This is a genomic window from Gallaecimonas xiamenensis 3-C-1 (assembly GCF_000299915.1).
In the GTDB taxonomy this organism is placed as follows: Bacteria; Pseudomonadota; Gammaproteobacteria; order Enterobacterales; family Gallaecimonadaceae; genus Gallaecimonas; species Gallaecimonas xiamenensis.
In genome coordinates, this window is sequence record NZ_AMRI01000013.1 from 53,411 (window position 1) to 110,094 (window position 56,684).

51 protein-coding genes (2 of these 51 running past the window's edge) are annotated in these 56,684 nt (G+C 63.3%); 30 read left to right on the forward strand and 21 right to left on the reverse strand.

Annotated features, from left to right (window positions below; all coding sequences use genetic code 11):
* A protein-coding gene (locus B3C1_RS10525) for a peptidoglycan-binding domain-containing protein (protein ID WP_008484734.1) crosses the window boundary here: on the forward strand, positions 1-100 show its 3' end. 797 nt of this gene lie to the left of the window's left edge; the window shows 100 of its 897 coding nt (coding positions 798-897); its start codon lies beyond the left edge, outside the window; the stop codon is at positions 98-100.
* Positions 97-588, forward strand: a complete 492-nt coding sequence (locus B3C1_RS10530; RefSeq protein ID WP_008484735.1) for a hypothetical protein — start codon at positions 97-99, stop codon at positions 586-588. Before B3C1_RS10525 ends, B3C1_RS10530 begins: the two co-directional genes overlap by 4 nt.
* A 60-nt stretch (positions 589-648) precedes the next feature.
* Here B3C1_RS10530 and trmL read toward each other — a convergent pair whose 3' ends face one another.
* A complete protein-coding gene (gene trmL / locus B3C1_RS10535; RefSeq protein ID WP_008484736.1) occupies positions 649-1,113 on the reverse strand; it encodes a tRNA (uridine(34)/cytosine(34)/5-carboxymethylaminomethyluridine(34)-2'-O)-methyltransferase TrmL in 465 nt (154 codons plus the stop codon).
* 84 nt (positions 1,114-1,197) lie between these two features.
* Between trmL and B3C1_RS10540 the strand changes: the two genes are divergently transcribed.
* On the forward strand, positions 1,198-1,635 hold the full coding sequence (locus B3C1_RS10540) for a Spy/CpxP family protein refolding chaperone (protein WP_008484737.1): 438 nt from the start codon (positions 1,198-1,200) through the stop codon (positions 1,633-1,635).
* Entirely contained in the window at positions 1,628-2,518 is an 891-nt protein-coding gene (fieF, locus tag B3C1_RS10545; RefSeq protein ID WP_008484738.1) for a cation efflux pump FieF, read from the forward strand. Before B3C1_RS10540 ends, fieF begins: the two co-directional genes overlap by 8 nt.
* On the opposite strand, the gene B3C1_RS20745 is transcribed toward fieF, so the two are convergent.
* The 4 genes from B3C1_RS20745 to glnL form a co-directional block, all read right to left on the reverse strand.
* Positions 2,515-3,843, reverse strand: coding sequence for a sensor histidine kinase (locus B3C1_RS20745; RefSeq protein WP_008484741.1), 1,329 nt, complete (start codon positions 3,841-3,843; stop codon positions 2,515-2,517). The genes fieF and B3C1_RS20745 overlap by 4 nt on opposite strands.
* Positions 3,840-4,508 carry a response regulator transcription factor gene (locus B3C1_RS10555; RefSeq protein WP_008484742.1) on the reverse strand — a complete coding sequence of 223 codons (669 nt, stop codon included), beginning with the start codon at positions 4,506-4,508 and terminating at the stop codon, positions 3,840-3,842. The genes B3C1_RS20745 and B3C1_RS10555 overlap by 4 nt, the downstream gene beginning before the upstream one ends.
* A gap of 62 nt (positions 4,509-4,570) precedes the next feature.
* Positions 4,571-5,935, reverse strand: a complete 1,365-nt coding sequence (gene glnG, locus B3C1_RS10560) for a nitrogen regulation protein NR(I) (protein WP_008484743.1) — start codon at positions 5,933-5,935, stop codon at positions 4,571-4,573.
* Entirely contained in the window at positions 5,932-6,954 is a 1,023-nt protein-coding gene (gene glnL, locus B3C1_RS10565) for a nitrogen regulation protein NR(II) (protein ID WP_008484744.1), read from the reverse strand. Before glnL ends, glnG begins: the two co-directional genes overlap by 4 nt.
* A 171-nt stretch (positions 6,955-7,125) precedes the next feature.
* Here glnL and B3C1_RS19380 point away from each other — a divergent pair, with 171 nt between their 5' ends.
* Complete coding sequence (locus B3C1_RS19380) at positions 7,126-7,875, forward strand: MipA/OmpV family protein (RefSeq protein ID WP_008484745.1); 750 nt, start codon at positions 7,126-7,128, stop codon at positions 7,873-7,875.
* Here the strand turns inward: B3C1_RS19380 and B3C1_RS10575 are convergent.
* Positions 7,872-8,411 (reverse strand): DUF4124 domain-containing protein, encoded by a 540-nt coding sequence (locus tag B3C1_RS10575; RefSeq protein ID WP_083858310.1) that lies wholly within the window; start codon positions 8,409-8,411, stop codon positions 7,872-7,874. The genes B3C1_RS19380 and B3C1_RS10575 overlap by 4 nt on opposite strands.
* 167 nt (positions 8,412-8,578) lie before the next feature.
* Positions 8,579-9,988, reverse strand: coding sequence for a glutamate--ammonia ligase (gene glnA / locus B3C1_RS10580; protein ID WP_008484748.1), 1,410 nt, complete (start codon positions 9,986-9,988; stop codon positions 8,579-8,581).
* Positions 9,989-10,268: 280 nt separating this feature from the next.
* Between glnA and typA the strand changes: the two genes are divergently transcribed.
* Positions 10,269-12,107 carry a translational GTPase TypA gene (typA, locus tag B3C1_RS10585; protein ID WP_008484750.1) on the forward strand — a complete coding sequence of 613 codons (1,839 nt, stop codon included), beginning with the start codon at positions 10,269-10,271 and terminating at the stop codon, positions 12,105-12,107.
* A 49-nt stretch (positions 12,108-12,156) separates the two neighbouring features.
* Here the strand turns inward: typA and B3C1_RS10590 are convergent, their stop codons facing one another.
* The 3 genes from B3C1_RS10590 to B3C1_RS10600 form a co-directional block, all read right to left on the reverse strand.
* Positions 12,157-13,173: a diguanylate cyclase gene (locus B3C1_RS10590; RefSeq protein WP_008484752.1), complete on the reverse strand. Its 1,017-nt coding sequence runs from the start codon at positions 13,171-13,173 to the stop codon at positions 12,157-12,159.
* Between the two features lie 39 nt (positions 13,174-13,212).
* The gene (locus B3C1_RS10595; protein WP_008484753.1) at positions 13,213-13,878 is read right to left on the reverse strand and encodes a cupin domain-containing protein; all 666 of its coding nucleotides are present in this window, start codon (positions 13,876-13,878) and stop codon (positions 13,213-13,215) included.
* A gap of 119 nt (positions 13,879-13,997) precedes the next feature.
* The gene (locus tag B3C1_RS10600) at positions 13,998-14,309 is read right to left on the reverse strand and encodes a hypothetical protein (RefSeq protein ID WP_156804526.1); all 312 of its coding nucleotides are present in this window, start codon (positions 14,307-14,309) and stop codon (positions 13,998-14,000) included.
* Between the two features lie 331 nt (positions 14,310-14,640).
* Between B3C1_RS10600 and B3C1_RS10605 the strand changes: the two genes are divergently transcribed.
* Positions 14,641-16,806, forward strand: coding sequence for a DUF6351 family protein (locus tag B3C1_RS10605; RefSeq protein WP_156804527.1), 2,166 nt, complete (start codon positions 14,641-14,643; stop codon positions 16,804-16,806).
* Positions 16,807-16,836: 30 nt separating this feature from the next.
* On the opposite strand, the gene B3C1_RS10610 is transcribed toward B3C1_RS10605, so the two are convergent.
* Complete coding sequence (locus B3C1_RS10610; RefSeq protein WP_083858312.1) at positions 16,837-17,862, reverse strand: LysR family transcriptional regulator; 1,026 nt, start codon at positions 17,860-17,862, stop codon at positions 16,837-16,839.
* Positions 17,863-17,979: 117 nt separating this feature from the next.
* On the opposite strand from B3C1_RS10610, the gene B3C1_RS10615 reads away from it, so the two are divergent.
* The 9 genes from B3C1_RS10615 to B3C1_RS10660 all read left to right on the forward strand — a co-directional run bounded on the left by B3C1_RS10615 (position 17,980) and on the right by B3C1_RS10660 (position 26,806).
* Positions 17,980-18,984, forward strand: a complete 1,005-nt coding sequence (locus tag B3C1_RS10615; RefSeq protein ID WP_008484758.1) for an HlyD family secretion protein — start codon at positions 17,980-17,982, stop codon at positions 18,982-18,984.
* Between the two features lie 3 nt (positions 18,985-18,987).
* The gene (locus B3C1_RS10620) at positions 18,988-20,556 is read left to right on the forward strand and encodes a DHA2 family efflux MFS transporter permease subunit (RefSeq protein WP_008484759.1); all 1,569 of its coding nucleotides are present in this window, start codon (positions 18,988-18,990) and stop codon (positions 20,554-20,556) included.
* Between the two features lie 48 nt (positions 20,557-20,604).
* Positions 20,605-21,954 (forward strand): amidase family protein, encoded by a 1,350-nt coding sequence (locus tag B3C1_RS10625; RefSeq protein ID WP_008484760.1) that lies wholly within the window; start codon positions 20,605-20,607, stop codon positions 21,952-21,954.
* Between the two features lie 74 nt (positions 21,955-22,028).
* Positions 22,029-22,655, forward strand: coding sequence for a TetR/AcrR family transcriptional regulator (locus B3C1_RS19385; RefSeq protein WP_008484761.1), 627 nt, complete (start codon positions 22,029-22,031; stop codon positions 22,653-22,655).
* Positions 22,656-22,751: 96 nt separating this feature from the next.
* On the forward strand, positions 22,752-24,506 hold the full coding sequence (locus B3C1_RS10635) for a DUF885 domain-containing protein (protein ID WP_008484763.1): 1,755 nt from the start codon (positions 22,752-22,754) through the stop codon (positions 24,504-24,506).
* A gap of 181 nt (positions 24,507-24,687) precedes the next feature.
* Complete coding sequence (locus B3C1_RS19390; protein ID WP_008484764.1) at positions 24,688-25,305, forward strand: HNH endonuclease; 618 nt, start codon at positions 24,688-24,690, stop codon at positions 25,303-25,305.
* The gene (locus B3C1_RS10650) at positions 25,292-25,621 is read left to right on the forward strand and encodes a hypothetical protein (protein WP_008484765.1); all 330 of its coding nucleotides are present in this window, start codon (positions 25,292-25,294) and stop codon (positions 25,619-25,621) included. The genes B3C1_RS19390 and B3C1_RS10650 overlap by 14 nt, the downstream gene beginning before the upstream one ends.
* 73 nt (positions 25,622-25,694) lie before the next feature.
* Positions 25,695-26,264: a DUF6985 domain-containing protein gene (locus tag B3C1_RS10655; protein WP_008484766.1), complete on the forward strand. Its 570-nt coding sequence runs from the start codon at positions 25,695-25,697 to the stop codon at positions 26,262-26,264.
* A gap of 101 nt (positions 26,265-26,365) precedes the next feature.
* Entirely contained in the window at positions 26,366-26,806 is a 441-nt protein-coding gene (locus B3C1_RS10660) for a hypothetical protein (protein WP_008484767.1), read from the forward strand.
* On the opposite strand, the gene B3C1_RS10665 is transcribed toward B3C1_RS10660, so the two are convergent.
* A complete protein-coding gene (locus B3C1_RS10665; protein ID WP_008484768.1) occupies positions 26,803-27,846 on the reverse strand; it encodes a hypothetical protein in 1,044 nt (347 codons plus the stop codon). The genes B3C1_RS10660 and B3C1_RS10665 overlap by 4 nt on opposite strands.
* Positions 27,847-28,139: 293 nt before the next feature.
* Here B3C1_RS10665 and B3C1_RS10670 point away from each other — a divergent pair, with 293 nt between their 5' ends.
* The 4 genes from B3C1_RS10670 (at position 28,140) to B3C1_RS10685 (ending at position 32,666) form a co-directional block, all read left to right on the forward strand.
* Positions 28,140-28,730 (forward strand): DUF1287 domain-containing protein, encoded by a 591-nt coding sequence (locus tag B3C1_RS10670; protein ID WP_008484770.1) that lies wholly within the window; start codon positions 28,140-28,142, stop codon positions 28,728-28,730.
* A gap of 80 nt (positions 28,731-28,810) precedes the next feature.
* On the forward strand, positions 28,811-29,299 hold the full coding sequence (locus B3C1_RS10675; protein WP_035481876.1) for a GNAT family N-acetyltransferase: 489 nt from the start codon (positions 28,811-28,813) through the stop codon (positions 29,297-29,299).
* Between the two features lie 96 nt (positions 29,300-29,395).
* Positions 29,396-32,362, forward strand: a complete 2,967-nt coding sequence (locus B3C1_RS10680; RefSeq protein WP_008484773.1) for an ImpA family metalloprotease — start codon at positions 29,396-29,398, stop codon at positions 32,360-32,362.
* Positions 32,363-32,417: 55 nt separating this feature from the next.
* Positions 32,418-32,666, forward strand: coding sequence for a DUF2164 domain-containing protein (locus B3C1_RS10685; RefSeq protein ID WP_008484774.1), 249 nt, complete (start codon positions 32,418-32,420; stop codon positions 32,664-32,666).
* A gap of 29 nt (positions 32,667-32,695) precedes the next feature.
* On the opposite strand, the gene B3C1_RS10690 is transcribed toward B3C1_RS10685, so the two are convergent.
* A complete protein-coding gene (locus B3C1_RS10690; protein WP_008484775.1) occupies positions 32,696-33,085 on the reverse strand; it encodes a glutaredoxin family protein in 390 nt (129 codons plus the stop codon).
* A gap of 95 nt (positions 33,086-33,180) precedes the next feature.
* Positions 33,181-34,371, reverse strand: a complete 1,191-nt coding sequence (locus tag B3C1_RS10695) for an acyltransferase family protein (RefSeq protein ID WP_008484776.1) — start codon at positions 34,369-34,371, stop codon at positions 33,181-33,183.
* Positions 34,372-34,481: 110 nt separating this feature from the next.
* Here B3C1_RS10695 and B3C1_RS10700 point away from each other — a divergent pair, with 110 nt between their 5' ends.
* Complete coding sequence (locus B3C1_RS10700) at positions 34,482-35,348, forward strand: LytR/AlgR family response regulator transcription factor (protein WP_008484779.1); 867 nt, start codon at positions 34,482-34,484, stop codon at positions 35,346-35,348.
* Here the strand turns inward: B3C1_RS10700 and B3C1_RS10705 are convergent.
* Positions 35,345-35,713: a hypothetical protein gene (locus tag B3C1_RS10705; RefSeq protein WP_008484780.1), complete on the reverse strand. Its 369-nt coding sequence runs from the start codon at positions 35,711-35,713 to the stop codon at positions 35,345-35,347. The two genes, B3C1_RS10700 and B3C1_RS10705, sit on opposite strands and share 4 nt — an antisense overlap.
* Before the next feature lie 110 nt (positions 35,714-35,823).
* Positions 35,824-37,317, reverse strand: coding sequence for a phospholipase D family protein (locus B3C1_RS10710; protein ID WP_008484781.1), 1,494 nt, complete (start codon positions 37,315-37,317; stop codon positions 35,824-35,826).
* Between the two features lie 257 nt (positions 37,318-37,574).
* Between B3C1_RS10710 and B3C1_RS19400 the strand changes: the two genes are divergently transcribed.
* The 3 genes from B3C1_RS19400 to B3C1_RS10735 all read left to right on the forward strand — a co-directional run bounded on the left by B3C1_RS19400 (position 37,575) and on the right by B3C1_RS10735 (position 41,945).
* Positions 37,575-38,237: a hypothetical protein gene (locus B3C1_RS19400; RefSeq protein WP_008484782.1), complete on the forward strand. Its 663-nt coding sequence runs from the start codon at positions 37,575-37,577 to the stop codon at positions 38,235-38,237.
* Between the two features lie 93 nt (positions 38,238-38,330).
* Positions 38,331-39,899 (forward strand): sensor domain-containing diguanylate cyclase, encoded by a 1,569-nt coding sequence (locus B3C1_RS10730; protein ID WP_035481825.1) that lies wholly within the window; start codon positions 38,331-38,333, stop codon positions 39,897-39,899.
* A gap of 84 nt (positions 39,900-39,983) precedes the next feature.
* Complete coding sequence (locus B3C1_RS10735) at positions 39,984-41,945, forward strand: OPT family oligopeptide transporter (protein WP_008484784.1); 1,962 nt, start codon at positions 39,984-39,986, stop codon at positions 41,943-41,945.
* A gap of 32 nt (positions 41,946-41,977) precedes the next feature.
* Here the strand turns inward: B3C1_RS10735 and B3C1_RS10740 are convergent, their stop codons facing one another.
* From B3C1_RS10740 to B3C1_RS10750, 3 genes are read right to left on the reverse strand one after another with little or no spacing between them, the layout of a single operon-like run.
* Positions 41,978-43,879, reverse strand: coding sequence for a S9 family peptidase (locus tag B3C1_RS10740; RefSeq protein ID WP_008484786.1), 1,902 nt, complete (start codon positions 43,877-43,879; stop codon positions 41,978-41,980).
* Between the two features lie 60 nt (positions 43,880-43,939).
* Positions 43,940-44,335 (reverse strand): gamma-glutamylcyclotransferase family protein, encoded by a 396-nt coding sequence (locus B3C1_RS10745; RefSeq protein ID WP_008484787.1) that lies wholly within the window; start codon positions 44,333-44,335, stop codon positions 43,940-43,942.
* Positions 44,313-44,972, reverse strand: coding sequence for a fumarylacetoacetate hydrolase family protein (locus B3C1_RS10750; RefSeq protein ID WP_008484790.1), 660 nt, complete (start codon positions 44,970-44,972; stop codon positions 44,313-44,315). The genes B3C1_RS10745 and B3C1_RS10750 overlap by 23 nt, the downstream gene beginning before the upstream one ends.
* A 267-nt stretch (positions 44,973-45,239) precedes the next feature.
* Between B3C1_RS10750 and B3C1_RS10755 the strand changes: the two genes are divergently transcribed.
* From B3C1_RS10755 to B3C1_RS10765, 3 genes are all read left to right on the forward strand, one after another.
* Entirely contained in the window at positions 45,240-45,797 is a 558-nt protein-coding gene (locus B3C1_RS10755; protein WP_035481880.1) for a BON domain-containing protein, read from the forward strand.
* A gap of 11 nt (positions 45,798-45,808) precedes the next feature.
* Positions 45,809-46,258, forward strand: coding sequence for a PA2169 family four-helix-bundle protein (locus B3C1_RS10760; RefSeq protein WP_008484792.1), 450 nt, complete (start codon positions 45,809-45,811; stop codon positions 46,256-46,258).
* Between the two features lie 144 nt (positions 46,259-46,402).
* Positions 46,403-47,728, forward strand: a complete 1,326-nt coding sequence (locus B3C1_RS10765) for a sigma-54 interaction domain-containing protein (protein ID WP_008484793.1) — start codon at positions 46,403-46,405, stop codon at positions 47,726-47,728.
* A 33-nt stretch (positions 47,729-47,761) separates the two neighbouring features.
* On the opposite strand, the gene B3C1_RS10770 is transcribed toward B3C1_RS10765, so the two are convergent.
* Complete coding sequence (locus B3C1_RS10770; protein WP_008484794.1) at positions 47,762-48,214, reverse strand: hypothetical protein; 453 nt, start codon at positions 48,212-48,214, stop codon at positions 47,762-47,764.
* Between the two features lie 228 nt (positions 48,215-48,442).
* Here B3C1_RS10770 and B3C1_RS19800 point away from each other — a divergent pair, with 228 nt between their 5' ends.
* Both B3C1_RS19800 and B3C1_RS10780 read left to right on the forward strand, forming a co-directional pair.
* Positions 48,443-48,619, forward strand: coding sequence for a DUF1328 domain-containing protein (locus B3C1_RS19800; RefSeq protein ID WP_008484795.1), 177 nt, complete (start codon positions 48,443-48,445; stop codon positions 48,617-48,619).
* A gap of 52 nt (positions 48,620-48,671) precedes the next feature.
* A complete protein-coding gene (locus B3C1_RS10780; RefSeq protein ID WP_008484796.1) occupies positions 48,672-49,319 on the forward strand; it encodes a LysE family translocator in 648 nt (215 codons plus the stop codon).
* A gap of 35 nt (positions 49,320-49,354) precedes the next feature.
* On the opposite strand, the gene B3C1_RS10785 is transcribed toward B3C1_RS10780, so the two are convergent.
* Positions 49,355-51,361: a S9 family peptidase gene (locus tag B3C1_RS10785; protein ID WP_008484798.1), complete on the reverse strand. Its 2,007-nt coding sequence runs from the start codon at positions 51,359-51,361 to the stop codon at positions 49,355-49,357.
* A 146-nt stretch (positions 51,362-51,507) separates the two neighbouring features.
* Here B3C1_RS10785 and B3C1_RS10790 point away from each other — a divergent pair, with 146 nt between their 5' ends.
* Positions 51,508-56,684 carry the 5' portion of an alpha-2-macroglobulin family protein gene (locus B3C1_RS10790; protein ID WP_008484799.1) on the forward strand. The gene runs 445 nt beyond the window's last position, so only the first 5,177 of its 5,622 coding nucleotides appear in the window; the start codon lies at positions 51,508-51,510; its stop codon lies off the right edge, out of view.

The following is a 56,684-nucleotide window of genomic DNA, read 5'->3' on the forward strand; positions in this document are numbered from 1 at the left end:
CATCAATAAACTGATCGACGAGACCGCCAAGAGCAATAGCTGTTGGCACCTGGAGATCCAACCCAACAAGAAGCCCCTGCAAGACAAGGACCCGTCATGAAACCCCTGCTGCCCCTGTTGCTGGCCCTCACCACCCCTGTGGCCATGGCCTGTTCCCTGGCCCCCCAATCCCTGAACTTCCAAGGGCCGCAAGTCGCCTCGGTGCAATACCAAAAAGGGGTACGGGCCGACAGCGAAGAGCCCTTTATCCGCGCCGTGGTGCTCTATAAGGATGCCGATATGGCCGTTGTCGAGTCCCGCAACTGCGAGATGGAAAACTACAGCGTTAACTATTTCAGCAGCCAGGGCAGCGTCGACAAGACCCGATTCGAGGCCCTGCTGGCCCCCTCACCGCTGAAAAAGGTGACCCTGGCCAAGCCGCTGTTGGCCCAGCTGCCCAGCAGCCCCGGCTTCAAGGATCTGTCCGACCAGGTGACCTTTGCCGAAGGCCAGGTGGAGCTGCTGGCCAGCTACCAGTCCCTGGAAGATGCCCTTAGCCCCTTTCACAGCCTGGTGTCGGTGAGCCTGGCCCTGGGAGGGGCCGACTGACCGCTCCCCCATGAAAAAACCGGCCCTGGGCCGGTTTTTTTTGTGCGTTTGCCTTGGCCCTTAGCCCAGCCCCGGATAACCCAGTTGGCGCAGGGCTTCGTAGCTGATGATGGCCACGGCGTTGGACAGGTTTAGGCTGCGGGAATCGGGCTGCATAGGGATGCGGATGCGCTGGGCCGGTGGCAGGCTGTCGATGACCGCCATGGGCAGGCCCCGGGTCTCGGGACCGAACAGCAGTATGTCTCCGGCCTGGTACTGGGGCAGGTGGAAGCTGCGGCTGCCCTTGGTGGTGCAGGCATAGACAGTGGCTCCCGGCAAGGCCGCCAGGCAATCGGCCAGATTGTCGTGCACCGCCACCTCGGCAAACTCGTCGTAGTCCAGGCCGGCCCGGCGCAACCTTTTGTCTTCAAAGGCAAAGCCAAGGGGTTTTATCAGGTGCAGCTTGCAGCCGTTATTGGCGCAAAGCCGGATGATGTTGCCGGTATTGGGCGGAATTTCCGGTTGGAATAAGACAATATTCAGCATCTTTACGCTTCTTTACCGGGGGCTAACGCCCCTTTGCATTGCACTGGCTAATCTGGGGGCGAAGTCAATCACAGGAGACACCCCATGAAAAGCCTTTTCAAGACCCTGACCCTCAGTTCGGTGCTGTTGCTCTCCGCCCAGGCCATGGCCGGCGACAAAGGCCCCCGTGGCCCCATGATGAGCCCGGACGCCTTTCCGGTCCAGATGCTGCTCCGTGAGCGGGTCGCCGAAAAACTGGCCCTGACCGAAGCCCAGAAGACCCAGATCACCGCCCTGCTGGACAGCGCCAAGGCCAACAGGCCCAGCCGCGACGACATGAAAGCCAAGCGGGCCGCCTTCAAGGCGCTGATGGACGCCGACAGCTTCGACGAAAACCAGGCCAGGGCCCTGCTGGCCGAGCGCAGCGAGGCGCAACTGGCCCACCTGAAGCTCACTCACCAGGTGATGCAGGTGCTTAGCGCCGAGCAGAAGGCTACACTGGCGGACATCAAGCACCACCGCCACCACCGCCGAGATGAATGATCAATACAAGCAACTGGTAAAACGGGCGACATTGGCTTCCACCTTTGTCGCCACCCTTCTTATCATCAGCAAGCTGCTGGCCTGGGTCCTGACCGGCTCCGCCAGCATGCTCGCTTCCCTCACCGACTCCCTGATGGACGTGTCCGCGTCCCTTATCAACCTGTTCGCGGTGCGCTATGCCATGCAGCCGGCAGACAACGAACACCGCTTCGGCCACGGCAAGGCCGAGTCCCTGGCGGGTATAGCCCAGGCCGGTTTTATTGCCGGTTCGGCCCTGCTGCTGATCTTCAACGCCGCCGACCGGCTGATTAACCCCAAAGTATTGACCCAGACCGACGTCGGCATCGCCGTCACCATACTGGCCTTGGTACTGACCTTGGCTCTGATCAGCTACCAGGGTTATGTGGTCAAGAAGACCGGCTCCCAGGCGGTCAAGGCCGATGCCCTGCACTACCGCTCGGACGTACTGCTCAATCTCGGAGTGCTGCTGGCCCTGGTGGCCGGCGCCTTTGGCCTTATCTGGGCGGACGGCGCCCTGGCCCTGGTGATCGGTGTCTATATCCTGGTGTCGGCGGCCAATATCGCCCTGGAGGCGGGCAATACCCTGCTGGACCGGGAACTGCCGGAAGAGGAGAAGGCGGACATCATGCGCATCGTCCGGGAGCACCCCCTGGTCCACGGCGCCCATGAAGTGCGCACCCGCCAGGCCGGCCCCACCAAGTTCATCCAGATGCACCTGGAACTGCCGGACGACATGTCGTTAAAGGCCGCCCACGAAGTGGCGGACCAGGTAGAAAAGGCCCTGGAAGCGGCTTACCCGGGGGCCGATGTGATCATCCACCAAGACCCCCTGTCGGTACTGCCCAAGGGCAGCCGGGCTTAGGCCGGGGCCAGCTGAAGTTCAAAGCGCAGGCCCCCCAAGGCCGAGCGGCCCACCTTGAGGGTGCCGCCCTGGGCCTTGGCGGCGGCCTGGGCTATGGCCAGGCCCAGGCCGGTCTTGCCCTGGTGGCCCCGGGCCGGGTCGCCCCGGTAAAAGGGTTCAAACAGCTTGTCCAGCATGTCGTCCGGCACCCCTGGGCCGTCATCTTCCACCACCAGGCGCCAGCCCTGGCCGCTGCGGGCCAGTTGCACCTCGACCCGCTGGCCGTAACGGCAGGCGTTGGACAACAGGTTATCCAGTACCCGTTGCAGCAATCTGGGCCTGAACCGGCAAGGAGCCTCGGCCGGGGCTTGCAGCAGAATGTCCTTGTCCGGGGAATGAAAACGCCAATCCTGCACCGATGAGGCCACCTGGGCCGCCATGTCCCCGTCTTCCGCTTCTTCCTGGTAGAGGGTGGCTTCCAGCCGGGACAGGGTCAGCACCTGCTCGATAAGGTGTTCCAGGGTGTCGCATTCCTTCTCGATGCGCTGCACGTACTTGTGCTGCTGCACCTCGTCGGCCATCAAGGCCGCCGCCAGCTTGAGGCGGGTCAACGGCGAGCGCAGCTCATGGGAGACATCGGCCAGCAGGCGGCGCTGGGAGGCCAGCAGGCTTGCCAGTTTGCCGGCCATGGTGTTGAAGTCCTGGCCCAGTTGCCCCAGCTCGCCGCTGCCGGCCTTGACCCTGACCCCCAGGTCGCCGTCACCCAGTTGGCGGGCGGCCTTGGACAGCTGGCGCACCGGCCTGGCCAGCCAGGCGGCCAGGCCCAGGCTCAGGGCCAACACCAACAGGAAGGACACGGCCAGCCGCACCCAGGCCGGGCCCTGCCAGAATCGCTCCCAGGCGCTCATGGGCCGGGGCGGCATCAGCCAGACCGCCAGCACCGGGCCGTCCAGGGTGGCTATTTCGAAGGGGCCCATGGCCCGCATCTCACCTTGTTCCAGCACTTGTACGCCGCTGTCGGAAGCCACCAGTTCGGGGATCCGCCAATGGCGCGGGCGGCGCCGCTCCAAGGGTTGCAAACTGTGGGGGTCGAACAGCACCAGGAAGCGGTTGACCTTGGAGCGCTTAAGGGCCAGCAGCGGCCGGTCGGCAAAGCGTTGCAGGTGGCCGCGCAGCTCAGCCAGCTCTTCCAGTTCCGGGGGCATGGGGGGGCGCAGCTCTTCGTCGGAGCGCAGGTGGCGGCTCAACTGCACATTGGCCACCAGCATCAGGGTCAGCACCAGCCAGAACCACAGGAACAGGCGGCCGGCAAAGCCGGTGAGCCAGTCCAGGCCCAGGCGCTTCATGGCCCCTCCGTGATCAGCTGGTAGCCGACCCCGCGCAGGGTGCGAATAACGTTGTCCGGATGCAGGTCAGCCATTTTCTTGCGGATATGGGAGACGTGGATATCGATATGGCGATCAAAGGGTTGCAGGCGCCGGCCGAAGGCCTGCTGGCAGATATCTTCCTTGCTGACCACCTCGCCGCAGCGCTCGAACAGCACCGCCAGCACCCGAAATTCGGCGGCGGTGAGATCCAGCAACTGGCCGTGGTAGCGCACTTCCAGCCGCTCCGGTTGCAGGTCCAGGGCGCCGACGGCGTTCACCACCGGGTTGAGGCGGCGCAGTATGGCCTGGATACGGGCCACCAGTTCCCGGTGGGAGAAGGGCTTGGCCACGTAGTCGTCGGCCCCCAGCTCCAGGCCCAGCACCCGGTCCACCTCGTCGCCCCTGGCGGTGAGCATCAGCACCGGCACCTGGCTCTTGTGGCGGATGCCCTTGAGCACCCCGAAGCCGTCCAGGCCAGGCAGCATCACGTCCAGCAGCACCAGGTCGGGGCCGTTGTCCAGCGCCTGGCGCAGGCCGGTGGGGCCCTCATGGGCCTGTTCCACCTCCAGGCCGTGGCTCTGGAGGTAATCGGCCAGCAGCTCACAGAGGCTGGTGTCGTCGTCGATAATGAGGATCTTGGTCATGGTGGCATCCTATCGCAGTGGCCGCTGCAGCCAACGGCTTTTACCCTTCTTTGCAAAAGGCCCTAGTCCTGGCCCGACAGCTTGCGGGTCAGGGTGTTGCGGCCCCAGCCAAGGCACTTAGCGGCGTCCTGCTTGTGGCCCTTGCTGTGCCGCAGCGCCACTTCGATGAGCGCCTCTTCCAGCATGCGCTGGGCGTCGGAGGCCACCCCCTGGTTGCCGGCGGTGAGCAGTTGGTCGGCCCAGACCTTGAGCTCCTCTACCCAGCCCAGGGTGGCCACTTTCGGGTCCAGGCTGTCGGGCAGATCCGCCGGCAGTATTTCCTGGCCGGCGGCCATGACCGTGAGGTAGCGGCAGGTGTTTTCCAGCTGCCGCACGTTGCCGGGCCAGGGCAGCTTGGTCATCAGCTTGAGGGTGTCGGGGTGCAGGCGCCGCTCCGGGGTTTGCAGCTCGGCGGCGATGCGCCCCAGGAAGTATTCGGCCAGCTTGGGGATGTCTTCCCGGCGCTCGGCCAGCGGCGGCAATTGCACGCGGATAACGTTGAGGCGGTGGAACAGATCTTCCCGAAAGCGGCCCTGCTCTACCCCTTTTTCCAGGTCCTGGTGGGTGGCGGCAATGATGCGCACGTCCACCTTGACCGCAACGGCGCCGCCGACCCGGTAGAACTGCCCTTCCTGCAGCACCCGCAGCAGGCGGGTCTGGGCACTGAGCGGCATATCGCCGATTTCGTCCAGAAACAGGGTACCGCCGTCGGCCTGCTCGAAGCGCCCTTCACGGCGGCCGGCGGCGCCGGTAAAGGCACCCTTTTCATGGCCGAACAGCTCGGATTCAATCAAATCGGCGGGGATGGCGGCCATGTTGATCGCCACAAAGGGCCCCTTGCCCCTGGGGCTGTGGCGGTGCAGGGCCCGGGCTACCAGTTCCTTGCCGGTACCGCTCTGGCCGTTGATCAGCACCGACACCGAGGAGCGCGACAGCCGCCCTATGGCCCGGAACACCGTCTGCATGGCCGGGGCCTCGCCGATCAGCTCCGGCAGGTTGCTGGGCAGGCTGGGGGCCTGATCGGGCTCGGCGCTGTCCTGCACCGCCCTTTTCAGTAACGCCACCACTTCGTCCAGGTCGAAGGGCTTGGGCAGGTACTCGAAGGCGCCGGTCTGATAGGCACTGACGGCGGTGTCCAAGTCCGAGTGGGCGGTCATGATGATGATGGGCAGCTTGGGGTGGCTCTGGCGCAGGCTGTCGGCCAGGGCCAGGCCGTCCATGCCCGGCATGCGCACGTCGGTGAGCAGCACGTCCGGCTCTTCGTTGGCCAGCGCGTCCAGCAGGCTGCGGGCGTCCATAAAGGTGGTTACATCCACCTTCTGCTGGCTCAGGGCCCGTTCCAGCACCCAGCGGATGGCGGCGTCGTCGTCCAGTACCCAGGCCTTCATTGGCTGTCCTCCATGGGCAGGAAAAGGGTAAAGAGGGTGCGCCCGGGCTTGGAGTCCAGCTCAATGCGGCCACCGTGCAGAGCCACCAGGGACTGGGCGATAGCCAGGCCCATGCCGGAGCCGTCGGCCCGGCCGGTGACCAGGGGGTAGAAGAGGGTGTCCTTGAGCTTGTCCGGCACCCCTGGGCCGTCGTCTTCGATATCGATACGGGCCACCATGCGGTGGCGGCTACCCTGCAGGGTCACCCCGGACGCCACCCGGGAGCGCAGCACCACCTGGCCCTGGCTACCCAAGGCCTGCACCGCGTTTTGCACCACGTTCAGCAGCGCCTGCTCAATCTGGCCCGGGTCCAGGGCCATGTCCGGCAGGGAGGGGTCGTAATCCCGCAATATGCGGATCCCTTCCGGGGCCTGCAGGCTTACCAGGGTGCGCACCCGCTCCAGCACCTGGTGGATATTGACCAGGCTGCGCTGGGGGCCGGTCTTGGGCCCAAGCAGCCGGTCCACCAGGGCGGTCAGGCGGTCCACCTGGGCCAGGATCAGGTCGGTGTATTCCCGCTGGGCGGCGGTCAGTTCCAGGGCCAGCAACTGGGCGGCGCCCCGCAGCCCCCCCAGGGGGTTTTTAATCTCGTGGGCAAGCCCCCGCAGGATCTCCTGGCTGGCCTGCTGCTGCACCTGGTGGAAGGCATCCTGGGACAGCCTTTTCAGCTGGTCTATGGGGGTCAGTTCAATAATGAGGTAGCGGGCGTCGCTTTCCAGCACCGACACCGCCAGCTCCACATGGACCTGGCCCAGGTCGCAGTCGGCGTCGATAAAACCCTGACCCGTCGCCAGGGTCTCCACGAAGCGGCCGAGGCCGGGGCGCTCGCCGAAAAGACAGTCCAGGCCCTGGCCCTGGCTTTTAACCCGGGACACCCCCAGCAGGGACTCGGCGGCGGTATTGAGGTAGGCGACGTTCAAGGCCGCATCCACCACCACCACGCCGGTGATCAGATTGTCCAGTACCTGCTGCTTGTCCAAGGTCGGCTCCCCTCTCTGCCTGCCATTGCACCAAAATGGTGCAAAACTCAGTGTAGAGAAAAAAGCCAAGACTGGCTAGGGTGCAGAGGCCGCAACGCTCTGTCATTTGAGTGACAGATCACAATCGCTAAGATATTGAGCAACTTTTTCTTTTTCTGACAAGGAACGCCCATGAAAGCCCCCTTGACCCTGCTGGCCCTGAGCCTGGCCCTGCCCGGCCTGGCGGCCGCCCAGGAAAGCCGTTGGTCCGCCGGTATCGGCGTGATCGACTCTCCCTCTCCCTATATCGGTATGGATCGCCAAACCAATGTGATCCCGGTACTGGGCTATGAAGGGGAGAACTTCTACCTGCGCGGCCCCGCTGCCGGTTATTACCTGGCCAGGGATCAGAAGTGGTCGGTTTCCATCGGCCTGCAGCTGGCGCCGTCCAGGCTGGATACGGACGAGTCTGACGATGCCCGCATCAAACGCCTGGACGACAGGGATTTCAGCGCGTTGGGTGGCCTGCGCGCCCGCTACGGCGCCGACTGGGGCGCCCTGGAAGCCATAGTGGCCACAGATGTCAGCGGCAAGCACCACGGCCAGTATGCCGAGGTGGCCTACAAGTATCCCATCAGCCTGCTGGGCAAGACCCTGCGCTTGACCCCGGGTCTGGGTATCAACCACTACTCGGCGGACTACGCCGACTACTACTTCGGGGTCAGTGCCGCCGAATCGGTGCGCAGCGGCTTTGCCCAGTACCAACCGGGTTCCACCCAGAACAGCTTTGTGGAGCTGGGGGCCCTTTGGCAGATCAATGCCAACTGGCAGTTGGTGGGCAACCTGCGCCAGATCTGGCTGGGTAGCGAATTGAAGGACAGCCCCATAGTGGAAGACGACACCACCAGTTCGGCTTACGCCGGGGTGGTCTACCGCTTCTAATTGCCGCCGCTGCGAGTGGGGCTGAAGATGCTGGCCCGCTGCATGTAGAAGAGGCGGGACGGGCTTTCGGCGGCGATCTTGTTGTCGCGGTTAATGAGCTGCACCTTAATCTGGTGCTCGCCCCTGTCCACGTTGTCCACTTCGATCACCGGCACGGTACGGGCCGGCCCAAAGGGCTGGCCGTCCATGAACAGTTGCAGACGCTGGCCCCGGATCATCTGGGGAGACAGGTCCACCACCACCGTCAACTTGCCTTCGTTTTCCCGCACCGTTTCCTCTTGGGCCGGGCTGGTGATACTCAGTTGCCAGCGCGGGCCGCTGGCAACCGGTTGTTCCTGGGGTTTGAGAATATTGGTGTCGGCCTTGGGGATGGCGTAGCTGGGTGAATGTTCCACGGCCAGTTCTGTGGCGTTGGCATGGGGCTTGTCTGAATAATGCACCACCCCTTTTTCATCCTTCCAAGTGTAGACCTTGGCCGGCTCGGCGGCAGAAACCGCCAGGGCGGCGAACAGCAGCAGTAACATGGGTGATTTCATAGGGCGTCCCCGGCAACTTTTCTAGAGTCTAGCCAAATTCAACGGCCAGCACTTGTCCATGGCAAGCAGTTTTTGGCACCCCTGCGGCCGCCTGATATCCCTTTGAAGCGACCATAAAAAAGCCCACCTTTCGGTGGGCCCAACACGCAAAGCAGCAATGTGTGTTGTTAAACGCTGTAGTACAGCTCGAACTCGACCGGGTGAGTGGTCATGGCGATGCGCTTGGCTTCAGCGGCCTTGATGCCGATGTAAGCGTCGATGGCTTCGTCAGTGAACACACCGCCACGGGTCAGGAACTCACGGTCGCTGTCCAGGCAGGCCAGGGCCTCTTCCAGGCTGGCTGCAACGGTCGGGATCTCGGCCGCTTCTTCCGGGGGCAGGTCGTAGAGATCCTTGTCCATGGCGTCGCCGGGGTGGATCTTGTTCTGGATACCGTCCAGGCCGGCCATCAGCAGGGCGGCAAAACCCAGGTAGGGGTTGGCGGTCGGATCCGGGAAACGTACCTCGATACGGCGCGCTTTGGGGCTGGTCACGTAAGGAATACGGATGGAAGCAGAACGGTTGCGGGCACTGTAGGCCAGCATGACCGGGGCTTCGAAGCCAGGCACCAGACGCTTGTAGGAGTTGGTAGAAGCGTTGGTGAAGGCGTTGATGGCCTTGGCGTGTTTGATGATACCGCCGATGTAGTACAGAGCTTCTTCAGACAGGCCGCCGTATTTGTCGCCAGCGAAGATGTTTTTGCCATCTTTGCTCAGGGACTGGTGACAGTGCATGCCGGAGCCGTTGTCGCCAACGATGGGCTTGGGCATGAAGGTGGCGGTTTTGCCGTAGGCGTGGGCCACGTTGTGCACGACGTACTTGTAGATCTGAATTTCGTCGGCCTTGACGGTCAGGGTGTTGAAACGGGTAGCCACTTCGTTCTGGCCGGCGGTGGCCACTTCGTGGTGGTGGGCTTCAACCACCAGGCCCATCTCTTCCATCACCATACACATGGCGGAGCGGATGTCCTGGGCGGAGTCGACAGGAGCAACCGGGAAGTAACCGCCTTTAACCATGGGGCGGTGACCCTTGTTGCCGGCGTCGTATTCGCGGCCGGTGTTCCAGGCAGCTTCTTCGGAGTCGAGCTTGTAGAAGCAACCGGACATGTCGGCGCCGAAACGGACATCGTCGAACATGAAGAATTCGGGCTCAGGACCAAACAGCACGGTGTCGGCAATGCCGGTGGACTTGAGGTAGGTCTCGGCGCGCTTGGCGATGGAACGCGGGTCGCGGTCGTAGCCTTGCAGGGTAGTGGGCTCGAGGATGTCGCAGCGCAGGATCAGGGTTACTTCTTCGGCGAAGGGGTCCAGCACGGCGGTGGTCAGATCCGGTTTGAGGATCATGTCGGATTCGTTGATGTGCTTCCAGCCAATGATGGAGGAGCCGTCAAACATCTTGCCGTCTTCCAAGAAGTCCACGTCTACCTGATGGTGAGGGATGGAGACGTGCTGCTCTTTACCTTTGGTGTCGGTGAAACGCAGGTCGACAAATTTGACTTCGTGTTCTTTGATCAGGTCGAGAATATGCTCAACGGACATTCGAAATAACCTCCGGTTAGAAGTAGTTGACGCCTGGCTGGGGCATCGCTGGGCTCTCTACTACAAATCCCTTGCCAACTTTCCAAAGGGTTGTTTTACATGGACAAATATCCAAACCTCTGGGCCAGACCCCTGGGGTTATGCACCAGAACGGATCGGCATTTGCACCATGCTGGTGCATGCCCGGCCCGCTGGCACGAAAATCAGTTTACGCTTAGTACTGTTAAAGTCATGTGGCTTGAGTACAATAGCGGCCATTTTTTCGCCTGAGGCCCCCCTTGTGATCAACAAGCTGAGAAACATCGCCATCATCGCCCACGTCGACCACGGTAAGACCACCCTGGTAGACAAGCTGCTGTCCCAATCCGGCACCCTGGAAAGCCGTGGCGAAATGGCTGAGCGCGTAATGGACTCCAACGACCAGGAGCGTGAGCGCGGCATTACCATCCTCGCCAAGAACACCGCTATCCGTTGGACTTCCCCCGCTGGCGAAGAGTACCGCATCAACATCGTGGACACCCCCGGACACGCCGACTTCGGCGGCGAGGTAGAGCGGGTACTGTCCATGGTGGACTCCGTGCTGCTGCTGGTTGACGCCCAAGAAGGCCCCATGCCACAAACCCGTTTTGTGACCCAAAAAGCCTTCGCCCAGGGCCTCAAGCCCATCGTCGTTATCAACAAGATCGACAAGCCCGGCGCCCGCCCTGACTGGGTTATCGACCAGGTATTCGACCTGTTCGACAACCTGGGTGCCACCGACGAGCAGCTGGACTTCCCTATCGTTTACGCCTCTGCCCTGAACGGCTGGGCCAGCAAGTCCGACAGCGAAGTGGGCAGCGACATGACCGCGCTGTTCGAAACCGTTATCGAGAAAGTGTCCCCGCCGGACGTTGACCTCGAAGGCGGCCTGCAAATGCAGATCTCCCAGCTCGACTACAGCTCCTATGTGGGCGTTATCGGCATCGGCCGCATCAAGCGCGGCAAGGTCAAGGTTGGCCAGCAGGTTACCGTAGTAGGCGCCGACGGCTCCAAGCGCAACGGCAAGGTTGGCCAGGTGCTGGGCTACATGGGCCTGGACCGCTTCGAAACCACCGAAGCCACCGCTGGTGACATCGTCGCCATCACCGGCCTGGGTGAGCTGAAGATCTCCGACACCGTTTGTGACCCGGCCAACGTCGAGGCCCTGCCGGCCCTGACCGTGGACGAGCCCACCGTTACCATGAACTTCTGCGTAAACACCTCGCCCTTCGCCGGCAAGGAAGGCAAGTTCGTAACTTCTCGCCAGATCCTTGACCGCCTGACCCAGGAGCTCAAGCACAACGTGGCCCTGCGCGTTGAAGAGACCCAGGACCCGGACACCTTCCGCGTGTCTGGCCGTGGTGAACTGCACCTGGGCGTGCTGATCGAGAACATGCGCCGTGAAGGCTTCGAGCTGGCTGTTTCCCGTCCCCAGGTGATCATGCGCACCAACGAAGCGGGCGAGAAAGAAGAGCCCATGGAAACCCTGACCGTGGACGTGGAAGAACAGTCCCAGGGCAGCGTCATGGAGGCCCTTGGCCTGCGTAAGGCAGAGCTTCGCAACATGGACATCGACGGCAAGGGCCGTGTCCGTATCGACTTCATGATCCCGGCCCGTGGCCTGATCGGCTTCCAGACCGACTTCATGACCATGACCTCCGGTACCGGCCTGATGTACCACAGCTTTGACCACTACGGCCCCTTCAAAGGCGGCACTATCGGTCAGCGCAACAACGGCGTACTGATCTCCAACGCCACCGGTAAGGCCCTGGCCTACGCCCTGTTCAACCTGCAAGAGCGCGGCCGCCTCTTTATCGGCCACGCCGTCGAGGTGTACGAAGGCCAGGTGATCGGTATCCACAGCCGTGACAACGATCTCACCGTAAACTGCCTCAAAGGCAAGCAGCTGACCAACATGCGCGCTGCCGGTACCGACGAAGCCCTGACCCTGACCCCGCCGATCAAGATGACTCTGGAACGCGCCATGGAATTCATCGACGACGACGAGCTGGTGGAAGTCACCCCGCAGAGCATCCGTATCCGTAAGCGTTTCCTGACCGAAAACGACCGTAAGCGCGCTTCCCGCGCGTCCAAGGACTAAGGTTAGGTTCAATAAAAACGGCGCCCTTGGGCGCCGTTTTTTTTGCACTTCAGGCTGCTACAACCCTGTCCCTGCCGGCCTCTTTGGCCTTGTACAGGCGCCGGTCCGCCTCGGCCAACCAGCTGCGATAATCCCCCAGGGCGCTGTTGTAACTGGCCACCCCGGCCGACAGTGTCATACGGGCGCCACTGCGGTTGCCGTCCGCCACCATGTGGCGGATACGCTCGGCGATCAGCACGGCCGCGTCGGCCTGGGTACCGGGCAACAACAGGCCAAATTCCTCACCGCCCCAACGCCCCAGCTTGTCCCCTGGGCGCAGCTGCATGGTCATCATGCCCGCCAGCTGCTGGATGCACTCATCCCCGACCTGGTGGCCGAACTTGTCGTTAATGTCTTTGAAATGGTCGATATCCAGCAGGATCACACTGGCCGATACGCCCAGCTCCCGGCAGCGGCCAAACTCCCGGCGCACCAGTTCTTCCCAGTAGGTCTTGTTGTAAAGGCCGGACAAACCGTCCAGGTGGCTCAAATGCTCCACCTCGTTGCGCTGGCGGCTAAGGCGCAGAGACAACCTGTAGGTCACAACACCGATCAGCAAGGGGTAGAGCACCAGCATCGGCAGGCTCCACAACAGTTGCACCGGACTGGTCTGCCATTGCCAATGCCAGGCACCGGCCAGTACCAGGGCGGCTATCACCGCTCCCTGGCCCAGCAAGCCCTTGAGGAACAGCCTGGGCCCGCCCATGGCGATATTGTCCATGCCCAGCATCACCAGGATCAGCACAGAGGGCAGGGCGTTAAAGCCCATCAGCGGCACCCAGGCCGCCCCCATCCAGGCGTCAATCAGCAGGTGCTGGCGCTCGGCCTGGAAGGGCTGGTGATGATAGCGGCCCCGCAGGTAGGCCAGATGCGGCCAGACAAAGCCGTTGATGAACAGCAGGCTCCACAGCCACCAGGGGGGCGCCAAGGGCCACAGAGCCGCTCCTACCGCCAGGGCACCCAGGCCCAGGCCCACTACACGGGGCACGTAGAGTCGGCGAACTATGCCAATGCCTTTGCCTGTCATTTTGCCTCTGCCTCGCTAGGGCGGCCCAAGGCCGCCTGGTCAGAAGGATCGGGTCGGGAAGTGCCCCTGCTTGATAAAGAGCACAGTGTCTTCGGCTGTCATCAATTTGTCGGCATGCCAGTTGGGACGGCGCAACCAGGTGCCGGCCCGGTACCGGCCCCGCTGGTCCAGCAGGGTTCCGGCCAATACCACTGCTTCTACCTGGCCGTCCAGGCAGGGCAGGCAGGTATCCGCCCCCTGGGGCAGGCGCAGCAACGCCGTATATTCGCGGCCAAAGCGGTGCAGCGGCAGTTCCACCGGTAAGCCGGGCTCGCATTGCCAGGGTCTGGTGTCGATGGCCAGGGAGGTGCGGTCGCCAGCCTGAAACTGATTGAGTTTGACCAGCAAGGTGCAGCCCTGGCGGCTGAAAGGGGCATGCAGGGTACCAGGGGGATTGCGCAGGTAAGTACCGGGGCCAAAGTCGCCGTTTTCGTCGGAAAAGATCCCGGACAACACCAGTATTTCTTCACCGCCGGGGTGGGGATGGGCACTGAAATGAGCCCCTGGCAGGTATTCCACCAGGCTGGTGACATGGCCTGACTCTGCCTCTTCCCTCTCCAAAGGGCAGCGGCGCACGCCCTTGGACGGGCTGTCCAGCCAGGGCTGGGCCCTGGTATCTATGGTCAGGGGCTGGTTGAAGTCCAGGTTGTAGTGGCGGGGCATCATCCGTTTGCGATTCCTGTTACGGCCTACTTCCAAACTTAGCCCGAAATCCAGGAGGGAAAACAGTAAAAGCAAAACAGGGCGCCATGCGCCCTGTTACAGAAGAGAAAGGTTGCTGCCCTTCAGAAGCGCCATTTCAGGCTGAACTGATAGGAGGCCGCCGTAAAGCCGGGGTCGGCCTGAGGGCTTTGGGTCTGGTCTTCCCCCGGCACCGGCAGGGCCTGGAGCTGGCCACCAAAACCCAGGGTCAGACGCTCATTCAGCATCACTTCCACCAAGTTGTCGTCGGCCACCTGGCCAAGGTTGGCCGGTAGGTCCGGGGCCTGGCCTTCGTACCACCCCATACCGGGTTGCACGTCTAAGGCCGGCGCTGTGGCGGCCAAGGTGGGCATCCCTGCCAACGCGAAGATCATCCCCATCAGATGTTGTCGCATTGCTTTGCCCTCGTGCTCACTTTCTGGACACCAAGAATGGTTCAGCCACTGTTCATCCTCCAAGGCATCAGGTTTCGACACGGTTAACAAAATGCTTAGAAGCACCAACAACTAAACCATAAGTGGCTGTTTTAAAGAAAATAAGAGGGTTATAGCCGCGATCGGTTTGATGTCCGTTCTGCTGGTTCGATCACAACTTACTGTTAACAGTTAAAGATCCTGGCTGTACCACTGCTGTGCCAGCCCCTTGCTAACCTGAAAGAAAACACCGCTGTTCGGGGGTCTTATGGCACGAAGAGGCAAGGGGTTCTGGAAGCCTTGGTTGGGCTCCATGGCGATACTGATGGTACTGGCTATTCCCGGCGGCCAACTGACCCTGGAGTGGCTGGGAGAGGAGTTGACCCCCACCCCCCCTGAGCAGCTGGTCGAAGCCCTGCCCACCGGTTTCAACCCATATCTGCCCAAGGCTCCCTATGGCGGCCCACACCCGTCTTTCCTGCCCCTGGACAGCAGTCAGTTTGCCCTGCCGGTGGCCCTGGGTGACACCGGCCCCATCGATCTCGCCCTGGAGCCCCCCAGCTATCCCTTTGCCTGCGGCAGCCTGGTCTCTGACCTGGGCCAGCCCCTGGTGGACAACCAGCAGGGCGCCGGCACCCCGATCACAGGCGATAAGGGCCAACTGCTGGGCTACAGCAAGGACTGCTTAATCAAAACCCGGGTCGACTACTTCTACCTGCCCAAGGGCCAGCAGCACTTTCAGCCCTGGCCGGCTGCGGCACCGGCCGACATCGCCGAGGTAGGCGGCAAACCCATGGTGGTAAGGGTGGAAAGGGGCAGCCTTAACCGCTACCTCTACGGCATCGCAATGCTGGCCGATCCCAAGGCGCCCCTGGAGGACAGCCGCTATTGGAACGGCGGCGTGATCTTCAGCTTCAAGGGCGGGGTCGGCATCGGCAAGTACCAGGGCAAGCTGCGATTGGCCGAGCTGACCGACCACCGCCTGGACCAGTTGGCCAAGGGGTACGCCATCCTGGCCTCCAGCGGCAACGTCACCAGCACCCATTACGATCTGTGGCGGGCCACCCGTACCGCCGCCTTGGTCAAGGCGCAGTTTGTGGCCCGCTACGGCAAGCCCAGGGTGACATTGGGGCTGGGGGCTTCGGGGGGCGCCGTACAGCAGTACCTTATCGCCGAGCTGCAACCTGGGCTCCTGGACGGCCTGCTGCCCCTCTATTCCTATCCGGACATGGTGACCCAGTCCATCTGGGCCCTGGACTGCGAACTGCTGGAATATTATTTCGACATGGAAGCGGGCCCGCGCTGGCGTCGCCAGAAGGAGCGCACCGCCGTGGAAGGGCTGGCGGCTTCCAATCACCGGGAACACAGGTATAAGCGCTATGACGACTGGGCCCAGTGGCTGAACCTGCGCAGCGGCCGCTTGCCGGACGGAGCCACCGAGTGCAGCGCCGCCTGGCGGGGCCTGACCCCCCTCACCAACAATCCCAACTACTACCATCGCCGCCACCTGTTTGCCCAGGCCCTTGGCAGCACCAGCCGCTTCAGCTACTGGCATGACCTTGGCTATCTGTACGGGGTGGACGGTGCCGGCTACGGCAATCGCACCTATGACAATGTCGGGGTGCAATACGGCCTGGAAGCCCTCAGGGAAGGGCGTCTGAGCGTCCCGGAATTCCTGCACCTCAATGCCCATATCGGCGGCTGGCAACCACCGCAGCACCAGCAGCAGGAACGGCTTTGGGTACTGTCGGGGGACAAGGACCTGGCACGGCTGTCCCTGTGGAGCGACCACAATCAGCAGAAACGCCCCGGTGGGCCCCTGCCTCTGGCCTATTTCGAAGGGCCGGCCCCGGCGGCCTTAGATATCGCCCGGCGCAACAGCGGCCACACCGGCGCCATGGCGGCGGCCTACTGGGGCGGCCAGGTGTTCTTGGGCCGCACCAGGCTGCCCATATTGGACGTGCGCCACTACCTGGACCCGGTGCTGGACATGCACCATTCCTTCGCCAGCTTCTCGGTACGCCAGCGCCTGGAGCGGGAACAGGGCGACAGCGACAACCTGGTGATCTGGATGGCCGAAAAGCCCCTTGACCCCACAGTCCAGGCCATCGCCGCCATGGAGGCTTGGCTCAGCAAGGGACAAAAACCCCAGGACAGCTGCTTTGACGGCCAGGGGCTGCTGATCGCAGAAGGCAAAGGGGTGTGGGACGGTGCCTGGAACGGCGCCGAAAAAGCAGGGGCCTGCCTGGACAGGTTCCCCTCTTACAGCTCGCCCCGCAACAGGGCCGGGGCGCCACTGGCAGGGGACATGTTCAAGTGCGCCCGTATCCCGGTGGCCCAGGCCATCGATGCCGGCCTGTACCGACCCTTGGACATGGCGCCCTACCAAGGCTGGCTGGCGCTGGTGTTCCCCGACGGGGTCTGTGATTACCGCCAAGGGGATCAGGCCAGGCCAGCCGGCCTGGTACTGGCCCCATAAGAAAAGCCGGCATCAGCCGGCTTTTCTTGGTCAGGCAGCGGCGTCTTTATCCGCCTTGCGGGCATTTTCCAGCACCGCCGCCATCAGGTCCTTTTCCTGGCTGACCTGGTCACGCATCAGGTGCGCCAACAGGTGCTCCTTGTCCAGCATGCACTTGGTCTTGAGCTTGTCCATCTCGTCCAGGGTACGGCTCACTTCGTCGAGGAAGGTCTTGAGCAGCTTGGGCATGTACTGGCGGCTCTGGTAGAGGGCGTACATCTCGCCGCCGTCCATGTTCCACTCCGGCAGTATCCGCACCAGGCGGCCTTCGTTCACATAGGGCAGGGCCAGGAACAGCGGCATAAAGCCAACCCCCAGGCCAGACAGCAAGGCCTCCCGGGCGAAGGTGACGTTGTTGCAGTGCAGACGGCCTTTGACCTGCACCGTCAGCTTTTCCTTGCCCTTGGAAAAATGCAGGGGTTCGTAGCTGTCACCAGACTGCTTGAGCAGGATATTCTCGTGGTCGTTGAGATCTTCGGGGTGCAGCAGCGGCGGTGCCTTGGCCAGATAGTCGGGGCTGGCCACCATGATCTTCTTGCTGGAGCCAAGGCGGCGGGCGATGAGGTTGGAGTCCTGCCCCAGGCCCACCTGGATATGCACATCCACCCCTTCCTGCACCATGTCCACCCGGCGGTTGGTCAGCTCGGCGTCGATTTCCACATCGGGGTACTTCTGCATGAAGTGGCCCAGAAAGCGGCCCATCATCAGCTGGCCCAGCTCGATGGGCATCACTACCTTGAGCTTGCCCCTGACCTGTTCGGCGCGGGTGGTGACCAGGGCCTGGGCGTCATCCAGGTCGGTCATGATCCGCGAGCAGCGCTCATAAAACGCCTTACCGGTTTCGGTCAGGTTGAGCTGGCGGGTGGTGCGATTAAGCAGCCTTACCCCAAGGCGCTCTTCCAGGTCGGCAATCTTGCGGCTGACCGTCGCCTTGGTCATGCCTAGACGCTCGCCGGCCGAGGTGAAACTGCCTACCTCGACAACCTTTGTAAACACTTGAATTTCATTAAGATCCACCGAGACCTCCGGGCTAAAGCCACTGGCACAATGTGGGAAACAGTACGTATCGTAAAGGCGGACTAATAAAAATAATGGAACAGCGTTAGGATGTCGACCTTAAAATCCGGAGGTCTAATGTCTCGACGCATCCTTTTGCTGCTGGTATTGGTGATACTGGCCGCAGGTGGTGGCGCCTGGTGGTGGCTGCACCAGGGCCAGGAAGCCACCGACAATGCTTACATCAAAGCCGATATTCTGCCGATCATGAGCCGGGTCAACGGTACAGTCACCGACATACTGGTGGAAGACAACCAGTTGGTCAAAGCCGGCACGCCGCTGCTGAAACTGGACCCCAGCGACTACCAGATCGCCCTGGCCCAGGCCAAGGCCAGCCTGGCCCAACAACAGGCGGTGCTGGACCACCTGATCGACCGCCAGCAGGCCCAGCAGACCCTGGTGGAATCCGCCAGGGCCAGCAGCGATGCCGCCACCGCCGAGCTGAAACGGGCCCAGCAACAGGTTGACCGCCTGTCCCGCCTGTCCGGTAAGCAGTATGTGTCCCAGGATGACCTGGACGCCGCCGAACTGAGCCGCGACGCCGCCAAGGCCCGCCTGGCCCAGGCCAAGGCCCAGATCGCCACCGAACAGGCCGAGCTGACCGTGATCCTGGGTGAAAAACCCCAGTTGGAAGCCACTGTTGCCGCCGCCCAGGCCCAGGTAGACGATGCCCAGCTGCAGCTGTCCTACACCACCCTGCTGGCCCCCCGCGACGGCATGGTGACCAGCCGCCAGGTGCAATTGGGCCAAAGCGCCAGCCCCGGCAGCCGCCTGCTGAGCCTGGTTACTCCCCGTATTTGGGTGGAAGCCAACTACAAGGAAACCCAGGTCGCCAAGATGCAGGTCGGCCAGGACGTGGACGTGGAAGCGGACGCCCTGTCCGGTGTCCATTTCAAAGGCCATATTGAAAGCTTTGCCGGCGCCACCGGTTCCGAGTTCGCCCTGCTGCCGCCGCAAAACGCCACCGGCAACTTCACCAAGGTGGTGCAGCGCCTGCCGGTCAGGGTGGCCTTCGACGCCGGCCAAGATCTGAGCGTACTGCGCCCGGGCATGTCGGTGCTGGCCACGGTGCACACGGAGTAAGGCATGGTCTCCCGTATCCCCAAGAACTGGCTGGCCGTGATGGGTGCCCTGGTGGGCGCCTTCATGGCGATACTGGACATTCAGATCACCAACTCCTCCCTCAAGGAGATCCAGGGTGCTCTTGGGGCTACCTTGACCGAATCCTCCTGGATAGCCACCTCCTACCTGGTGGCGGAGATGATCGCCATCCCCCTGACCGGCTTCTTCTCCCGCTGGCTGTCCCCAAGGCGCTACCTGCTGTGGAACAGCGCCGGCTTTATCCTCGCCTCCCTGGCCTGTTCCTTAAGCTGGAACCTGGAGTCGATGATCGTGTTCAGGGCCCTGCAGGGTTTTACCGGCGGCGCCCTGATCCCCATGGCCTTTACCTTGATCATGACCTTGCTGCCCAAGGAAAAGCAGCCTGTGGGTATGGCCCTGTTCGGGGTCACCGCCACCTTCGCCCCTTCCATAGGCCCAAGCCTGGGGGGCTGGCTGACCGACACCTTCAGCTGGCATTACCTGTTCTACCTGAACGTCCTGCCCGGCATATTGGTAATGGCCCTGCTGGCCATGGGGTTGGACAAGAAAGACCGTAACGACGGCGAGCTCAAGAGCATAGACCTGTTCGGCATGGTGACCATGGCCCTGGGCCTGGGTGCCCTGGAGATCGTGCTGGAGGAAGGGTCACGGGACGACTGGTTTGACGCCGAATACCTGCGCTGGCTGGCGGTGATCTCCGCCATCAGCATGGTGTTTTTCATCTGGCGCCAGTTCACCGCCAAAGCGCCCCTGGTCAACCTGAGGCTGTTCGGCAACGCCGACTTTACCAAGGCCTGTATCGCCTATTTTGCCCTGGGGGCCGGCTTGTTCGGGTCGGTCTACATGGTGCCGCTGTTCCTGGCCCAAATTCACGACTACACCGCCATGCAGATAGGCCTGGTGCTGATGTGGGTTGGCTTTCCGCAGCTGCCGCTGTTCCCACTGATCCCCAAACTGGTCAAGAAGGTGGACCCGCGCTACCTGGTGTTTGCCGGCTTTGTGGGCATCGCCATCAGCATGTGGATGAACATCAACATGACGGTGCTCTATGACGGTGCCTTCCTGATCCCGGCGCTGCTGGTCAGGGCCATGGCCCAGCCCTTTATGATGGTGCCCCTGTCGATCATCGCCACCCAGCATATCCGCCAGGAAGATGCCCCTTCGGCCTCTACCCTGCTCAACGTCATGCGTAACCTGGGCGGCGCCGTGGGCATTGCCATGCTGGCCACCCTGCTGGACACCCGCACCCGCCACTACCTGTGGCAGGTCAAGGAAACCCTGGTGTCCGGCAGCCAGAACCTTACCGACTGGCTCAGCCATACCGGCCAGTTGATGGTGGCCCAGGGCGGCACCAGCAACCAGGCCTACGGGCTGCTGATGACAGAAATCAACAAGCAGGCCAGCGTCATGGCCTATAACGACGGCTTCCTGCTGATGGGGGGGCTTCTGATGATTGCCGCCCTGGCGGTATTGGCCATCAAACCGGCCCACAAGGTCGCCGCCCAGGCTCCCCAGGCCGACGCCACCCCAGACCTGGAAAAACAGGCAGCCTAAGGGCGCCCTGTGTTACAAGATCCGGGTAGTCCATGGAAGGAGACCCGGATGAAAGCCCTACTGCTGACCCTGGCCCTGCTGGCCGGCCCTCTCTGGGCCAAAGGGGACCTGGCCGCCGTGCAAGCGGCCATCGCCGCCGACCAGGCCAAGCCTCTTCCCGTCAATCCCTATATCAGCCTCAATCCCCAGGTCGAGGAACAGCTAGCCAAGGCACCGGCCGGCCCTCTGCACCACTGGCTTTTGGCCATCAAAGACAATATCGAGGTCAAGGGCCTGGCCACCACCGCCGGGTCCCTGGCCCTTAAGGATTATGTTCCCCGCCAAGACGCGCCCCTGGTGCAGCGCCTCAAGGCCGCCGGCGCCCTGGTGCTGGGCAAGAGCAACCTCAGCGAATGGGCCAACTTCCGGGGCCAGCGTTCCATCAGTGGCTGGAGCGCCACCGGCGGTCAGACCCGGCTGCCCCAAGATCCTCGCCGCAGCCCCTGTGGCTCATCCTCTGGCTCGGCAGCAGCGGTAGCGGCCGGCATGGCCGATGGCGCCATCGGCACCGAAACCGACGGTTCCATCACCTGCCCGGCGGCCATGGCCGGCCTGGTGGGGCTTAAACCTACCCTGGGGGCCGTCAGCCAGACTGGCATAGTGCCCCTGTCACAGGCCCAGGACGTTGCAGGCCCCATCACCCGCACCGTGGATGACGCCGCCGCCCTACTGCTGGCCATGGCCGACCCAGTTTACTTTGCCAAGGACACCTTACCCGCCATCAAGCTGGCCGACCTCAGGGTGGGAGTCTGGGTGGAAAAGGGCGGCTTTGACGACAGGGTCGCCACCTTGCTGGACCGGGCCGCCAAGGACTTCAAGGCCGCCGGCGCCACGGTGGACATAGTGGCACCCATTGTCCCCGACAGCCTGGCCGACGATGCCTACCAGGCGCTGCTTTGGGAGTTCAAACAGGATCTCGGCCGCTACCTGGCGGCCCTGCCGCCTTCCGTGCCGGTGCGCAGCCTGGAACAGCTGGTGCAGTTCAACCGAGCCCATGCCGACCGGGAGTTGCGCTATTTCGGCCAGGAAACCCTGGAAGCCGCCCTGGGCGCCAAGGACGCCAGCGCTGCCCGCCAGCAGGCCCAGAGCCAGGCCAGGGCCGCCCTGGATCAGCTGTTCGACCAGGGCTTTGACCTGGTGATAGCCCCCACCAATGGTCCGGCCTGGCTGATTGACCGGGTCAACGGTGACTTCTACCGGGGCGGTACCTCCACCCTGGCCGCCGTGGCCGGCTATCCGCACCTGACGGTGCCCATGGGCGATATTGACGGCCTGCCCATAGGGCTGTCGCTGTTGGGCCCTGCCGGCAGCGATCTCAAACTGTTGGCCACCGCCAAAGCCTGGCGTCCCGGAACTTGAACCGCTGGCCGCCCCGGCCTTTACCGGGGCCGCCACCCCCCTCATACTGGGCTCAAATCCTGAGCCATTTTGCCATGCGACGCGCCAGAAACACCGACGACAAAGCCCGCCGCCACCAGCAGATCCTGGACGCGGCACGGCAGCTCTACAGCCAGCACAGACGCCTGCCCACCGCTGCCGAACTGGCCGCCAACCTGGGCCTGGGCAAGGGCACCCTGTACCTGTATTTCCGCTCCAAGGAAGCCATTTTCCTGGCCTTGCTGGTGGAAGACATCAAAGGTTGGCTCAATACCCTCAGCCAGGGCCTGGAACAGGGTCTGTCCTTCAACCAGGTGGTCACCGATCTCTGTGAACTGGTGGCCAACGACCCCCAGACCTGCCAGTTGGCGGCCCTGTCCCATGGCCTGATTGAAAGCAGTGACGACACCGACGCCGTGCTGGCCTTCAAGCACGAGCTGGCCGAGGCGGTAGCCGCCACCGCCGCCGTGGTCAGCCACCACCTGCAGGTACCCAACCAGGGGGTGCAAAGCCTGTTGCAGGCCTCCTACTCCCTGGTGGTGGGGCTCTGGCAGGCTGCCCATCCACCCCCGGCCCTGCGGGAGCTCTACAGCGAAGGCACCGAACTGCTGGTGCCGGACTTTTCCGCCACCGCCCGCCAGGCCCTGATCGCCCTGTGGCGGGGCTGGCTGGATCTGCCCTGAGGCATTCACCCTGCCAGGGGATCTTGTGGTCGTGGCGCCCTTGTGCCGGCCAGGCTTTTGCGGAAACTGGACAAAAAAAGACAACAAGGAATTGCCATGACCCGTCTCGCCCCCGTCGCCGCCTTATGCGTCGCCTTGCTGGGAGGCTGCGCCCAGCTTCCCGCCCCCATGGACAGCACCCAAAGCGTGCAAGTCAGTTTCCAGACCTTGATGGACCAGTACTGGCAGGCCAATGGCCAGTACGGCCAGATGATCGCCGGCAGCGACAACCCCCAGCGCGGCGCCGGCCACCTGCCGGACCTGTCACCGGCCGCCCTGGCCGCCCAGAACAGCTACTGGCAGGGCTTCAAGGCCAAGGTGGAGGCGGTGCCCAGCCAAAGCCTCAGCACCCAGGACCAGATCTCCAAGACCATGCTGATCTACGAGCTGGACGACCGCCTGGACAACTACCGCTTCGGGGATCACCTGATGCCCCTGACCTCCGAGTACGGATTCTGGGTATCGCTGGCCAGCCTCAAGGACAACCTGCGCTTTGACAGCGACAGCGACTATGACCGCTACTTGGTGGCCCTGGCCGATATCCCTCGCTACATGGCCCAGCAGACCCACTGGATGCAAGAGGGCCTGGCCAAGGGCATTACCCAGCCCAAGGCGGTGCTGGCCCTGGCCGGCGACAACGTCCAGTCCTATATCGACGCCCAGCAGTTTCTGAGCCCTTTCGACCAGCTCCCCGCCGCAGATCCGCGCCGGGCCAAGGCCAAGGCCCTGGTGCAACAGCAGGTGCTGCCCGCCTTTCGCCAGTTCCATGACTTCCTGGTCAACACCTATGTGCCCGGCGCCCGCGACAGCATCGGCCTGTCCGAGCTGCCCAATGGCCGCGACTGGTACCGCAACAGGGTCAAGCATTACGTGACCCTGGATATCAGCCCGGAACAGGTGCACCAACTGGGCCTGACGGAAATGGCGCGTATCCACAAGGAAATGGACGCCATCATCAAGGAACTGGGCTTTAAAGGCAGTTTCCAGGAATTCCTCACCTTCCTGCGCACCGATCCGCAGTTCTATGTGACCAGCCCCGAGCAGCTGCTCAAGGAAGCTTCCTACTACGCCAAGCGGGCCGACGGCCTGCTGCCCCGCTATTTTGGCAAGCTGCCCCGCAAGACCTACGCCGTTGAGCCGGTGCCGGCGGCCATAGCCCCCAACTACACCACAGGCCGCTATTCCGGGTCCTACAGCGACGACAGGCCGGGGGAATACTGGGTCAACACCTACAACCTGCCGGTGCGGCCCCTCTATGAACTACCGGCCCTGACCCTGCACGAGGCGGTGCCGGGCCATCACCTGCAGATCAGCCTCACCCAGGAACAGACAGACCTGCCCGCTTTTCGCCGCAACGGCTACATCAGCGCCTTCGGCGAAGGCTGGGGCCTTTACTGCGAATACCTGGGGGAAGAGGCCGGCTTCTACCGCACCCCCTATGAGCGCTTTGGCCGCCTGATCTTCGACGCCTGGCGCGCCGCCCGCCTGGTGGTGGACACCGGCATCCACTGGTACGGCTGGGACAGGGACAAGGCCCTCAAATACATGGCCGACAACACCGGCCTGGCCTTGCACAACGTCCAGACCGAGACCGACCGCTACATCAGCTGGCCGGCCCAGGCCCTGTCCTACAAGCTGGGTGAACTGACCATCAAGCGCCTGCGGGAGAAGGCTCAGGGCGAGCTGGGTGACAAGTTCGACATCCGCCGCTTCCACGACGCCCTGCTGGCCAACGGCGCCGTGCCCCTGTCGGTGATGGAGCAGCAGATAGACGCCTTTATCGCCGCCGAAAAGGCCCGCAAGGCCGACTAAAAGCCGGCAAAGGCCACACACCGAGCCCCCTCAAGCAGGGGGCTTTTTTACGACTTTACCTTCGCCAATGATGGGGTTAGCTTAGTTTTCCTAAGGTTTTACCCGGGTCGCCATGGCGCCCCCATTACCAACGGCCAAGAACGGCCATCCCAGGCGCAGGCGCTTTGGGTACAAGGATGTTATGAGCAGATATCAGCCATTAGCCCATTACCTCTCGGCTTTGGACGCTCCTTATATCGCCCTGTCTTTTGACCAGATAGAGACGATCCTGGGCGGCGCCCTGCCGGCCAGTGCCTATCGGCATTCCGCCTGGTGGGCCAATTCCCGAACCGACGATTCCCACAGCTGGGCGCATTTGTGGATTGCCGCCGGCTGGCAAGTCACGGATCTCGACTTACCCGGCCGCCAGGTCAGCTTTACCAGGCAAGAGTCCTATGACTTTGACAGCCCAAGGGCCATGGAGGGTTACGCAGTCGACCGGCAGATACTGGCGCGCCATCGCAATACCAGCCTTGCCCTGCAGCGCAGGCAAATGGACGGCTACCGTTGCCAGGCCTGTGGTTTTGCCAAGGAAATAGCAGGGCAGTGGATCATCGACGTCCACCATATCAACCCCCTTGCCGCCACAGGGGAGACGCAGACCCGGCTGGAAGACCTGGTATCTCTATGCCCAACCTGCCACCGCATTGCCCACACCCAAAACCCGCCCCTCAAGTTGTCCGCCATCAGGGAGGCGTTAGGCCTTCAAAGCGGACCAGACATGGATAACCCATTAAGGATGAAGAATGTATCTGATTGATTCTGATGACCAAGCAGCCCTGCTGAGGGTGGTTGAAGACATCGACAACCTGGACGATGTGGAACACCTGGACCTGGGGGACATCAATACCCTGGCATTGCTTGAGTTGGCTCCCGACGCCATGAAGTGGCCCCAGGGAAAACCTCTGATCTTCAACGAGGAACAAGGGCTGATGTTGATTCGCTATTCAACCGACGCTTTGGCCTGGTTTCAGCAAAACCTCGAGGCTCTGGAAGAATTCGGGGTAGAAGCGGAGGCCGTGTCGGCATTTTGCGCCAAACCAAGAGCCAGCCTGCATTGCCTGGATAGCTTTTAAAACAATCTTGTTCTTCACCGCTCGGCCCTAAGGCCAAGGCACTGCCTTAAACATGCGTAATGGATGACGCTTCATGCAAAGAATTATCGGCTCACTCGTCTTCACCAAAATCAACAGCCCTCATCACAAGGAACGGTATGACTTGGTGTCGGAGCAGGTGGAAATCCCCCTGCTGGGTGGAAAAGCGGTTGCTATCGACCTGAACTGCAGCATCGAGGAGATCGACGAGCACGAGGATGAGATAGCCGCCACTTTGGCCAACTTCCTGTCGATGGCACCGGAGCGAATCAACGACTTGAAGGCGCATCTTTTCGCCTTCTATCAGGACTTCTTCCTCGATGTCGGGGACGACCTGCTGGATGAAATGCCCTACCAGGAAAATGATGAAAACATCTTGGATTTCATTTCCCTGTCCAGGGTCACCCTCTCGCACAGCGAACAAACAAAGCGCTGTTATGTGGTGGTGAGTGGCGGTTGCGACTGGGAAATCGAGCATGGGCTGTCGGTCTCATTCGAAAACGGCAACCGACTGGTCTGGGTAGGAGAGGCCTCTGGCGATCTTTATCACACTGATGCCAAAGGAAATGTCGATACAGAGAATCTTATCTACCGGGGTCATTTTTTATCAACAAAAATGGCCTGACATGCCGTAAGGTAGAAATTGTATGTAAAACACCCGACAGCAGCAGTGTCGGCCATGGTAAGGCCAAGGCGGCCTCCAGATACCCATCAAGGAAGGTAAAAGTGAACACCAAGCATCACATCATCGCCCTTTTACTGGGCATTGCGTACCTGTTCGCCGTCATCTGGCCTATCGGCCTCGGTGCCGCCATTGCCATACCGGCCCAGTGGCTGGCCCCCTGGGTGCAGGAGACCCCCATACTGGCCTTCGCCGTGGTCAACCTGGTCAGCCTGGGCCTGCCCATGCTGCTGGTGCTGGTGCCGCTGGTGCTGATACTGCGCTACTGCTGGGCGCCAGAGGGCCGCCTGCCCTATCTGTTGCTGTTGGTGCCCTTCCTGGTCATGGAACTTTATTACCTGCTGGTCATGCCCATGCTGACCGGGCAGAGCCCGCTCTTTGCGCTGGGCACCAACCTGCCCAAGGACCTGGTGCTGGTATTGGCCACCCTGGCCTTGGCCAGACTGCTGCGGCCAAAGCCAGGGCTCCAGGCCGGTACCGCCTAACCCTGGCGGCCGGCGGCCAGGATGTCGGCAAAGGCTTTGAGCTGCTCACGCCCTTCGCTGTTGGCAAAAGCCAGGGCTTCTTGGGGACTCAGAGCAAAGCTCAGCTCGCAGCCGTCGCCCATGGCCTCCTCCCAGAACAGCAAGCCGCCGCTGTCCAAGCCCAGGTTGAACCAGCCGGAGCCGTCCCCATGGTCGCAGTCCTGGTCAACCACCTGCCCCTTCATCAGGTGGGCCCGCAGCGGCCCCGGCAGGCGGTGGGCCTGGCCTGCGTCCTGGTTACGCAGGAACCAGCGCCAAGGCTCAACTTCCTGGCCTGTGGCCAGGGAGAAATAACGATACTCCTGGGAAATGCCGCTGCGGCCATAACCGGCGGCCCAGCGGTAAAAACGCACCCCCAGCCAGAGGCTGTTGCGAAAGACAGGCTCGACTCGGGTTTCGTCAAAGTCGGCCGTACCCAGGCGGCGCAGGGCGTCACGGCGGGTCTCAAACTGCTCGTCCAGGGCCTCGGGATCGGTTAAATGGGCCCTGAGCCAGGCGTTGATGACCTGAGCCTGGGGCAGCGCCGGGTCCATCTCCAGGCCCGACTCGGCGCCGTATTTGAGTTCCCGGTAACGGGTACCTTGCCAGGACTGCCAGGGGCCGGCTTCCACTGTGGGCAGCTGCTCCAGAGGCAGGGCATAGGCGTCGGCGCCGCAGTCGTCGTCATCACCCAGGTCGATGCGGCTGAGCTTGATGGCTAGGGGGCTGGGGCTGTTGTGGCCATGCCAGCTGCCGCTGAGACTGTCTCCCCTGGGCAACCCAAGCTGCCAATAACCCTGGCCATCTTCGGCCACCCAGAGCCCATTTTTCAGGCGCAACGCCCTGGGCTCAGGCGCTTGCTGGAAGTAATAGTTGCCCGCCAGGCTGTCGCTGTCCTTGTTGAAGCAAACCCTGACCTTGTTGTTGCCCAGGCTCCCTTGCCAGACCCCCTGCAAAGGGGTGTCGGCCAGGGCCGGCAAGGCCGCCGCCAGCAGCAGGGCCAACGCCCTTATTGTTTTCATGTATTTCCTCAGTGCCAGTTCGGAGCAGGTGCAAAAAGACGATGGACATAAAGGAAAGTCGGCCAAGGAAAACAAGCGCTTAATCCTTTATTACCAAGCTTCTTCAGCAAGGCCGGCAAGGGGTTAACACTCACTAGCCCCCTGAGACGACGGGCCGGGCCGGGGTACCCATACCCCTGTCACCCTCGGGGAAAAACCACGTTTTTGTGCGCCAGCTCCCATTTGCCGCACCGCCGTTCAGGCCAGGCTGGGTAAAGGACTGGCACAGTGCGGAAAAACGGCAAGGAGTGCCCATGCGTCTTTTCCCTCTGTATTTACTGCTGGCCACCGCCAGCGTCCAAGCCCTGACCTTTGAAGAGCTGGTGCAAGCGGCCCAGGACCGCACCCAGCAACAGGTGCGTTACGACGGCCGCTATTTCGCCATCGACTATCCCGGTGGCGACGTGCCGGCCGGCTTGGGTGTCTGCACCGATGTGGTGATCCGCAGCTACCGGCGCCTGGGTATTGACCTGCAGCAGCTGGTCCACGAAGACATGAAGCGGCATTTCGCCCTTTATCCCTCGAAACGGATCTGGGGCCTGAGTGCAACCGATCCCAATATCGACCACCGCCGGGTGCCCAACCTGCAGGTGTTTTTCAGCCGCCACGGCCAGGTCCTGGCCACCAGCAACAACCCGCAAGACTACCAACCCGGCGATCTGGTCACCTGGATGCTCCCCGGCAACCTGCCCCATATCGGCATCATCAGCGACAACAAGGCCGCCTCCGGCAACCTGATGGTGGTGCACAACATAGGCCAGGGCCCGGTGGAGGACGACAGCCTGCTGCGCTTTCCCATCACCGGCCACTACCGTTACCTGCCGGCGTCGTCCTTGCCTCAATAGGGGGCTTTGCCCTAGGGTGGCCTCTTTGGCAAAAGGGGCCGGCAGTGCTGTTGCCAGGCCCCTGTCTTTGGGAGACCGCCTTGACCATAATTCCCTTCAGCCCGGCCCACCAACCAGGGGTGGTGGCCTTGATCCTGCCTATCCAGCAACAGGAATTCGGCATCGATATCAACCTGGAACGCCAGCCCGACCTGCTGGACATTCCCGGCTTTTACCGCCAGGGAGCCGGCAACTTCTGGGTGGCGCTGGACGGCGAGGAGGTGGTGGGGTCTATCTCGGTGCTGGATATCGGCAACGGCCAGGGGGCCCTTCGCAAGATGTTCGTGCACCAAGACCACCGGGGTAGCCAGGGGCAGGTGGCCAAGGCCTTGTTGGACACCCTGCTGCACTGGTGCAGGGACCAGGGTATTACCGAGATCTTCCTGGGTACCACGGACCGTTTCCTTGCCGCCCACCGCTTTTATGAAAAGCAGGGTTTCAGCCAACTCCCCAAGGCGCAGCTGCCGGCACGCTTTCCGGTGATGGCGGTGGACAGCCGCTTCTACCGGCGTCTTACTGCTGCTCAATAAAGAGGCATAAAGGCACCAAAGCCCCCTGTGACTGCCCTGTTATTTGGGTCGCCTTCACCTACCATGGCGCCCAATAACAATAAGGTAATCAGTTACATGAAAAAGACACTTCTGCTTGGCAGCCTCTTGCTTGCAGGCTGCGGCGGTGGTGGCGGAGACCCGGCCTCCCCCAGCACCAACCAGGCGCCCAGCACCAGCCCCATGACCCTGGCCTACCAGTGGCAGACCCAAGAGGCCAGCGGCAACTGGCGCCAGTTTGCCCAGGACGCCGACGGTGACAACCTCAACGCCAGCATCAGCCAGCAGGGGCAGTTGGGCCGCTTCAGCCTCGAAGGAGACCAACTGCTGTATCTGGCCAACAGCGGCGCCCAGGGCCAGGATCAGGGCCAGCTGACCGTCAGCGACGGCCGGGGCGGCCAGGCGACCCTGGGGATCACAGTGACCCAGGTGGATGGCCGTGACGGTGTGGCAGTGGCCCTGGCCCAGGGGGACGCCAGCCTCACCAGCAGCCCGGCCTTGCTGGCCCGTATCAAGCAGGAGATCCAGGACGTCCAGGCCAGCCAACAGCAGTTGGTGACACAGCTGTTTGGGAACGGCGCCATCGACTATGCCCCGGGCAACCGCACCCAGCTGTTCAATGTCACCGAACCGGATCGTACCTTTAGCCTGATCAACGCCAACGGCGGCCAGGTGCTGGCCATTGCCGGCGAGGTGCAGGGGGGCCGCTATGGGGGCATAGGCACCCACCTCTTTGCCCGTTTCCAGGCCGGCGAGCTGTTGGCCATGGCCCCGGCGGCAGAGCAACTGCTGGCCTGGCTGATGCAGGATGCGGATCTCAGCCAGCCCCACACCCTGGCCCTGAGTTTTCTGGCCGGCCAAGAGGAGGCCACCCGCCAGTGGCTGGAGGCCCAGCACCCCAACTGGACCCTGCTGGGGTGCAGCGACGTCGCCGCCCTGGACAACTGCCTGGCCCAGGCCGACCTGGTGATCAGTGGCTGGCGGGGCAACGACCAGGACGCCGCCGCCATCGTCGCCAGTTTCCAGGGGGCACTGGCCCAGGGCAAGGGGCTCTTCTACCAACACAACTGGTACGAAGCCACCAGCCCGGTGGCGGATGCCATTACCGAACTGATGGGCGCCAGCCTGCCTTACGGCGGCAACTACTGGGCCAATGCCAGCGCCAATTGGAACCAGGCCCAGGCCATGCTGGACCAGGCGCCCTGGCTGGCCGCCGAACAGCGCCTTACCCAGCACTTTATCGACCAGGACTTCGCCTTCGACTGGTCCGGCTGCACCAGCTACGTAGGCAAGGTCAGCTGTGACCAGGTGGCCGGCTTCGACCAGGCCTTTCTCAGCGGCGCCCGCAGCCTTAAAAACGCCCTCAACCGTCTGGACAGCCAGGGCCTGGACCTTTTTGCCGAACCCAACCTGACCCTGCTCAAGCTGTTCGTATTGCTGGGAGACAGCTACCGCGCCCAGATCCATTACCCCATGGACAAGGAAAGCACCGACCCCAACCAGTTCCTGGCCGCCTACCTGGCCGACCACCTGGCCTACTACCACAGGGCCAGCAACCCGGCCCAGGCCGACCTTGGCAACTTCAGCGACCCCATAGCAACGGCACCGGCCCTGGTCAGCCAGACCCTGACCTTCACCCTGAACGGCCACAGCAACTACCGGGGCACCGGCCTTTACCTGCTGCCGGGCCAGCGTATCGAGCTGGAACGCACCGACGGCCAGCCATTGGCCCTGGCCGCCTTTATCAATACCCAGCGCAGCGGCTCTACCCGTGAGTTCAACGCCAACGGCTACCTCAGGCCCAAGTTCCTGCGCTCCCCCCAGTTCAGCCTGACTCAAGGCCAGCAACAACAGCTGACCAGCCCCTACGGCGGCCCGCTGATGGTGCAGCTACCCGCCGGCAGCGGCCAGGTCAGCCTCAAGGTCAGCAACCTCAGCCCCTATCCCTACCTGAGCGACTTTGCCAATGCCGCCGACTACCTGGCGCAACTGGACGATTCCCCCCTGGCCTGGGCCGGCCTGCGTACCGATTTTGTCGAGATCAATTCCCGCAAGCAGATGATGAAGGCCTTTATCTACGCCGACCGCTACCAGGGGGACGTGACCCAGGCCCTGGACGACGTCTGGGCCTATATGATCAAGGGCACTTACGATCTGGCCGGCTTCCAGGGGGACGGCCTGGCCCTGGCCGGGACCGTGGCGGCGCGCTGCACTAGCCTGGGCTGGGACTGCACCGACCCGCAAATCCACGCCAAACCCAAGGTACAGCACATCAACGTGGACGAAGCCGCCGAGTGTGGCGCCGGCTGCTCCGGCAACCCCTACGACCAGTCCTGGGCCCTGAGTCCCTTCGGCTGGGGAGAGAGCCACGAGATAGGCCACAATCTGCAACGCAGCCGCCTGAAGATCTACGGCGGCCGCTCCGGGGAGGTGTCCAACAACATCTTCCCCCTCTACAAGGGCTGGCAACGCTTTCACGACAGTGGCGAACGCATCGAAAGCTGCGACCGCCAGGACCCGGCCCTGACCTACGGCTGGCTCCAGCAGGCCCAGACCCAGGCCGATCCCAGCCAGGCCATGTACGACAAGCTGTGGAGCCAGACCGGCACCTACGACAACGCCGGTACCCGCCTGGATTTCTACCTGCAGCTGGCCTTTATGGCTGACGACATCGCCGGCCTGGACAACGGCTGGCAGCTCTACACCCTGCTCTACCTGCAAGAAAGGCTGTTCACCCAGGCCGCCGCCGACCCGGACCGCTGGGCTGCGCAAAAAGGCGCCCTGGGCATGGCCAGCTTCGCCACGGCACCGGACCCGGACGGCAACGACTTTATGCTGATGGGGCTTTCCTGGCTGCTGCAACGGGATATGCGCGGTTATTTTGACCTTTGGGGCATCGGCTACAGCGCCGACGCCGGCGCCCAGGTGGCGGCCTACGGCTTTGCCCCCGCCGCCAAGGTCTATTACCAGGTGCAAAGCCAGTGCGCCGACATGCAAGTGCCCAAGCTGCCCGTTGACGGCACCAGCAGTTGGCCAGCCACCTGAAGGCTTGACCTGGGCCGCCGTAGGGGCGAGGCTCTGGCGGCAACAGGAGGACTCCATGGCCAAGATTGAATTCAACAACGCCGAAAAGGACGAGATAGTCAGGGCGATACAGCGCTACTTCGACACCGAGCTGGACCAGGAATTGGGCCAGTTTGACGCCGAGTTCCTGCTGGATTTCTTTGCCGAAAAGATAGGGCCGCGCTTTTACAACCAGGCCTTGAGCGACGCCCGCCTGGTGGTGGAACAGCGCTTGGAAGGGATATCGGACGGCTTTTACGAACTGGAAAAGCCCCTGCCCAGATAAATAAAGCCCCGCCTGCGGGGCTTTTTTGTTCAGGGAGCGAAACGCGCCTGCAGATAGGCGTTGATATCGCCGGACTCATAGAGCCATTGCACCTGGCCGTCGTCGCCGGTGATGCGCAGGCAAGGTACCTGCCCCTTGCCGCCCCCTGCAATCAGGGTCTGGCGGGCCTCCTGATCGCGCTGCACATTGGCCAGGGTGATGGGCAGGGCCAGGCGGTGGACTTCCTTTTTCACCTTGATGCAAAAAGGGCAGGTATTGAACTGAAAGAGGGTCAGCTGGCCGCAAGCCTGGTCCACTTCGGCCTGGCGGGCCGGGTCCCTGGTGATGGCCTTGGGTTTGGACAAAGCGGCGTAGAGCAGCATAAAAGGCATCAAGAGACGGCGAAGAACGATAAAAAACAAACGGATAACGACTTTCATAACAGCCTGTCGCCCGGCAGGGCCCGGTTGGGTTGAACGGAAAACAGCGGGCAGTCTATCAGGGTGCCGCCCCGGCTTCGAGGCGGCATCTTGGCTCAGTAACTGTTCTGCCGCGCCTGCAAAGGCCGGGGCGTAGCAGCGGCCTTGGCCTTGAGGCCGAACAGCCAGCGCAGCAGGGCGACGCGGCGCACTATCTCAAAGCCAAGGGCGCAGCCCGCCAGGGTCAGTCCCAGCAGCGCCGGCACCTCCAGCCACAACGGCAGGGCCAGGCCATGGAGATAGACCGCCGCCAGGATGATCAGGGTCTGGTGCAGCATGTACCAGGGCAGCACCGCCTCGTTGGCGTAATTGAGCCAAGGCCAGGGTCGGTTGAGCCAGCGGCCACCAAAGCCCAGCACCGCCAGCAGCCAGCACCAGTGGTTGAGGCTGAGCACCGCCCCCCAGACCAGCCTGACCCAGAGCGCATCGCCATCGACGCCCGCGAAGGCGCCATGGCGCTCGGCAATGATTACCCCATAGGCCAGCAGCGCCAGCATCAAAAGCCACCAGCGCTTGGCGATGGTGGCGTCCCACAGCCGCCGCTGGCAGACAAAAAAGTAGCCAAGCACCATCACCAGCAGGTACTTGCCATGGTTATACCAGTCGTCCAGCAAGGCATGGGTGCTGGGAAAGTCGGCCCTCAGCCAGAGCCAGATCCCCATCAGCGCGGCACAGGCCAGCATCAGCGCCGGCCACAGCCCCAGCTTCTGGGCCAAGGGGCGGGCGGCCAGCCAGCGCAGGGGCCTGGCCAGGGCCAACAGCACCAGGCTGTAGCAGAACAGGTAAGGCAGATACCAAAGATGGTTCCAGGTCAGCAGGCCTATGGCGCTCTGTTGATTGGGATAAAGCGAGGTGCCGGGGTTCAGGTACTGGGGCCAGAAGGCCCAGAAGCTCTGGTCGTAGCCCTGCTGCCAAACCAGTTGCCAATACATCTGGGGAGCGCAGATCACCACCATGCCCAACAGCAACGGCACCAGCAACCGCCGAGCCCGCAAGGCCAGCAACTGGCCGGGGCGGTACTTGTGCTGCACCAGGGCCAGGGCCATGCCGCTGATGAAAAACAGCAGGGACATCCGCCACAGGTTGGACAGGATCATCCCGTCCTGCAGGGCCACCGAGGTCCTGTCACTCTTGATGTGCCAGTCCCAGTCGGCCACGTAGTACATGCCGATGTGGTAGAGGATCAAAAGCCCGAAGGCCAATACCCTCAGGGCGTCAATATCGTAACGACGTTCAGATTGCTCCATGATGCGTCCTGCGGTTAGCGTTGAGTATTGGCAACAGCTTGCGCCAGCGGGCGCCGGGGCCACAGCGCCCAGTGACGCGCGGCGGGGCCCCAGGGATAAGAGGTGGAATAATGGGACAAAGGGGATTTGCCGCCTTCGAACGGCACCGGCGCCTGTATCTTTGGCTGGGGATCGGCCTCTACCTGCTGGTGGGCAACAGCATCAACGCCACCAGTGTCTGGATGGAAGCGGGCCGCCACGGGCCGGCCCAAATCGCCCTCTGGGAACCCTTCTGCTGGGAATACACCAGCCTGGTGGCCACCCTGATGGTGCTGCCCCTGCTGTTTTTCATGGCCCGCCGCCATCCTCCCAGGCTGGAACGGCTGGGCGCCCTGCTGCTGGTCCACCTGGCCGCTTCCCTGGTGTTTTCCCTGGCCCATGTGGGGCTGATGGTGGCCTTTCGCAAAGGCATCTACAGCCTGGCTGGGGGCCATTACGATTTCGGCGACTGGCCAAGGGAGCTGCTCTACGAATACCGCAAGGACGCCTGGGGTTACCTGTGCTGGTATTTGGCCTACCAGCTGTTTGACGCCATTTACCGGCGCCTCAAGGGGGAAGCGGCGTTGATCGCCGACGCCGCCCCGGAAGACAGGGCAGCGGACGCCCTGCCCCAGCACCTGCTGGTGCGCAAGCTGGACAAGGAATACCTGGTCAAGGTGGCGGATATTCAGTGGATGGAGGCGGCGGGCAATTACGTGAACCTGCACAGCCAGGGCCGTATTTACCCCCTAAGGGCCACCCTGGGCAAGCTGCTGGCGCAGCTGGCGCCGGCCGGGTTCAGCCGGGTGCATCGCAGTTTCGCGGTCAACCACAAGGCCATAGACCATATTCGTTACCAGCCCAGTGGTGATGGGGAGATCACCTTGAAGGGGGGCCAGGTGCTGAACCTGTCGCGCCGCTACAAGGACGACTTCAAGGCCAGCCTGGGTCAGGCTTAACGCCGCCCCCTGGCCAGCGCCAAAGGACGCAGGCCGCTGTTGCGGGCCAGGCGGAAGTCAGGCAGTTTCGGGGCGCGGCGGGCGGCTAGCCAGATACAGGCCAGGGTCAGGGCCAAGGCCAGGGGCGGCAGGGTCCAGAGCGGCCATTGGGGGCCCTGGCCGGCCAGCACCTTTTCCCAGGGCAGGTCCGCCAGCACCGAGCCCAGCACCCCCAACAGCAGCACCCAGCCACAGAACAGCAGGAAATAAAGAGACCAGTTCTCATGATGGCGCAGGCCGTAGCGAATGGAGGCACGGCAACCATCGCAGTGGTGGGCGCCGTGGACGGTGCGTCCGTAGCAGAAGGGGCAGATCAAGGTTTTCATGGACCATCCTTGGTGGTTGCTGGGTCCCTCTGGCGGGGATTAATTAACCAAGGTAAGCCAGGGGCCGCCATTCGCCAAGTCGCTTTTGTGAGCCACCTCAAAAGCCCGGCTTAAAGCTGACTGCGCACCGGCAGCCAGGCCAGTACCCGAGCCCAAAAACGGCGCCAAAGGCTGGCCTGGGGTTCCACCGACTGGGTCCAGAGTTCGCCGTCCCGGCAACGCCGCCACAACAGGCTGGAGCCGCTAAACTGCGGCTGCCAGCTCTGGGACCCCAGATAGGGCGCCAGGTGACCTTCCAACTGCGCCACCAGGGCCGGGCTGTCCAGCAGCAGCCCCATCTCGGTGTTGATGAAGATGGAGCGGGGGTCCAGGTTGAAGGTGCCCACATAGAGCTGGCGCCGGTCATAGGCGATCAGCTTGGCGTGCAGTCCCGACTGGCTGCCCGGTTCCTGCCCCCCCGGCAGCAAGGCGTCGGGAGCCAGTTCATAGAGGTTGATGCCGGCGCTGAGCATGGCTTCGCGCTGGGCGCTGTAGCCGGTGTGGGCCACCACCACATCGTTGGCGGCCAGGCTGTTGGTCAGCACCTGGTTGCGTACCCCTGAACCGGCCAGCACCCCCATCAGGGCGATGATCTCGTTGGACGGCACCAGGTAGGGGCTGACCACCAGCAGCTGGTGGCGGGTGGCCCTGGCCAGCCTGGCAAGGGCCACGGCGGTGCGGGAGCCGGCCCGGCGCCGGTTGCGGCGCAAAGGGTGTATTTTCGACGGCTGGTCGAACAGCACCTGGGCCTGGCCGGGCAGCAGGGGTTTGTCCAACACCCTTTTGGGCAGGCTTTGCAGCAGGGCCTGGCAATGGGGCTTGTCCCAAAAGGCGTGCAGCTTCTTAAAGGCCAGGCGCGCCTCTATCTTCAGGGGTTTTAGGGTAATAAGCCGGGACACGGGTACCGCCCATTGGGCGTTGTAGAAGAGATCGAAGGCGTCTCCCACCTCCACGGCCACGGCTCCCACCGCCAACACGTCCATGTCCAGAAAGTTGCGCCTGGGGTGCAGGCCGAAGTACTCGTCCCCCACATTGCGCCCCCCCAGCACCACCACTTCCCCGTCGATCACCAGGGCCTTGTTGTGCATGCGGTGGTTGGCCCGGGAAAAATCCCAGAGCCATTCCAGGGGCCGGGTGATGGGGGTCAGCACCCGGCTGCCGAAAGGGTTGAACAGGCGGATGTTGACGTTGGGGTGGATGTTGAGCCGGGCGATCAGGGGGTCATCGTCGGTATGGATGTCGTCAATCAACAGCCTGACCCTGACCCCGCGCTCGGCAGCGTCCAACAGGGCCGCCAGCAGCAGTTTGCCGGAGGTGTCCACCCGCCACTGGTAATACTGGGCGTCGATGCTGACCTGGGCCGCTTCGATCAACGCCAGGCGCACCGCCAGGGCCTCTTTGTTGTCGTCCAACAGCCGCAAACCCTGGCCCAGGCGGCCACGCCAGGGCAGATCGTCCCGAGGGGGCAGCCGAGTGGAAGGTTCCCGGGCAAAACGGGGCACCCTGGTGGCAGCACCGGCCACCAACAGCGACAGGGATGTGAGCCACCAGCGCAGGCTACTCAAGGCCTGACCCTCGGATCCTGCCGTTGACCGCTCCAGACGACCAATTCAACCAAGTTACAGCTCCTGTTAAAACTTGTTGAGATATAACATAAATAACAACAACTTGCTGTATTTGAGCGATCCCTTCACCGGCCTGGTGTTCGCAAAGAATAGTCTTTTCGTCCTAGGCGCTGTGGTGATCTGCAGTGGAAGTTGCCCTGCAGCTTTGATAAGGTGGCGGCCGCTCAAATAATGCCCAGCATCCAAAGGAGTGGATCATGCGAAAAGCGCTTCTCTTTACCGCCTTCTCTATGCTGCTGTCCGGCTGTGTCCAGACAGAGACCAAAGTTCAAGACAAACCCCAGTTCGACGTGGTGGTGACCCAGGTCAACCTGGAGGAAAGCGCCGTTAAATCCGAGGTACTGCACAAGCTGCAGAGCATTGCCGTGGCCGACCTGTCCGCCTTCCTGGTCAACACCTCACCGGAAAACCAGCGTCTCTACAAGAGCGTGGTCAAGAACACCCTGGACCTGCTGGCCGAAGATACCCGCTACCGCCTGGTAGGCCCGGCCAACTTTGCCAAGCAACTCAACGACATGAAAGTGTCCCTGGATCTCAACAGCATGAGCCAGGACGAGGTTAACCAGATCCTCGCCAAGGCCGCCTACGCCATGGGCGTGCACGGGGTGGTGGTGGTGAGCCTGGAAGACGGCAAGGGTGACACCCGCTGGCTGGAAACCCCCAAGGACGCCAACGTCTCCGCTGCCATGCGGGTGCTGCGTACCCGTATTTACATGCCCCTGTGGGAGCAGCGTGAAGCCCTGGCCTGGGTGGACGTAAACAACGGCCTGGGCAATGTCAACGACGCTGCCCTGGACGAAGAAGTCAAAGGCTTCGTCCAGCCTCTGGTCCAGGCACTGCGCAGCGACTACCGCAACTGATACCAAAGGGCGCCAAGGCGCCCTTTCCTTTACCTACAGCGCTGGTGCGTCGTTTACACTTAGCTAACCTCCGTCGCAGGTAGCAGGTGGACCATGAGACCCAGCCCAAGCCTTCGAGTGCAGATCGCTGTCGCCATTGCCTTGCTGGCCATCGCCATGGCCTGGTCCTTCACCGTTATCACCGGCTCCAAAATCGTCCACAAGGCCCAGCAGATCTCCGGCGAATTGCTGGCCAAAAATGCCTTCCTGATGATGGCCCGCCTCGATCGGGACATGGACTACCGCATCGCCCTCCTGGGCACCCTGGGCTCCCTGCCCTTTATCCGCCACCGCAACGACCCCCAGGCGATCAGGGCCACCCTGAGCAATACCAGTGAAAGCCTGCCGGCCCTGGTGTGGATGGCCCTGACCGACGCCAAAGGCTATGTGCTTATCGCCACCGACCCGCGCCTGGAATCCACCAGCCTGGCCGAGCATCCCCTCTACCGGCAGGCGGTGGACAAGCTCTACCTGGGCGACCGCCTGGAAGGCACCCTGATCACCGAAGAGCCGGGGCAACAGGCCAGACTGGTGGACTTGAGCCAACCGCTCTTTGCCGACGACGGCAGTTTCAGCGGCGTGTTGGCGGCACGTTTTTCCTGGCAGCTGGCCAGTAATGCCCTGGCCCAGCTGCCGGTGCTGGACGCCGACACCCAGGACCTGCAACTGCTGATCCTCGGCCATGACCGGCAGGTACTGCTAGGCCCGGCGCACCTGCAGGGGCGCCCCCTGCCGGCCCTGGCCCGGCAATCCTCCCTGGCCTGGCAAGCCCTGGACTGGCCGGAGGAAGGGCGCTTTCTGACCGCTTTTGCCAAGAGCCGCCACCCTAGCCTGGGTTGGCAGCTGTTGCTGCGCCAGCCCCTGGCCGCCGCCAACCAGGTGGATACCGAGATAACCCTGTCCATCTTCTGGTCCAGTTTTGTGGTGTCCCTGGCGGTGGCGGCCTTGGGCTGGTGGCTGTCGGGGCGCATCACCCGGCCTTTGACCCGCATCGCCCGCGCCGCCGACCGCCTCAGCGCCGGTATTCCCACCGTCATTCCCCAGGTCAGGGGCGCCAGGGAAATCGAAACCCTCAGCCAGTCCATCAGCCAACTGGTGCAAAACCTCAGCCAGCAGCAGTCTGCCCTGGGGGCCATGGAGTCCCTGGCCCTCAAGGACCCCCTCACCGGCCTGCCCAACCGCAGCGCCCTGCTCAGGTTCATGCAGGGGCAGATCGACCCTCTGGTGTTCCTCTACCTGGATCTGGACGGTTTCAAAGGCATTAACGACCGCCTTGGCCACCAGACCGGCGACAAGGTGCTGCGGGAGGTGGCATCGCGGCTGGTGCATAACATCCGCGAAGGGGACATAGCGGTACGCCTGGGGGGCGACGAGTTCCTGGTCGCCCTGCAGCTGGGCCCCCATATCCAGCCGGTGCAGGTGGCCGAGCGGATATTGGCCACCCTCAACCAACCCATATCATTGGGCCAGGAAATGCTGGACGTAGGCTGCAGCATGGGTGGTGCCTATTGGCCCAAGGACCATGAAGACCCCAAGGCCGCCGTCGACCTGGCCGACCGGGCCCTTTACCAGGCCAAGGCCGCCGGCAAGGGCCGGGTCCACTTCTACCGCCATCCCGACTGAGGGCGGCTGGTCGCCTTGCTCTTTTCCTGGGCCCGGCCTTTGTGCACACTCTGGCCCATAACCACACAAGGAGCCGCAGCCACAGTGTCAGCAAAGAAAGGGCTGAGTCCCAACGCCTATGTGCCCCTCAAAGAAGGGGAGCAATACCAACCCTATGTACCGGCCGACAAAGTGGTGTCCGAGTTCACCCTCAAGGCCATAGTGCTGGGGGTGATCTTCGGGGTGATCTTCGGTGCCGCCAACGCCTATCTGGGGCTTAGGGCCGGCCTGACCATCTCCACCTCCATACCGGTGGCGGTGATGGCGGTGGCGGTGTTTCGGATCCTGGCCAAGGGCGGGGTCAAGAGTTCCATCCTGGAAACCAATATCGCCCAAACCACAGGTTCTGCCTCCAGCTCAGTGGCCTCTGGGGTGATCTTCACCCTGCCGGCCCTGTTCATGTGGGGGGTGGCGCCGGATCTGCTGCAAATGACCCTGCTGGCCCTGTGCGGCGGCATCCTGGGGGTATTGTTCATGATCCCCCTGCGCCGCTTCCTTATCGAGCGGGAACACGGCAACCTGCCTTACCCCGAGGGCACCGCCTGCGCCGAGGTGCTGGTGGCCAACGAAGTGGGTGGCGGCCGCGCCAAGCACATCTTCTGGGGCATAGGGGCCGGCGCCCTGTTCAAGCTGCTGACCGGCTGGATAAAAGTGATCCCCGGCACCGCCACCCTGTCCATTCCCTTTATTAAGAAGGCGGAAGTGGGCTTTGACCTGTCTCCGGCCCTGTTCGGGGTGGGTTACATACTGGGGCTGAGGGTAGCGGCCATCATGGTGGGCGGCGGCCTGCTGAGCTGGCTGGTGATCATTCCCGCCATCGCCTATTGGGGCGACAGCCACACCGCCCCCCTCTACCCGGAAACCGTCCTCACCATTGCCCAGATGTCCGCCGACCAGATCTGGACCCGCTACGTGCGCTACATCGGCGCCGGCGCCGTGGCCACCGCCGGTATCATCACCTTGATCCGCGCCATTCCGGTGATGCTGGAAAGCTTCAAGGTGGGCATGGCCGAGATGAAACTGGGTAAGGGCAGCGACCAACAACAACCCCGCACCAGCCGCGACCTGTCCCTCAAATGGGTGGGCCTGGGCCTGCTGGGGGTGTTGGTGGTACTGAGCCTGTTCCCCCACGCCTTCGGCCCGGTAGGGGACGTCAGCCACCGCTTGCTGGCGGCGGTGCTGGTTATCCTGTTCGCCTTTTTCTTCGTGACGGTGGCCTCGCGCATCGTCGGCCTGGTGGGGGTCACCTCCAACCCCACTTCCGGCATGACCATAGCGGCCCTGCTGGGCACCGCCGGTATCTTCCTGGTGATGGGCTGGACCGACACCACCGGCAAGGCCGCTGCCCTGGTGGTGGGCTGCGTGGTGGCCATCGCCGCCTCCATCGCCGGCGACACCTCCCAGGATCTCAAGTCCGGCTACCTGCTGGGCTCCACCCCCAAGGCCCAACAGACCGCCGAGATCATAGGGGTGCTGACCAGCGCCACCTTTGTCTGCCTGTCGGTACTGCTGCTGGCTGAGACCTTCGGCTTCGGCTCCGCCGAACTGCCAGCCCCCCAGGCCACCCTGATGAAGCTGGTGATCGACGGGGTGCTGGACCAGGATCTGCCCTGGACCCTGGTAGCCATAGGGGCCGGTATCGCCGTGCTGTGCGAGCTGTGCCGGCTGCCGTCCTTGCCCTTTGCGGTAGGGGTTTACCTGCCGGTGTCCACCATGACCCCCATCTTCCTGGGTGGCCTGCTGCGCTGGTACCTGGAGAAACGGGCCAGCGGTGAAGACCAGGAAGCACGCCGGGAAAAAGGGGTGTTGCTGGGCTCGGGCTTTGTCGGCGGTGAAGGCCTGTTGGGGGTGGGGATAGCGGCGGCGGCCTTTATCCAGGGCGCCAAGCCGGCCGGCTTTGGCACCCAGTGGGCCGGCGGCGAGCTGGAAGCCATGGTGGCGGGGGTTATCGCCTTTGCCCTGCTGGCGCTCTGGTTCTTGCGCCGGGTTACCAATCCCAAGGTGTAACCAACAAAAAGCCCGGCCAAGCCGGGCTTTTTTCAATCTTCTACCACCTTGCCTTTAAGGTGCTGGTCCAAAAAGCGCAGGTAGGCCTCGGAGGCCGCCACCCTGTTGGCCTTCTTGGTAAAGCCGTGGCCCTCGTCAGGAAATTCCAGGTAGGTCACCGGCACCTTGTTGTCCTGCACCGCCTTGACCAGCTCCTGGCTTTCCACCGGCAGCACCCTGGGGTCGTTGGCCCCTTGCACCACCAGCAACGGCTTGGCGATGGCCTTGGCATGGAACAGGGGCGAGATGCGCCTGAGCCTGTCCATGTCCTCGGCCGGGTCACCCATTTCGGCATAGAGGTAGGCCTTGAAGCTCTCCCACCAAGGGGGGATGGAACCAAGGGTGCGGGGCCAGTTGGTGACCCCGAAGATATCCACCCCCACGTCGAACACCTGGGGGTGGAAGGCCAGGGCCGCCACCGTCAGGTAGCCGCCGTAGCTGCCCCCCATGACGCCGATGCGGTCCTTGTCCACCCAGGGCAGTCCTTGCAGGTAGTCCTTGGCCTTGACCACGTCCAGCAGGTCGTCCTCGCCGTGGCGGCGATCGTCCAGGTGGTAGAAGGGCTTGCCGTAGCCGGACGAGCCCCTGTTGTTCACCGCCAACACCCCGTAGCCCTGGTTGACCAGGTGCTGGATGGTGGCGTTGTAGCCGTGGCGGCTCTGGCCGCCGGGGCCGCCATGGACCCAGACCAGGGTAGGGGCCGGGTAGTCGGCGGAGGCGGCCTTGGGCTTGTACAGCAGGGCCGGTATGGCCAGGCCGTCGAAGCTGGGGTAGCGCACCACCTGGGCACTGACCAGTTGGTGCTGGTCTATGGCCGGGCTGAGGGTGCTGGTCAGGGCCTTGGGGGTCAGGCTGGCCAGGTCCAGGCTATAGAGGTTAGCGGGGCTGGTGTCGCTGGACAGGTAGAACACCAGGGTCTTGTCGTCGGCGCTGAAATTGACCCCGGTGATGTCCCCCGGCGGCAAGGCCGGCAGGGCCAGGGCCTGGCCGCTGTGGCGGTCGATGATGCTGACCTGGGTGCGGGCGTCGGCGTTGATGCCCTGCACCCGGTAGCGCCCTGAGTCCGAGAAATACAAGAAGCTCATGTCCCAGTCGGCACTGGCCACCTTTTCCTGGGTGCCGGTAGCCAGATGATGGGACCAGATCTGCACGAAGTCGCTGTAGGCGTCGGTGCTGAAGTAGAGCATCTTGCCTTCGGGGCCGAAGGTCAGGGCGTTGTAGTTGGCCGTCTCCCCCGGCAGGTCGCCGATCAGGGCCGGGGTCTTGTCCAGGGATTCCAGATCCACCAGGTAGAGGTCGGCGTCGGCGTTGTTGTTGACCTTGCTCAGGGCCAGAAAGCGGCCGTCCCGGCTGATGGCGCCGACGCTGAAGGCGCCGTCGTTGTTGAACAGCCGCTGGCGCTGGTAGCTGCTGGCGTCGTAGCGGTACAGGTCCATCAGCTTGGGGTCCCGCTCGTTGGTCAGCACATAGAAGGCGCTGCCGTCTTCCTTGAAGGCCAGGAACTGGGCCCTGGCCTTGGGGTCTGGCACCAGATCGTGCTCGCCGACGTCGTCGGACACGAACAGGTGGTAGATCTCGTTGCCGCCGCTGTCACGGGTAAAGAGGAAACGCTCGTCCTTGGGGAACCAGCGCACCGCGAAGGTAGAGTCCCCGCTAGCCTGGGTCAGGGGCTTGGGGTCGCCGCCGGCAACGGCAATGGCGTAGACATTGAAAATGCCGCTTTGGTCGCTGCTCACCAGCACCGACTGGCCGTCATAAGACAGGGAGGAGCCACTGACGCTTTGGGTGTCGTAGAAGGTCTTGGCGTCATAACGGGGCAGCTGCACCTGGGGAGGCTTGCTGTCGCAACCGCTCAGCAGCAGGGCCAGCAACAGGGGCAGGCTTAGGTGGCGCATCAGGGAGTCTCCATGGCAAAAAAGGCGGCCCCTGAAAGTTGGTTGAACGCTAACAAGTTGTCAAGGCTGGAAAAAATCGCCGCTGGCGATAAGCATCGTGGCCTCAACCGGCCTTTGGTAGCGGTAGAGGCAGGCGGCCAGGGGCCGCCCCCTGAGCCAGGCCAGCACCCCTTGGGGCCGGTATTCCCAGGGCTCGGCGAAGCCGGGGCCGCACTCTTCGTAGGCATCCAGGGCGGCGCGCAGGGTTGGCGGCACCAGGTAGAGATCCCCTGTGACCCAGCCATCCCCCGGCACCCAGCCCGGGTAGTGGTCTACCCGGTATAACAGGCCCCGGCAAAGGCCCTGGCCCAGGTAATGGCCCTGGCTGGCCAGGCGCCGGGCCAGGGGCGTACCGGCACCCCGGCGCAGGGTGCCGTAGACGAACAGCGGCAGCTCAGCGAACGGTGCTGCTGACATCCAGGCAGTCGGCCAGTACCAGGCGCAGCTGGTCACCCTTGGCCAGTTTACCCACTCCCTTGGGGGTGCCGGTCAGTACCAGATCCCCGGGTTCCAGGGTAAAGACCTGGCTGATATGGGCCAGCAGGGCGGCGATGGGGGTGATCATCTCGGCGCTGTTGCCGTCCTGGCGCAGGGCGCCGTTCTGGTAGAGCTGAAAGCGAATGGCCCCCAAGCCCTGGCCCAGCTCGCCAGCCGGTACCAGGTCGCTGATGGGGCAGCTGCCGTCAAAGGCCTTGGCCAGCTCCCAGGGGTGGCCCTTTTCCTTGAGCTCGCTTTGCAGGCCGCGCAACGTCAGATCCAGGGCCAGGCCGAAACCGGCGATGGCGTCTTGGGCCTGGGCCTGGCCGGCAGCGGTCAGGGGCTTGCCGATCAGCACCGCCAGCTCGCACTCGTAGTGCACCTCGCCCCGGCTCTCGTCCAGGTCAAAGGCTTCGGCCACCGGCACCAGGGCGGTGGCCGGTTTCATAAAGAGCAAAGGCTGCTCGGGCACGGCATTGCCCAGTTCCTTGGCGTGTTCGGCATAGTTTCGGCCGACACAGACCACTTTGCCCCTGGGCCAGGCCAGGGGTTCACCGGATGTCCACTGCAACTGCATTTGGGGCTCCTCCCGTTGATGGAAGCTTGGTTGTACCAAGCTGGCGGGCCCTTCACAAGGGATGCTGCGACCAAGGCTGAACCCGGCCTGACGGGCGTCTTGCAGGCCGGGAAGGCCTTACCCCCTGGCCTGAAAAAGTTACAGGTTCAAAAGCCTGATGGCGCCCACAAAATCAACATAACCAATTGTTTTAAAAGTAACTTAAAGGGTTGGCACAGTACTGGCAGTAACCTGGGTGACAGTGATTGTTATCCCAAGGAGGAGTTTATGCGTTTCAACAAAACCATCATCACCGCCCTGACCCTTACTACCCTGGCGGCCGCACCGGCCATGGCCAAAGACTGGAAAGGCGATGCCAAGGACGCCTGGCTCGACGGCAAGTTGGAAACGGCACTGATGCTCAACACCGAGCTTAACAACTTCACCATAGACACCGATGTGGCGGCCGGTGTGGCCACCCTGAGCGGTACCGTCAGTTCCGACGTGGAGAAGGACCTGGCCGGCGAGATCGCCAAAAACGTGGACGGGGTGACCAAGGTCAACAACAAGCTCACCGTCAAGCAAGGCTATAAGGGCCAGGGCAGCGAGACTGCCAAGAATTTCTCCCGCGCCTGGCATGACGCCACCATCACCGCCGGCCTGAATATGGAGTTTGCCGCCAGCAGCGAGCTGAGCGCCATGGACATAGACGTGGATACCGACAATGGCGTGGTGACCCTCAGCGGCACCGTCAAGAACGATGCGGCACGGGACCTGGCCGTGGAAATGGCCAAGGGCTATGACAAGGTCAACGATGTTGAAGACAAGCTGAGCGTCGCCGAGTAAGGAGGACCAGCATGTTCGCTACCCCTGACGCGAGATTGGTGCAGGATCTGCTCAGCCTCTGTCGGGACGGCCGCCTCTTCTACCAGGAGGCGGCCAGGGCAGTGGATGACAGCGAACTTCAGTCCCTGTTTCGCGAGATGGCCGCCGTACGGGCCCAGGTGGCAAAGGCATTGAGCCTGAAAGTGGTGGCTGGCACCCAGGCCCCACCGGGAAACCAGGCGGCCCGGATGCAGGCCCTGTACCTCAGGTTGGCAAGCCACTTGGGTCAGGACCGGGACTTTCGCTACGTCGCCCAGTTGGAAGAGGCCGAAGACAGTGTCCTCGCCCGCCTGAGGGACGGAGTCCAGGCCCTGCACAGCAAACCCCTGGCCCAGGACCTGGCCGACTGCCTGGCCGACATCCAGCTCACCCACGACAGGATGAAAGCCATCAAGGACGGCCTGCTGGCCCCCAAGCACTGACCCAAGACGCAGCCCCATGGCTGCGTCTTTTTTGTCGCCAAACTGAACCTGGCCCCTCAGCCCTGGCCCATGGCCCCCTGGTTAACCCGGGGATCAGCCAGCCTCTGCTGTACTCAAGGCACCCACACGGAAGAGGAGAGGACCATGGCTCGCCTGCACCTGGTGACCGACGATCTGGATCTGGCCCAACAGTTGGCCAAGCCCCTGCACAGCGCCGGCTTCATCTTCAGCCAAAGCGCCAGCCTGACCGAACCTTTCGACGCCGACCTGGTGGTCTATGCCCCTGGCCGCTTCGACGCCGCCCAGTACAACGCCTTTCGCGACCATCCCCTTGCTTCCCAGGCCGACTGGTTACTGGTCAGCGACGGCCAGCCCAACCCTTGGCTGGACAAGCTGATGCGCCACGGCGCCGCCTACCACTTTCGCAAGCCCCTGGACCTGGATCACCTGGCCGAAGTACTGGCCGATTTTCGCCAGGAGCTGGCCCAGCCTCCCCAAAGGGGCCAGGCTGCCCCTTTGGCCTCCAACCTGGATCAGTACGGCTTGCTGCTGGGCTCGTCCAAACCCATGCGCCGCCTCTACAGGCTGATCCGCCGGGTCAGCCAAACCGACGCCAATGTGCTGCTGGTGGGCGAAAGCGGCAGCGGCAAGGAATTGGCCGCCCGCACCATACATCAGCAGAGCCAACGCGCCACCGAACCCTTCGTGGCCGTCAACTGTGCCGCCCTGTCGGCAGAACTGGTGGAAAGCGAACTGTTCGGTCACGTCAAAGGAGCCTTTACCGGCGCTATCCAGGACCATGTGGGTTTCTTCGAGAAAGGTGCCAGGGGCACCCTGTTCCTGGACGAAGTGACGGAGATGCCCCTGGCCCTGCAGAGCAAACTGCTGCGGGTGCTGGAGAGCGGCGAGTTCCGCCGGGTGGGCAGCGACAAGGTGCAGTACACCCAGGTCAGGGTCGTCGCCGCCAGCAACCGCCAGCCGGACGACGCCATAGAGGCGGGGTTCCTGCGCGAGGATCTGTATTTTCGCCTGGCCCATTTTCCGATCCTGCTGCCCCCCTTGCGGGACAGGGGCCAGGACATCCTGGAGCTGGCCCAGCATTTCCTGGCCTACCGCAACGTCGCCACCGACAGCGCCAAGCACTTTACCCAGGAGGCCCTGGACGCCATCGCTGCCTACCATTGGCCGGGCAATGTGCGGGAACTCAAGCATTGTGTGGAAAGGGCCCATATTCTGGCCATCAGCGACATTGGCCTTGGGGAACTGCCGGCCTTGGTGGACCCAGAGCCCAGCCCCGACACCATAGGCCCGGGCACGTCCTTGCGGGATGCCGAGCGGGTGTTGATTATGGCCACCCTGGACGCCTGCCAGCAGAACAAGACCCAGGCCGCAGAGCAGCTGGGGGTCAGTGTCAAAACCCTCTACAACAAGTTGGAAAAATACCGGGAAGGGGACTGGCAGGAGCCCTAGGGGAGACCGGCAAACTTCCTCCCCTTGGCTGTTTTACTTGAAGGTCAGCTCCCGCATCCGGTACTGGCCGGTGATGGTGCGGACCTCGGGGTAGCTCTTGGCGATCTCCAAAGACATCTTCTCTCTTTCCTTGCCCCACTTCTCCATAAAGGCCATGTGCTTGGCCTTGTTGGGCTCAAGGTCGGCGCCTTTGGCGTAGTAGGTCACCAGGGCCAGGTTGAAGCTGCCGCTTTGGGGCAGTTCGCTGGCGAAGACCTTGTAGTCCTTGATGTAGCCCATTTCCTTGGCCAGGCGGTTACCGGCCATCCAGGTCTTGGACAGACCGTCCAGGTAGACGTCCAGCATGTTGGGGTCCACCTTGACGGTGGTCACCTCCATCACCATCTCACTGGGCTCATAGTCCTGGTATATCTCCACCTCGGCCCTGGCCAGCAGGCTGGCACCGGCGGTGAGGCTGAGCAGTAACAGTAGCTTGGGTAGTTTCATGGGGGTCTCCAGGCAGGCGAGTCAGGCCTCCACCAGTATAGTGACGCCGATCACATTCTGCCGGACCCGCCAAGTCTGTCCCGGCCTGCACTTTTTTCAAAGAAGGCTGTGCTTTTTGCCGGCCGAACAGCCACCAACCCCTCATGCACCCATATATATCAATAAGTTAAAAACTGGCACCGGCTTTGAAAGACCCTAACTGAACCCACAGCCATTCTTGGAGGAAGCATGTTAGGTTGGGCTCTGATTTTCCTGATTGTCGCCCTGATCGCCGCCGCCTTGGGCTTCGGTGGTATCGCCGGCGCCGCCGCCGGTATCGCCAAGATCCTCTTCTTCGTGTTCCTGGCCCTGCTGGTGATCTCCCTGCTAAGCCATCTGCTGCGCGGCCGCAGTTCCAAGCTCTGACCCTGGCCAGGGGCGCCACGGCGCCTCTGGCGACGGCACCGGCCCCTGTGGCATGCTGGAGCGCCCCGGTTTTCAGGCCCTGCCCATGGACATTTTCATCGCCGTATTGTTCTTCGCCTTTTCCACCACCATCACCCCTGGCCCCAATAACGTGATGATCATGTCGTCCGGCATGAATTACGGGGTCAAGGCCAGCCTGGGGCACCTGTGCGGTATCTGCCTGGGTTTTCCAGTGATGGTGCTGCTGGTGGGCCTGGGCTTTGGGGTGGTGTTCGAGCATTTCCCACACCTGCACCAGCTGATCAAGCTGCTGGGAACCGCCTACCTGCTGTGGCTGGCCTGGAAGATAGCCAGCCAGACCCCCAAGGCGATCCAGGCCGGCCACGCCAAGCCCCTTAACTTCTGGCAGGGTGCCGCCTTTCAGTGGGTAAACGGCAAGGCCTGGGTGATGGCGTCCGGTGCCATCGCCGCCTTTACCTCGACCCAGGGCGCCATGCTCTGGCAGGTACTGGCCATCAGCCTGGCCTTCTTGCTGGTGGCCTTTCCCTGTGTCGGCCTCTGGCTGGTGGGGGGCGCCGGGCTACGCCGGGTGCTGACCCGGGCCAAGGCCCAGCGGGCCTTCAATATCGCCATGGGGCTGCTGCTGGCCCTGTCGGTGCTGCCGGTGCTGGTGGAGCTGTGGCAGTACTACCTGAGCTAACAAAAAAGGCCGGCAATGCCGGCCTTTTTGATGCCTTAACCCAGGCGCCCTTCGGCAAGGGCAATCACGAAGGCAAAGTCCCTGGCCGTTTCCTGGTACTGGCGGTAGCGGCCGGACAGGCCGCCGTGGCCTACCTCCAGCTCGGTTTCCAGCAGCAGCAGGTGCTGGTCGGTTTTCAGGTCCCTGAGCCTGGCCACCCACTTGGCCGGTTCCCAATAGGCCACCTGGGTGTCGTGCAGGCCGCTGCGCACATAGATATGGGGGTAGGCCTGGGCCCGCACGTTGTCGTAGGGGCTGTAGGACAGCATCAGGAAATAGTCTGAGGCGTTGTTGGGGTTGCCCCACTCGTCGTATTCCCCCGTGGTCAGGGGCAGGCCGTCGTCGAGCATGGTGGTGACCACATCCACGAAGGGCACCCCCACCAGGGCGCCTTTATAGAGGCCGGGGGCCTCGTTGAGTACCGCCCCCATCAGCAGGCCGCCGGCGCTGCGCCCTTCGCAGAACAGCTGGTCCGCCGCCCCCCAACCCTTGGCCACCAGGGCCTTGGTGACGTCGATAAAGTCGTGGAAGCTGTGCCATTTATGCTGGCGCCGGCCCGCTTCGTACCAGGCCCGGCCCTTTTCCTGGCCGCCACGGATATGGGCTACTGCCAGCACAAAGCCCCGGTCCAGCAGACTGAAACGGGCCTGGGAAAAGCCCGGGTCCAGGCTGATGCCGTAGGCGCCGTAGCCGTCGATAAGCAGCGGGTTCTGGCCCTGGCGAAAACTGTCCTGGCGCCACATCAGGGTGACCGGCACCTGGGCGCCGTCCCGGGCTGCCACCTCGATCCGCTGGCAGCGGTACTGGCTGAGGTCGCAATTGGGCACCGGCTTGGTCTTGAGCAGGGTTTTGCTCAGATCCGCCTCGATGCGGTAAAGACTGGGGGGCTGCACCGGGCTTTGAAAGCCCACCACCAGTTCGCCGGTGTCGTCACTGTGGCCAAGCCAAACGTCATGGACCGCGCCCTCCCAGGGCAGCAAGGCGTCGTGCTGGTCCCAGAGGATGCGGATCCGCGCCTGGCCCTGGTACCGCTCGGTCAGGGCCAGGGCCCCGTCCAGCAGGTCAAAGTCTTCCAGCAGTACCTCGGGGTCGTGGCCCTGGCGCTCGGTCATGGCGTCGGCGCCGCTGCCGGTCAGCAGCTTGAAGTTGGGGGCCTGTTCGTTGCTCAGCACCACGAAGCGGTCATGGAGGCGGTCGAGCTGGTATTCGATACCCTCCCGGCGCGGCCAGAAGGGCCTGGGGACTGGGTCGCTGCCGTCCAGGGGCAGCATCAGCACCTCTGAGGTGAGGGTGGCGGCGGCGCTCAGCATCAGGTATTGGCGGTCCCGGCTTTCCCCCAGGCCCAGCCAGAAGCTGTTGTCCGCTTCTTCGTAGAGGACCTCTGGTTCCTGGCCCAGCACCTGGCGGTTCAGGCGATAAGGCAGCAGGCTGTCGTCCAGGGTCAGGTAGTAGAGGCTGTTGCTGTCGGCGCCCCAGACCAGCTCGCCGCTGATCTGCGGGAAGGCCTCGGCCCTGGGCTGGCCGCTGGCCAGGTCCACTAGGTGTACGCTGTAGCTGCGGTCGCCATTATGGTCGGTGCTGTAGGCCAGCCAGCGCCCGTCCGGGCTGAGGGCCATGTCCCCCAAGGCAAAATAGTTGGCGTCGCCGGCCAGCTGGTTGCCGTCCAGCAGCAGCTGCCAGGGGGCCTCTTCGCTGCGCCGCCCCTCCACCAGGGCATATTCCTGGCCGTCCAGGGTGCGCTCGCGCAGCTGCCAGACATGGTCCCACCAGGGCAGGCTCTGATCTTCAGGGGCGATGCGGGCGCGCATTTCACCGTACAACTGGGCCTCGAGGTCGGCATTGGCCTTCAGCACGGCGGCGCTATGGTCGTTTTCCGCCTGGAGGTGGGCCAAAACGTCGGGGTCTGCCCGCTCGTCGTCCCGCAGCCAATGGTAGGGATCCGGGCGCTGGTGGCTATGCATCAGGTGGACATGGGGTTTTTGGGCGGCGCGGGGCGCTGTCATGCTCTGTTTGACCTCAATGGCAGTCAATGGACGGCAAAGGCCCATTGTCCCGCAATTTAGCCTGGCGACCAACAGCACGCGACATTGGTTTTCATCCCCTTATCCCGGGTATCATTACATGCTTGGGAACACGATAGGACACAAGGATGCGCAAGCTCTTAGGTTACTTCTTTGGCTCGCCCAGTTGGCAGGCCCCACCCTGGTTGCGTTGGTTCAAGGCCAACCCCGCCAAAGGCATTGCCCTCTACTTCGGCCTCTTGGTGCTGGGCGCCCTGGCCTGGGGTGGCTGGGTCTATTACCAGAACCTGCCCCAGCCACGCACCGTCGGTTATTCGGTCAAGGCTCCGGCCCTGACCGACTACAGCCAGGACAAGCCCCAGGTCAGCCCCCTGCGGGTGACCTTCGCCGAATCGGCGGCGCCCCTGGAACAGATCGGCAAACCGGTCAGCCAAGGGGTCAGCCTGAGCCCGGCCATTGCCGGCCAATGGCGCTGGGCCAGCGACAAGCACCTGGAGTTCACCCCGGACGGTGACTGGCCGGTGGACAAGGCCTACACCCTGACCCTGGACAAGGACCAGCTGCTGGCGGACAAGGTGCTGTTAAAGACCTACGAGAAAGCCTTCCGCACTGCTCCCTTCACCGCCAAGATCAGCGCCGGCCGCCTCTACCAGGACCCCACCCAGCCCAGTATCCAAAAGCTGGTGGCGACCCTGGATTTCAGCCACCCGGTAGACACCGCTTCGGTCAAAGCCAAGCTGACCGTGGTACTGAGCCCTGGCCTGACCTACAGCCAGCCCGGCGACATGGAGCTGACCTTCGACGACAAGCGCCTGCACGCCTATGTGCATTCCGCGCCCCTGGCCACGCCCCTGGAGTCCAGCACCGTCACCCTGGAACAGTCCAAGGACATCAAGGCCGCCGCCGGCGGTAACGGCGCCGAGCCCGGCCATTGGCAAGTGGGCGTGCCCGGCCGCTACCAGCTCAGCTTCGACCCGGCCCAAATCAGCTTTGCCTACAACGACAAGGACGAGCCCGAGCCGGTGCTGACCATGGAAAGCTCCCGGCCGGTAAGCGACGAGGCCCTGACCGGCAAGGTCCAGGCCTGGCTGCTGCCCGTCAAGAATCCCAAGGGCAACCGCTCCTGGTACAGCGAAAACGTCACCGAGTCGGTGCTGAACAGGGCCAGCCCGGTCACCCTGACCCAGATCCCCGGGGCCGAAGGCCTCAACCAGCTGCACAGCTTCAAATTCCAGGTGCCCACCGGCCGCTATCTGGCGGTGAAGGTGGCCAAGCACGTGGAAGGCCAGGGGGGCTACCTGTCCCGTGACCCGGTGTTCTCTGTGCTGCGCATGCCCGACTACCCCAAGACCCTGAAATTCCTGGGTGACGGCGCCCTGCTGACCCTCAACGATGACCAGCGCCTGGGCTACATGGTCCGTGGCGTCAAGGACGTGCAGATCGAAGTGGCCCAGTTGCTGCCGGACCAGCTGCACCAGTTGGTGGACCAAAGCTCCGGCACCTTCGCCAAGCCCAATCTGGACAACACCGCCTTCGACCGGCTGGTGACCCGTACCCAGATCAAGCAACGCTTCCTGATCCGCAACCCCGCCGAGACCCTCTACGGCAAGGTGGACCTCAAGCCCTTCTTCAAAGACAAGCGCGGTATCTTCGTTGTGAAGCTGACCCCGGCCGAAGAACGGGACAGCAGCACCTTCGACTACTACCAAGAAGACGCCCATGACCTGCGCTTCGTGGTGGTGACCGACCTTGGCATCCTGGCCAAGCGCAGCCGCGACGGTAGCCAGGACCTGTTCGTCCAGTCCCTGGACAAGGGCACCCCGGTGGAAGGGGCCAAGGTGTCCGTCATCGGCCGTAACGGCCTGGCAGTTGCCCAAGGCACCACCGACTGGCGCGGCCATGCCCGCTTCGACAAGCTCGGCGACCTGCGCCGGGAAAAGGTGCCGCTGTTCTTCCAGGTGGAAAAAGGCGGTGACCTGTCCTTCCTGCCCCTGGGTGACTGGCGCCACCGTCTCGACCTGTCCCGTTTCGATACCGGCGGCAGCTACGAGAGCGACGACCCCTCGGCCCTCAGTGCCTACCTCTTTACCGACCGTGGCCTCTACCGCCCCGGCGAAACCGCCCATATCGCCACCCTGGTCCGCGGCCAGGACTGGCGCACCAGCCTCAACGGCCTGCCGGTCAAGCTGGTGGTTACCGACCCCCGTGGGATAAAGGTGCTGGACCGCACCTTCAACCTGGACAGCAGCGGCTTTGACAGCCTGGATTTCACCAGCAGCGAAACCGCCGTCGCCGGTGACTACCTGGCCAGCCTGTCGCTGATCCAAGGCAAGTACCGCCTGACCCGCCTGGGGGACGTTACCTTCAAGGTGCGCGACTTCGAGCCCGACCGCATCAAGGTGCGGGTGGCCCTCAATCAGGATGACCAGCCGGTCAAGGGCTGGCTCAAGCCCGAGCAGGTGCTGGCCCAGGTTCAGGCCGAGCAGCTGTTCGGCGGCCCCGCCGGCGAGCGCCGGGTCACAGGGGAGATGGTGCTGTCACCGACCGACATCAGCTTCAAGGCCTGGCCCGGCTACCGCTTCGGGGTGCTGGGTGAACTCAAGGAGTCCTTCCGTGAGACCCTGGCCGAGACCCAGACCGACGCCGACGGCAAGGCCCAGCTGGATCTGGCCCTGGGCCGCTTCGACCAGAGCACCTTCAAGCTGCACCTGCTGGCCAAGGTCTTTGAAGCCGGTTCCGGCCGGGGCGTCAGCGCCCAGAACCAGGTGCTGGTTTCCAGCGCCGATCTGCTGCTGGGTTACAAGGCCGACGGCGATCTGAGCTTTATCAGCAAGGGTGGCGAGCGCCACCTGCGGCTGCTGGCCGTCGACCAGAACCTGCAAGGCCAGGCCACCAAGATCAAGGTGGAACGCATTGCCAGGCGCTGGGTGTCGGTATTGGTGAAACAGAACGACGGCAGCTACCGCTACGAGTCGCGCCGCAAGGACCAGCTGCTGGACACCAGCACCCTGCCCCTGGCTGGCGACGGCCTGAACATGACCCTGGACACCCGCAACCCCGGTGACTTCAGGCTACGCCTGAGCGACCAGGACGGCCGCCAGCTCAACATGGTGGACTACAGCGTCGCCGGCAGCGGCAACGCCAGCCGCGCCCTGGAGCGCAACGCCGAGCTGCAGCTGACCCTGAACAAGACCGAGTACAAGCCGGGCGAGACCATACAGGTGGCCATCCAGGCCCCCTACAGCGGCGCCGGCCTTATCACCATTGAGCGGGACAAGGTCTACGCCTTCCAGTGGTTCAAGGCCGACAGCACCCGCTCGGTGCAGCAGATCCGCCTGCCCGAAGGGGTGGAAGGCAACGCCTATGTGAACGTGCAGTTCCTGCGGGCCCCGGACTCGGACGAAGTCTTTATGAGTCCCCTGTCCTACGCCGTCAGCCCCTTCAAGGTTGACCTGGGCGAACGCCGCCAGCAGCTGGCCCTGACCCTGCCCGAGCAGATGAAGCCCGGCCAGAGCCTGGATATCGCCCTGGACGTGCCCACCGCCTCCAAGGTGGTGGTGTTCGGGGTTGACGAAGGCATATTGCAGGTAGCCCGCTACCAGGCGCCGGATCCCCTGGGCCACTTCTTTGCCAAGAAGGCCCTGACCGTGGATTCCAGCCAGATCCTCGATCTGCTGCTGCCGGAACTGCGGGTGCTGATGCGCCAGGCCGCCCCCGGCGGTGACGCCGCCGCCCTGCTGGCCGCCAACCTCAACCCCTTCAAGCGCAAGCGAGCCAAGCCGGTAGTGTACTGGTCCGGGATCCAGGCCGTTGAGGCCGGTACCCAGCACTTCCACTACGCAGTGCCAGACACCTTCAACGGCAAGATCCGCTTCTTCGCGGTCAGCGTTACCGACGCCAGCATGGGTACCACCCAGGGTGCGGTGAACGTCAAGGCGCCGGTGGTGATGAGCCCCAACGTGCCCGCTTTCCTGGCCCCTGGTGACCAGGCCGAAGTGACCCTTGGCCTTTACAACACCGAGCCAGACACCCAGGCGGTGACCCTGACGTTGGCCCTGGACGGCGGCCTGACCCTGGCCGAGGGCCAGCAGCAGCAGTTTGAGATTGCCCCCGGCCACGAGGCCATGGCCCGCTTCCAGCTCAAGGCTACCGACCAGTTGGGAGAAAGCCGCCTGCACTGGACCCTGCAGACCCCGCAGGGGGATTTCCAGATGGGCGAGGCCATCTCGGTACGGCCCCTTACCGCCCACCGCCTGACCCTCAACACCGGGGTGCTGGACAAGAGCGAGGCCGAGCTGCCGCTGGACCGCAACCTGTTTGCGCCCTTCAGCGAACGCCAGGCCGGGCTGATGAGCAGCCCCTTGGTGTGGGCCCAGGGCCTGAGCCAGTACCTGGATAACTACCCCCACGCCTGCACCGAGCAGCTGGTGTCCAAGTCGGTACCGGCCCTGTTGCTGGGCGACCCCCAGGAAGACCACTTGGCCTTCGACCAACTGATCGCCCAGCTGCGCAGCCGCCAGAACAGCGAAGGGGGCTTTGGCCTCTGGGCTGCCAACCCGGTAGTGGAGCCCATGGTGGCCCTGTACGTGGTGGACATGCTGCTGGACGCCAAGGAGCGCGGTTATGCCGTACCCCAGGACATGCTGGACAAGGCCAACAGCTACCTGTCGGAACTGAGCAGCGGCCCCAGCAACGGCCTGGATGAGCTGCGCGAGCGGGCCTACGGCGCCTACCTGCTGGCCCGCCAGGGCGTGCAGGTCAGCGGTGCCCTGGCGGACATCCGCGAGCGCCTGCAGCGCTACTATCCCAAGGACTGGCAGAGTGATATGGCCAGCGCCTGGCTGGCCGCCAGCTTCACCCTGATGCAGCAGCAACAGCTGGCCGCGCCGCTGTGGCAGGCTCAGCCCTGGCAGCTGACCCAGGACCAGCCCAAGCGCCTTGGCCTCTACCTGGACCCCATGGTCCACGACGCCCAGCTGCTGACCCTGATCGCCCGCCACGCCCCAGAGCGCCTGGCCGACCTGCCAGACGACCTGCTGGTACGTATGGGTAACTGGCTGTCGGCCCAGCACTACAGCTCCCTGTCCGCCGGTACCCTGGTCAGGGCCTTGGCCGCCTATGGCGACACCAACCAAAGCGGCGAGCTGCAACTGAGCGCCCAGGTAGCCGGTGCCTGGCTGGCCCAAAGCCTGCCCCAGGCCGATCTGCCCATGGCCGCCAGCAGCGTCAAGGTGCACAAGGGCGGTGACGGCGACGCCTTCTACATGGTCAGCCAGAGCGGCTTCGATCGCAGCCCCGGCCAGCC

Coding starts and splice junctions, on each gene's coding strand:
- B3C1_RS10530 (WP_008484735.1), top strand. CDS start 97: ATGAAACCCCTGCTGCCCCTGTTGCTGGCCCTCACCACCCCTGTGGCC.
- trmL (WP_008484736.1), bottom strand. CDS start 1,113: ATGCTGAATATTGTCTTATTCCAACCGGAAATTCCGCCCAATACCGGC.
- B3C1_RS10540 (WP_008484737.1), top strand. CDS start 1,198: ATGAAAAGCCTTTTCAAGACCCTGACCCTCAGTTCGGTGCTGTTGCTC.
- fieF (WP_008484738.1), top strand. CDS start 1,628: ATGAATGATCAATACAAGCAACTGGTAAAACGGGCGACATTGGCTTCC.
- B3C1_RS20745 (WP_008484741.1), bottom strand. CDS start 3,843: ATGAAGCGCCTGGGCCTGGACTGGCTCACCGGCTTTGCCGGCCGCCTG.
- B3C1_RS10555 (WP_008484742.1), bottom strand. CDS start 4,508: ATGACCAAGATCCTCATTATCGACGACGACACCAGCCTCTGTGAGCTG.
- glnG (WP_008484743.1), bottom strand. CDS start 5,935: ATGAAGGCCTGGGTACTGGACGACGACGCCGCCATCCGCTGGGTGCTG.
- B3C1_RS19380 (WP_008484745.1), top strand. CDS start 7,126: ATGAAAGCCCCCTTGACCCTGCTGGCCCTGAGCCTGGCCCTGCCCGGC.
- B3C1_RS10575 (WP_083858310.1), bottom strand. CDS start 8,411: ATGAAATCACCCATGTTACTGCTGCTGTTCGCCGCCCTGGCGGTTTCT.
- glnA (WP_008484748.1), bottom strand. CDS start 9,988: ATGTCCGTTGAGCATATTCTCGACCTGATCAAAGAACACGAAGTCAAA.
- B3C1_RS10590 (WP_008484752.1), bottom strand. CDS start 13,173: ATGACAGGCAAAGGCATTGGCATAGTTCGCCGACTCTACGTGCCCCGT.
- B3C1_RS10595 (WP_008484753.1), bottom strand. CDS start 13,878: ATGATGCCCCGCCACTACAACCTGGACTTCAACCAGCCCCTGACCATA.
- B3C1_RS10600 (WP_156804526.1), bottom strand. CDS start 14,309: ATGCGACAACATCTGATGGGGATGATCTTCGCGTTGGCAGGGATGCCC.
- B3C1_RS10605 (WP_156804527.1), top strand. CDS start 14,641: ATGGCGATACTGATGGTACTGGCTATTCCCGGCGGCCAACTGACCCTG.
- B3C1_RS10615 (WP_008484758.1), top strand. CDS start 17,980: ATGTCTCGACGCATCCTTTTGCTGCTGGTATTGGTGATACTGGCCGCA.
- B3C1_RS10620 (WP_008484759.1), top strand. CDS start 18,988: ATGGTCTCCCGTATCCCCAAGAACTGGCTGGCCGTGATGGGTGCCCTG.
- B3C1_RS10625 (WP_008484760.1), top strand. CDS start 20,605: ATGAAAGCCCTACTGCTGACCCTGGCCCTGCTGGCCGGCCCTCTCTGG.
- B3C1_RS19385 (WP_008484761.1), top strand. CDS start 22,029: ATGCGACGCGCCAGAAACACCGACGACAAAGCCCGCCGCCACCAGCAG.
- B3C1_RS10635 (WP_008484763.1), top strand. CDS start 22,752: ATGACCCGTCTCGCCCCCGTCGCCGCCTTATGCGTCGCCTTGCTGGGA.
- B3C1_RS19390 (WP_008484764.1), top strand. CDS start 24,688: ATGAGCAGATATCAGCCATTAGCCCATTACCTCTCGGCTTTGGACGCT.
- B3C1_RS10650 (WP_008484765.1), top strand. CDS start 25,292: ATGTATCTGATTGATTCTGATGACCAAGCAGCCCTGCTGAGGGTGGTT.
- B3C1_RS10655 (WP_008484766.1), top strand. CDS start 25,695: ATGCAAAGAATTATCGGCTCACTCGTCTTCACCAAAATCAACAGCCCT.
- B3C1_RS10665 (WP_008484768.1), bottom strand. CDS start 27,846: ATGAAAACAATAAGGGCGTTGGCCCTGCTGCTGGCGGCGGCCTTGCCG.
- B3C1_RS10670 (WP_008484770.1), top strand. CDS start 28,140: ATGCGTCTTTTCCCTCTGTATTTACTGCTGGCCACCGCCAGCGTCCAA.
- B3C1_RS10680 (WP_008484773.1), top strand. CDS start 29,396: ATGAAAAAGACACTTCTGCTTGGCAGCCTCTTGCTTGCAGGCTGCGGC.
- B3C1_RS10685 (WP_008484774.1), top strand. CDS start 32,418: ATGGCCAAGATTGAATTCAACAACGCCGAAAAGGACGAGATAGTCAGG.
- B3C1_RS10690 (WP_008484775.1), bottom strand. CDS start 33,085: ATGAAAGTCGTTATCCGTTTGTTTTTTATCGTTCTTCGCCGTCTCTTG.
- B3C1_RS10695 (WP_008484776.1), bottom strand. CDS start 34,371: ATGGAGCAATCTGAACGTCGTTACGATATTGACGCCCTGAGGGTATTG.
- B3C1_RS10700 (WP_008484779.1), top strand. CDS start 34,482: ATGGGACAAAGGGGATTTGCCGCCTTCGAACGGCACCGGCGCCTGTAT.
- B3C1_RS10705 (WP_008484780.1), bottom strand. CDS start 35,713: ATGAAAACCTTGATCTGCCCCTTCTGCTACGGACGCACCGTCCACGGC.
- B3C1_RS19400 (WP_008484782.1), top strand. CDS start 37,575: ATGCGAAAAGCGCTTCTCTTTACCGCCTTCTCTATGCTGCTGTCCGGC.
- B3C1_RS10730 (WP_035481825.1), top strand. CDS start 38,331: ATGAGACCCAGCCCAAGCCTTCGAGTGCAGATCGCTGTCGCCATTGCC.
- B3C1_RS10740 (WP_008484786.1), bottom strand. CDS start 43,879: ATGCGCCACCTAAGCCTGCCCCTGTTGCTGGCCCTGCTGCTGAGCGGT.
- B3C1_RS10745 (WP_008484787.1), bottom strand. CDS start 44,335: ATGTCAGCAGCACCGTTCGCTGAGCTGCCGCTGTTCGTCTACGGCACC.
- B3C1_RS10750 (WP_008484790.1), bottom strand. CDS start 44,972: ATGCAGTTGCAGTGGACATCCGGTGAACCCCTGGCCTGGCCCAGGGGC.
- B3C1_RS10755 (WP_035481880.1), top strand. CDS start 45,240: ATGCGTTTCAACAAAACCATCATCACCGCCCTGACCCTTACTACCCTG.
- B3C1_RS10760 (WP_008484792.1), top strand. CDS start 45,809: ATGTTCGCTACCCCTGACGCGAGATTGGTGCAGGATCTGCTCAGCCTC.
- B3C1_RS10765 (WP_008484793.1), top strand. CDS start 46,403: ATGGCTCGCCTGCACCTGGTGACCGACGATCTGGATCTGGCCCAACAG.
- B3C1_RS10770 (WP_008484794.1), bottom strand. CDS start 48,214: ATGAAACTACCCAAGCTACTGTTACTGCTCAGCCTCACCGCCGGTGCC.
- B3C1_RS19800 (WP_008484795.1), top strand. CDS start 48,443: ATGTTAGGTTGGGCTCTGATTTTCCTGATTGTCGCCCTGATCGCCGCC.
- B3C1_RS10780 (WP_008484796.1), top strand. CDS start 48,672: ATGCTGGAGCGCCCCGGTTTTCAGGCCCTGCCCATGGACATTTTCATC.
- B3C1_RS10785 (WP_008484798.1), bottom strand. CDS start 51,361: ATGACAGCGCCCCGCGCCGCCCAAAAACCCCATGTCCACCTGATGCAT.